Origin of the sequence: Bradyrhizobium sp. NBAIM18, assembly GCF_020193825.1 — a bacterium.
Lineage (GTDB): Bacteria > Pseudomonadota > Alphaproteobacteria > Rhizobiales > Xanthobacteraceae > Bradyrhizobium > Bradyrhizobium yuanmingense.
This window is the reverse complement of the sequence record NZ_JADYVO010000003.1, coordinates 284,731-342,401: the sequence shown is the minus strand read 5'-3', so window position 1 is coordinate 342,401 and position 57,671 is coordinate 284,731. Positions and strand designations below refer to the sequence as shown.

At 58.9% G+C, this 57,671-nt stretch carries 39 protein-coding genes and 9 pseudogenes (1 of these 48 running past the window's edge); 31 read left to right on the top strand and 17 right to left on the bottom strand.

Annotated features, from left to right (window positions below; all coding sequences use genetic code 11):
• The first annotated feature begins 270 nt into the window (after positions 1-270).
• The 5 genes from I6F17_RS09085 to cysN all read left to right on the top strand — a co-directional run bounded on the left by I6F17_RS09085 (position 271) and on the right by cysN (position 5,401).
• Complete coding sequence (locus I6F17_RS09085) at positions 271-456, top strand: hypothetical protein (protein ID WP_074448398.1); 186 nt, start codon at positions 271-273, stop codon at positions 454-456.
• 792 nt (positions 457-1,248) lie between these two features.
• The gene (locus I6F17_RS09080) at positions 1,249-2,037 is read left to right on the top strand and encodes a sulfotransferase (RefSeq protein WP_276573252.1); all 789 of its coding nucleotides are present in this window, start codon (positions 1,249-1,251) and stop codon (positions 2,035-2,037) included.
• A gap of 20 nt (positions 2,038-2,057) precedes the next feature.
• Complete coding sequence (locus I6F17_RS37715; RefSeq protein WP_276573253.1) at positions 2,058-2,351, top strand: hypothetical protein; 294 nt, start codon at positions 2,058-2,060, stop codon at positions 2,349-2,351.
• 210 nt (positions 2,352-2,561) lie between these two features.
• The gene (gene cysD, locus I6F17_RS09075; protein ID WP_085969306.1) at positions 2,562-3,518 is read left to right on the top strand and encodes a sulfate adenylyltransferase subunit CysD; all 957 of its coding nucleotides are present in this window, start codon (positions 2,562-2,564) and stop codon (positions 3,516-3,518) included.
• Positions 3,518-5,401 carry a sulfate adenylyltransferase subunit CysN gene (gene cysN, locus I6F17_RS09070; protein WP_036016018.1) on the top strand — a complete coding sequence of 628 codons (1,884 nt, stop codon included), beginning with the start codon at positions 3,518-3,520 and terminating at the stop codon, positions 5,399-5,401. Before cysD ends, cysN begins: the two co-directional genes overlap by 1 nt.
• Before the next feature lie 1,340 nt (positions 5,402-6,741).
• Here cysN and I6F17_RS09065 read toward each other — a convergent pair.
• Entirely contained in the window at positions 6,742-7,194 is a 453-nt protein-coding gene (locus I6F17_RS09065) for an Lrp/AsnC family transcriptional regulator (protein WP_036016017.1), read from the bottom strand.
• Positions 7,195-7,298: 104 nt separating this feature from the next.
• Here I6F17_RS09065 and I6F17_RS09060 point away from each other — a divergent pair, with 104 nt between their 5' ends.
• Positions 7,299-7,922: a LysE family translocator gene (locus I6F17_RS09060; RefSeq protein WP_225126462.1), complete on the top strand. Its 624-nt coding sequence runs from the start codon at positions 7,299-7,301 to the stop codon at positions 7,920-7,922.
• A gap of 31 nt (positions 7,923-7,953) precedes the next feature.
• On the opposite strand, the pseudogene I6F17_RS09055 reads toward I6F17_RS09060, so the two are convergent.
• A pseudogene (locus I6F17_RS09055) lies at positions 7,954-8,504 on the bottom strand (transposase); the annotation flags it as partial.
• Positions 8,505-9,186: 682 nt separating this feature from the next.
• Here I6F17_RS09055 and ltrA point away from each other — a divergent pair.
• Positions 9,187-10,428, top strand: a complete 1,242-nt coding sequence (gene ltrA, locus I6F17_RS09050; protein WP_225126463.1) for a group II intron reverse transcriptase/maturase — start codon at positions 9,187-9,189, stop codon at positions 10,426-10,428.
• Between the two features lie 88 nt (positions 10,429-10,516).
• Here the strand turns inward: ltrA and I6F17_RS09045 are convergent.
• The 3 genes and pseudogenes from I6F17_RS09045 to I6F17_RS09035 all read right to left on the bottom strand — a co-directional run.
• A pseudogene (locus I6F17_RS09045) lies at positions 10,517-11,504 on the bottom strand (IS66 family transposase); the annotation flags it as partial.
• Between the two features lie 96 nt (positions 11,505-11,600).
• Positions 11,601-11,924: an IS66 family insertion sequence element accessory protein TnpB gene (gene tnpB, locus I6F17_RS09040; RefSeq protein WP_225126465.1), complete on the bottom strand. Its 324-nt coding sequence runs from the start codon at positions 11,922-11,924 to the stop codon at positions 11,601-11,603.
• 70 nt (positions 11,925-11,994) lie between these two features.
• Positions 11,995-12,294 (bottom strand): transposase, encoded by a 300-nt coding sequence (locus tag I6F17_RS09035; protein ID WP_225126467.1) that lies wholly within the window; start codon positions 12,292-12,294, stop codon positions 11,995-11,997.
• Between the two features lie 941 nt (positions 12,295-13,235).
• Between I6F17_RS09035 and I6F17_RS09030 the strand changes: the two genes are divergently transcribed.
• The 6 genes from I6F17_RS09030 (at position 13,236) to I6F17_RS09005 (ending at position 21,195) form a co-directional block, all read left to right on the top strand.
• Entirely contained in the window at positions 13,236-15,647 is a 2,412-nt protein-coding gene (locus tag I6F17_RS09030) for a 2-aminoethylphosphonate--pyruvate transaminase (protein WP_249782415.1), read from the top strand.
• Between the two features lie 31 nt (positions 15,648-15,678).
• On the top strand, positions 15,679-16,737 hold the full coding sequence (gene rtxC, locus I6F17_RS09025; RefSeq protein WP_036016014.1) for a dhydrorhizobitoxine desaturase: 1,059 nt from the start codon (positions 15,679-15,681) through the stop codon (positions 16,735-16,737).
• On the top strand, positions 16,734-17,552 hold the full coding sequence (locus I6F17_RS09020; protein ID WP_225126471.1) for a gamma-glutamyl-gamma-aminobutyrate hydrolase family protein: 819 nt from the start codon (positions 16,734-16,736) through the stop codon (positions 17,550-17,552). The genes rtxC and I6F17_RS09020 overlap by 4 nt, the downstream gene beginning before the upstream one ends.
• A 162-nt stretch (positions 17,553-17,714) precedes the next feature.
• The gene (locus I6F17_RS09015; RefSeq protein WP_225126473.1) at positions 17,715-18,584 is read left to right on the top strand and encodes a DMT family transporter; all 870 of its coding nucleotides are present in this window, start codon (positions 17,715-17,717) and stop codon (positions 18,582-18,584) included.
• Entirely contained in the window at positions 18,581-19,867 is a 1,287-nt protein-coding gene (locus tag I6F17_RS09010) for a hypothetical protein (protein WP_036016009.1), read from the top strand. Before I6F17_RS09015 ends, I6F17_RS09010 begins: the two co-directional genes overlap by 4 nt.
• Complete coding sequence (locus I6F17_RS09005) at positions 19,867-21,195, top strand: glutamine synthetase (RefSeq protein WP_225126475.1); 1,329 nt, start codon at positions 19,867-19,869, stop codon at positions 21,193-21,195. Before I6F17_RS09010 ends, I6F17_RS09005 begins: the two co-directional genes overlap by 1 nt.
• A 1,936-nt stretch (positions 21,196-23,131) precedes the next feature.
• Here I6F17_RS09005 and I6F17_RS09000 read toward each other — a convergent pair.
• From I6F17_RS09000 to I6F17_RS08985, 3 genes and pseudogenes are all read right to left on the bottom strand, one after another.
• Positions 23,132-23,403: pseudogene (locus I6F17_RS09000) on the bottom strand (alcohol dehydrogenase catalytic domain-containing protein); the annotation flags it as partial.
• 1,737 nt (positions 23,404-25,140) lie between these two features.
• Positions 25,141-25,509 carry a hypothetical protein gene (locus tag I6F17_RS08990; RefSeq protein WP_036045711.1) on the bottom strand — a complete coding sequence of 123 codons (369 nt, stop codon included), beginning with the start codon at positions 25,507-25,509 and terminating at the stop codon, positions 25,141-25,143.
• 27 nt (positions 25,510-25,536) lie between these two features.
• A complete protein-coding gene (locus I6F17_RS08985) occupies positions 25,537-25,689 on the bottom strand; it encodes a hypothetical protein (RefSeq protein ID WP_162131275.1) in 153 nt (50 codons plus the stop codon).
• Positions 25,690-26,425: 736 nt separating this feature from the next.
• On the opposite strand from I6F17_RS08985, the gene I6F17_RS08980 reads away from it, so the two are divergent.
• The 3 genes from I6F17_RS08980 to I6F17_RS08970 all read left to right on the top strand — a co-directional run bounded on the left by I6F17_RS08980 (position 26,426) and on the right by I6F17_RS08970 (position 28,305).
• Positions 26,426-26,785 carry a hypothetical protein gene (locus I6F17_RS08980; protein ID WP_225126477.1) on the top strand — a complete coding sequence of 120 codons (360 nt, stop codon included), beginning with the start codon at positions 26,426-26,428 and terminating at the stop codon, positions 26,783-26,785.
• A gap of 286 nt (positions 26,786-27,071) precedes the next feature.
• Complete coding sequence (locus I6F17_RS08975; RefSeq protein WP_225126479.1) at positions 27,072-27,242, top strand: hypothetical protein; 171 nt, start codon at positions 27,072-27,074, stop codon at positions 27,240-27,242.
• Between the two features lie 415 nt (positions 27,243-27,657).
• Complete coding sequence (locus I6F17_RS08970) at positions 27,658-28,305, top strand: hypothetical protein (RefSeq protein WP_225126480.1); 648 nt, start codon at positions 27,658-27,660, stop codon at positions 28,303-28,305.
• 2,445 nt (positions 28,306-30,750) lie between these two features.
• Here the strand turns inward: I6F17_RS08970 and I6F17_RS08965 are convergent.
• From I6F17_RS08965 to I6F17_RS08955, 3 genes are all read right to left on the bottom strand, one after another.
• Entirely contained in the window at positions 30,751-30,924 is a 174-nt protein-coding gene (locus tag I6F17_RS08965; protein WP_225126491.1) for a hypothetical protein, read from the bottom strand.
• A gap of 238 nt (positions 30,925-31,162) precedes the next feature.
• Complete coding sequence (locus I6F17_RS08960) at positions 31,163-31,792, bottom strand: FMN-binding negative transcriptional regulator (protein ID WP_225126494.1); 630 nt, start codon at positions 31,790-31,792, stop codon at positions 31,163-31,165.
• A 97-nt stretch (positions 31,793-31,889) separates the two neighbouring features.
• Entirely contained in the window at positions 31,890-33,368 is a 1,479-nt protein-coding gene (locus I6F17_RS08955) for a PLP-dependent aminotransferase family protein (protein ID WP_225126495.1), read from the bottom strand.
• A gap of 529 nt (positions 33,369-33,897) precedes the next feature.
• On the opposite strand from I6F17_RS08955, the gene I6F17_RS08950 reads away from it, so the two are divergent.
• The 5 genes and pseudogenes from I6F17_RS08950 to I6F17_RS08930 form a co-directional block, all read left to right on the top strand.
• Positions 33,898-35,961 (top strand): prolyl oligopeptidase family serine peptidase, encoded by a 2,064-nt coding sequence (locus tag I6F17_RS08950; RefSeq protein WP_225126498.1) that lies wholly within the window; start codon positions 33,898-33,900, stop codon positions 35,959-35,961.
• Positions 35,962-36,808: 847 nt separating this feature from the next.
• Positions 36,809-36,946 (top strand): annotated as a pseudogene (locus tag I6F17_RS08945) (ATP-binding protein); the annotation flags it as partial.
• A 52-nt stretch (positions 36,947-36,998) separates the two neighbouring features.
• Positions 36,999-37,115: pseudogene (locus I6F17_RS08940) on the top strand (IS481 family transposase); the annotation flags it as partial.
• A gap of 675 nt (positions 37,116-37,790) precedes the next feature.
• Complete coding sequence (locus I6F17_RS08935) at positions 37,791-40,166, top strand: S9 family peptidase (RefSeq protein ID WP_225126499.1); 2,376 nt, start codon at positions 37,791-37,793, stop codon at positions 40,164-40,166.
• A 359-nt stretch (positions 40,167-40,525) separates the two neighbouring features.
• A pseudogene (locus tag I6F17_RS08930) lies at positions 40,526-40,851 on the top strand (transposase); the annotation flags it as partial.
• A 125-nt stretch (positions 40,852-40,976) separates the two neighbouring features.
• Here the strand turns inward: I6F17_RS08930 and I6F17_RS08925 are convergent.
• The 4 genes from I6F17_RS08925 to I6F17_RS08910 all read right to left on the bottom strand — a co-directional run bounded on the left by I6F17_RS08925 (position 40,977) and on the right by I6F17_RS08910 (position 42,773).
• Positions 40,977-41,258: a hypothetical protein gene (locus I6F17_RS08925; RefSeq protein WP_225126501.1), complete on the bottom strand. Its 282-nt coding sequence runs from the start codon at positions 41,256-41,258 to the stop codon at positions 40,977-40,979.
• Between the two features lie 295 nt (positions 41,259-41,553).
• Complete coding sequence (locus I6F17_RS08920) at positions 41,554-42,108, bottom strand: hypothetical protein (RefSeq protein ID WP_225126503.1); 555 nt, start codon at positions 42,106-42,108, stop codon at positions 41,554-41,556.
• On the bottom strand, positions 42,051-42,329 hold the full coding sequence (locus tag I6F17_RS08915; RefSeq protein WP_225126505.1) for a hypothetical protein: 279 nt from the start codon (positions 42,327-42,329) through the stop codon (positions 42,051-42,053). The genes I6F17_RS08920 and I6F17_RS08915 overlap by 58 nt, the downstream gene beginning before the upstream one ends.
• Positions 42,330-42,416: 87 nt before the next feature.
• Entirely contained in the window at positions 42,417-42,773 is a 357-nt protein-coding gene (locus tag I6F17_RS08910) for an ATP-binding cassette domain-containing protein (RefSeq protein ID WP_225190425.1), read from the bottom strand.
• A 993-nt stretch (positions 42,774-43,766) separates the two neighbouring features.
• Here I6F17_RS08910 and I6F17_RS08905 point away from each other — a divergent pair.
• The gene (locus tag I6F17_RS08905) at positions 43,767-45,731 is read left to right on the top strand and encodes a beta-L-arabinofuranosidase domain-containing protein (protein ID WP_225126510.1); all 1,965 of its coding nucleotides are present in this window, start codon (positions 43,767-43,769) and stop codon (positions 45,729-45,731) included.
• A gap of 847 nt (positions 45,732-46,578) precedes the next feature.
• Here I6F17_RS08905 and I6F17_RS08900 read toward each other — a convergent pair.
• Positions 46,579-46,842 (bottom strand): annotated as a pseudogene (locus I6F17_RS08900) (transposase); the annotation flags it as partial.
• A 308-nt stretch (positions 46,843-47,150) separates the two neighbouring features.
• Positions 47,151-48,485 (bottom strand): DUF3422 domain-containing protein, encoded by a 1,335-nt coding sequence (locus I6F17_RS08895; protein ID WP_225126511.1) that lies wholly within the window; start codon positions 48,483-48,485, stop codon positions 47,151-47,153.
• A 1,064-nt stretch (positions 48,486-49,549) separates the two neighbouring features.
• Here I6F17_RS08895 and I6F17_RS08890 point away from each other — a divergent pair.
• The 9 genes and pseudogenes from I6F17_RS08890 to I6F17_RS08840 all read left to right on the top strand — a co-directional run.
• Positions 49,550-49,909: pseudogene (locus I6F17_RS08890) on the top strand (transposase); the annotation flags it as partial.
• Between the two features lie 69 nt (positions 49,910-49,978).
• A pseudogene (locus I6F17_RS08885) lies at positions 49,979-50,147 on the top strand (IS256 family transposase); the annotation flags it as partial.
• Between the two features lie 850 nt (positions 50,148-50,997).
• Entirely contained in the window at positions 50,998-52,200 is a 1,203-nt protein-coding gene (locus I6F17_RS08870) for a cytochrome P450 (protein ID WP_225126521.1), read from the top strand.
• Between the two features lie 81 nt (positions 52,201-52,281).
• Entirely contained in the window at positions 52,282-53,571 is a 1,290-nt protein-coding gene (locus I6F17_RS08865; protein ID WP_225126550.1) for a cytochrome P450, read from the top strand.
• Position 53,572: 1 nt separating this feature from the next.
• Complete coding sequence (locus I6F17_RS08860) at positions 53,573-53,863, top strand: ferredoxin (protein ID WP_225126524.1); 291 nt, start codon at positions 53,573-53,575, stop codon at positions 53,861-53,863.
• 4 nt (positions 53,864-53,867) lie between these two features.
• Positions 53,868-54,713, top strand: a complete 846-nt coding sequence (locus I6F17_RS08855; RefSeq protein WP_036046362.1) for an SDR family oxidoreductase — start codon at positions 53,868-53,870, stop codon at positions 54,711-54,713.
• The gene (locus I6F17_RS08850; RefSeq protein WP_225126526.1) at positions 54,713-56,056 is read left to right on the top strand and encodes a cytochrome P450; all 1,344 of its coding nucleotides are present in this window, start codon (positions 54,713-54,715) and stop codon (positions 56,054-56,056) included. Before I6F17_RS08855 ends, I6F17_RS08850 begins: the two co-directional genes overlap by 1 nt.
• Before the next feature lie 154 nt (positions 56,057-56,210).
• Positions 56,211-57,209, top strand: a complete 999-nt coding sequence (locus I6F17_RS08845) for a polyprenyl synthetase family protein (protein WP_036008452.1) — start codon at positions 56,211-56,213, stop codon at positions 57,207-57,209.
• Positions 57,210-57,403: 194 nt separating this feature from the next.
• Positions 57,404-57,671: the beginning of a hypothetical protein gene (locus tag I6F17_RS08840; RefSeq protein WP_225126528.1), read on the top strand. 1,280 nt of this gene lie beyond the right edge of the window; 268 of the gene's 1,548 nt are visible here — the first part of the coding sequence; the start codon lies at positions 57,404-57,406; the stop codon falls past the right edge of the window.

Here is a 57,671-nt window from a genome sequence, read left to right as displayed (position 1 = left end):
CGGCTAAACTGATCTCGGGGTTGGCTTACTCATTCCAGAGAGTGTCAGTTGCTTAGCTGCGAATAGAAGGGCGTTGATTGGAACGTTCTCAGAGCGCGAGGTGTATATGAAGTTTACAGTTCCACAGCTGTACTAGCCCAGACGTCTCGCGTTTGGAAGGCATGACCAAGTTATACGCTGGCGCCACTTCTATCATATTGTCTGTTTTTTGCGGTCGTCGTGCCGTGAAAACTATGCTACAAGCCGCTCCTCTCAAAAGGAGCATTCATCGTGAAGAAAGCAACCAAGAAACGCGTTAAGCGGCGCGAATGGACGAGGGCAGATATCAAGGAGCTCAAAGTCCATTCGAAGGCCCGAACCCCGGTCATAAAAATAGCAAAGATGACCAAACGCAGCGTCGGTGCGCTCCGCCAGAAGGCCTTGCATCTTGGAATCGGGCTCGGACACCAACGGTAGTTTTGAGCAGCGCTGGTACTGGCGCGATAGGGCGGCTCGCTGGGCCGCCCTCAGTACCCATAGAAATTTTGTCGGAAATTAGCTTTACGGATCCGCGCTGAGAGAGTGTTTGGATCCTGGTTCACTGTCGCGGTGGGAGCTCCAGCATCCTCTCATTATTGACGGACTATCTTAGACGTGGTCTCAACGGTTGTGACCAATCGGCAGTGAAGACATTACCTTGGTGATGGCCCAATCAAGGATCTCCCACATGAACGGCCGATCCAGTGTGTTGGCCGACCAACGGCGGTGCTCACTGGAAGTAGCGTCTGGATCGCTACCGCGCTGAGAAGATTGCTGCGTCCTGCCATGTGTGATGTTCGCGTTATAGTCTGCTTCTTTGCAGCACTCCGCTCATATGCCTAAATTGTTTGTGTATGCCGAGCCTCAGCAACGTGCATGTCGCAGTTACCTCTTCAATGCCCCAGCGCATGATGTGCCGCGCGCGGTCCTTGGCAAACGTCCGTATAGTTCTTTTCAACCTTGCTATATTTGCAGTCAATCTTCGTGCAATTGAGCTGTTGCTTGATTTCGTTTTATCGGTCGAGCAATCGGGGAAGCGATTGCAGTTATCGTTCTGTGATCCCGCCCGATCGGACTGAACGGGTCTCAAGTCATGAGTGGCAGACAAAATTCTTGTCCTTTCGACTCCTTGTACGCAAGCGGTTGCCCCCATGTGATCCGGCGGCCGGCTTTGTTTCGCCCAATCGAGCTAGCGCCGACAGATGGCGCTTGCCAAGCACGAGTGTCTGAATGATGAGCGGACGTTTTGGTCGTTCACCTGAGGTGTGCTTTCTCCTTGGTCTTCCACGATCCGGGACCACACTCCTGGCACATTTGCTGCAGCTCCATCCAGACATTGTGGCTCCGCCTGAACCCTGGTTAATGCTGGCGCTTGAAGCAATTGGCAAGGTGGATCGGCGTCATCCGGCCGGCAGCTCTCTAATTGAGGCCGCCACCTCCGAATTCTTGGGACGGATAGATCGCACGATCGTTAGCCGCGCTTTTGCAGATGCAGCATACGATCAGTATCTGGCAAAAGCGGGTAAGCGCATCATCATAGATAAGACACCACGCTATTGGACGGCACTTGAATTTGTTGAATCCGTCTATCCGGAATCGCCACACATCCTTCTGATGCGCAATCCCTACGCCATCGCCGCTTCACTGAAATCGACGTGGGGCATCCCACTGCGGGCAGAAAGCGCGCAGCCGGTGAGCGTATCCAGTCTCGCTGACCTCATGCTTCGACTGCCCGATGGCATAATATCTTCACTGGCCGATTTGGTTTTGGGTCTTCCTAGGCTCGCCGCGCAACGTATTCGCCCGCAGACTCATTTGGTGCAATACGAACTGCTCGTGGCGCACCCGGACGAGGAAATCCAGCGTCTACTGACAGCGCTCGGCTGTGATCCAGGAGGCGTCGCATCGGCGAGCATGGGACGAGTAGATTATCTTCAGTCCAGCAGCTTTGGAGACCGAAAAATCCTGGAACGAAACACCATCGACGAAAGCTCTGTCAATCATGGCAATCTCAATTGAGCGTCGAAGAGATGCAAACCGTGACCGATCTGGTCGGTGCCGAGCTTTTGGTGGAACTCGGATATGAGCAGGAACTGCTGCATGCCCAGAAAGCCGGAGTTCTGGACAGGGGACGGGAAGTAACCGAACTCTATCGTCGGATATTCCGAACCTGGTGGGATTTGCGAAGTGCCAAGGCGGGAGGACTGTCCGGCTTATCTCACGCTGGAGAGTCGGCCCACACTACTTGGAACATTTCGGAGAACCGGGACGTAGCTATCGAGATGTTGCGAGGCGAGGTCGCGCGGCTTGAGCAGATCCTCGGGAGCTCCTAAGGACTCTGAATGCTTGTGATCAAGCCACGCCGGTTGATTTAGCCAACTTAACCGGCACGCTGATCTCCGATCAGGTGTGCCGCACGCCGGCCGTACGAGCGGCAGAATGCGATATGCTGCCGCGTCCGAAGTGTGCTGTCGAACGGGTCTTGGCCTCATTGACGAGCCGTGCGCCTTGGCCGGCCATTTCTGCCGCGGATATTCCCCGCTCTGGGCTGGAGCCATAGAGCGGCGAAGAACAGAGATCCTGCACCGAAAACAAGATATATGCTGCCAAAACATCTGCACCGTCTCGAAGCTGAATCGATAGAAATCATGCGTGATGTGGTCGCCGAGTTCAAAAGGCCCGTCATGCTTTACTCCATCGGAAAAGATTCAAGCGTTTTGCTACACCTTGCGATCAAGGCGTTCTATCCGGCAAAAATACCTTTCCCCCTGCTTCACGTCGATACGACCTGGAAGTTCCGCGAGATGATCAGCTTCCGAGACGCGACAGCCAGGCGGCTCGGCCTCGACCTGATTGTCCATGTCAACAAGGACGGCAGCGCGCGTGGGATCAATCCGATCGATTCCGGCTCCGCGCTACATACCCAGGTGATGAAAACGGACGCGCTGAAACAGGCGCTCGACCTCCACGGATTTGATGCCGCCTTTGGCGGAGCCCGGCGCGATGAGGAAAGAAGTCGCGCGAAAGAACGGATACTCTCCTTCCGTTCGGCTGGACATGTATGGGACCCCCGTAACCAACGGCCGGAGCTCTGGAGCCTGTTCAATACACGGATTCGCCAGGGCGAAACCATGCGCGTGTTTGCGATGTCAAACTGGACCGAGCTCGAGGTGTGGGAATACATCATGATCGAGAAAATTCCGGTCGTTCCGCTCTACTTCGCAAAACGAAGACCGATAGTTCATCGAAATGGTGCGATGATCATGGTTGACGACGAGCGATTGCCGCTTAACTGCGACGAGACGCCGGAAATGCGGATGATCCGCTTTCGCACCCTTGGATGTTATCCCTTGAGCGGGGCTATCGAATCCGATGCGACGACGATCGAAGGTATCGTCGCAGAAATGCAGACCGCGACCGTGTCGGAGCGCCAGGGGCGCCTAATTGACACCGATGAAGCCGCTTCAATGGAGAAGAAGAAGCGGGAAGGCTACTTTTGATGTTTACAGAGCCGACAACGGAACCGGTTCCGGCCCGGACGAAGGATCAGCTACGATTCATCACATGTGGCTCGGTGGACGACGGTAAATCGACGCTGATCGGCCGATTACTGCACGACAGCAAGATGATCTACCACGATCAGATCACGGCGCTGGAACGCGACAGCATCAAGTACGGTAGCACCGGGGATAACATCGACTTCGCGCTGCTTGTGGACGGCCTCGAGGCCGAACGGGAGCAGGGCATTACGATCGATGTTGCCTACCGCTTCTTCACTACGCCGCGGCGCTCCTTCATGGTGGCCGATACTCCCGGCCATGAGCAGTATACCCGCAATATGGCTACCGGCGCCTCGCAAGCCCAGCTCGCCATTATCCTGATCGATGCCCGCAAAGGCGTGATGGTTCAGACGCGCCGCCACTCCTTTATCTGCGCGCTGCTCGGTATTCGTCATATCGTGCTGGCAGTGAACAAGATCGATCTTGTCGCATACGACAAGGAGTGCTTCGATCGGATCGCGTGCGACTATATGGCCTTCGCCGCCGGTCTCGGCTTCACCTCGATCGTTCCGATCCCGATCTCGGCGCGATACGGCGACAACGTCGTAGACCGCTCCGCGCGTGCCAACTGGTATCGTGGTCCCTGCCTGCTTGAATATTTGGAGAGCATTGACATCCAGTCCGGCACCGCAAGCCAGGCTTTCCGCTTTCCGGTACAATGGGTGAACCGGCCAAATCCGGATTTTCGGGGCTATGCCGGGACGGTGGTTTCGGGGAGGATCTCGGCGGGGGATGAGATCATTGTCGCCACGTCGGGACGGACCACGCGCATCAAGCGGATCGTGACCCACGGTGGCGACCTTGTCGGCGCCGAAGCCGGGGATGCGGTGACCATTACACTGGAAGACGAAATTGATATCGGCCGCGGCGACATTCTGTCCCGACCGGACGATCAACCGAAGGTCGCCGACCAATTCGCTGCTTATGTGATTTGGATGGACGAGGAGCCGCTCGCTCCCGGACGCAATTACATCCTGCGGATCGGATCGCAGACGATTTCCGGCAGCATTACCGAAATTCGGCATCGGATCGACGTCAACACTTGTGCGCATCTGGCCGCCGGGATGGTTTCGTTGAACGAGATCGCCTTCTGTAATGTTGCGACCACAATGCCCGCAGTATTCGATGCTTACGACGTCAATCGGAAGACCGGATCATTCATCGTCATCGATCGTTACACCAATCGTACGGCGGGGGCCGGCATGATTGCCGTTCCGCTGCGGCAGACCGCCAATATTGCTAGGCAAGCCCTATCCGTGGATAGGAGGGAACGTGCCGCGCTCAAGAATCAGAAGCCTTGCGTCATTTGGTTCACCGGCCTGTCTGGCGCGGGAAAGTCGGCGATTGCGAACCTCGTTGATCAAAAGCTGTTTGCGATGTCGCGGCATACCATGCTGCTGGATGGCGACAACCTCCGACACGGATTAAGCGCCGATCTGGGCTTCTCGGAGGCGGACCGCGTGGAGAACATTCGGCGTGTCGGTGAAGTTGCCAAGTTGATGGCGGACAGCGGCTTGATTGTGATCTGCTCGTTCATCTCGCCCACGAGAGCCGAACGGGACAGGGTGCGCATCCTTGTTGGCGACGAAGAGTTCATAGAAGTCTTTGTCGATACGCCGATCGAGGAATGCGCGCGGCGAGACCCGAAAGGGCTGTACTCAATGGCGAAATCAGGCAACATCAAGAACTTCACCGGAATCGACGCCTGCTACGAGGCACCAGAAACACCGGATATTCATCTCAGGACCATGGAGCAGAACCTAGAGCATTCAGCGAAAGCGGTAGTGGATGTCTTGATAGCGCGCTCAATTCTTGATGGTTAGATGTGCTCGCGCCAGGTCATCAATTCGCACAATATCCTTCCGGCGCGGCTCAGGCGGGACCTGCGGTCAAACTTTTCGCTCGAAAGGAACAGAATGGTCGCACCCTCTCGTGTACTCCCAGCTTCCGGTTATGTGCTCGAAGTGGATGGTCAATTCAAAACCGAGTACGCGAGCAAGGATGGAGCGGTGGAGCTCGAGAGACGCCGTCCCATGCTGCAGATCAGAATCTACGATGCGGTGAGAAAGGCCAGAGAGGAAGTCCGACTTCCACTAGGTTGAGGGGGGGCCTCGCGCTTCTTGGTGCGCGTGCGGCCAAGGACACGCCGATCTGCCTTTAAAGCCGCGCCGGGCCGCGAACTCGGGCGGCTTTACTCTCCCGCACAGTACGAAGCGCGGGCCGCGGTTTTCCGGGGCTGGCTATCCGGCGAGCCTGGGCTTACTCCAGGTATATTGATCAATCTGAAGCGAGCAATCGGTCGCGATCCATCCTGTCGTGACCTATGGTAACGTCCGGCAAGCTTGCTTCCTTTTGGCCGCCGCTCGTAGGCGAACACGGTCGGCGTACGCCCAGCACCTTCATCGCGAGGCAACGCTGCCGCGACCATTAGGCATCCTGCGCTACGGAGCTCCGTTGCGTGTTCGCGTCATGCTCCAGTCCTCCTTCCATCGTGTTGCCATGAAGGCGGCCATTGACGCGACCGAAAAGTTAAGGGAGCTCATCGCTGGCCAAGCGACAAAGAATGATCTCTCGATGAGCCGCTCTGGTCAGCCATCGACGCGCTCGACCGCACTTTAGACCGCGTAGAACGCGAGTGCACATCAACGAGCGGGCCTGCGGAGGAATCAAAAGCGAGCAGAACGGCTCGGAAGTGACTATCCTCGAACCAGAGTGCCTCATGGGCGAGGTACTTGCGCTCACCGAGTGCTGGTGATGGGTGGCTCGCCGGCTGAGGCGTTTGAGCGCCGTAAATCACCGTACCTTCGCCGCCATGATCGCCCGGTGAGATGTCTCGCGGCGAGCGGCGTGTAGTAGCGAACAATGGAGTCTGCCGACGATCGATTTGAAAGATGGACCTGTACCACTCATCTGGACTCGGCTCGACGCACTCCCAGCAAATCAGGACAACATGCTCTGTCGCACGGCCGCTCGCCGAAAGGTACCTACTGATCCTTGCTAAGCGGCCAGCAAGGATCGCTCAATCATCATCAAGTCGAACTCGACCGCAGGCGGCAAAGTCCTCTCGAGTCAACCGCAAGGACCTGATAACAGCAAAGCGATGCAGGAGTGATCTCGCCGGCAACGCGGAGAAGCGTAAGCGGTGTTTTCCTCCCACCTGAGATCAGATCGGGAATGGTCGGCTCGGGATTACACTTTTCATCACCAACGTCGAATTGAGGCGCATGACGTGTGGCAGGGCGAGAAGGCTGTCGTCGTACAGTCTTTGGAATGTAGCTAGGTCCTTGCTGACGACGTGAAGCATGTAATCAGGCTCACCGAAGAGTCGCTGGGCTTGGACTATCTCGGGCACCCCGAGCAGCGCCTTCTCGAACGCCAACACGTTTTCTCTGCTCCCCTCGCGAAGAGTCGCATAAACAATAGCCGCAAACCCAAGGCCCAGCTTCGATGGCTCTACGGAGGCTCTGTAATCCGTTATCACTCCGGCTTCTTCCAGCGCTCTCAATCGACGATGGCAAGGCGAAAGGCTTAAACCGACGCGCTCCGCTAAGTCGGTAGCAGAAATGCGTCCTTCGCGTTGAAGAATAGCAAGTATCTTGCGGTCAATTGCGTCCATGCGAGAGAATATGCCTCAGATCGCTCGTTCATTGCAATAATTTGGGAGCACATTTCGCCAGCGACGCCGTAAAAATCCGCATCTCGCAATCAGAGGTGCATGAGATGGAAATCGGTTTGGTCGCCGCCTTTTGGGCTTTGTCGCTGTCACTTGTCCTGACACCAGGAGCCGATTGGGCTTACGCGATATCGGCAGGCATGAAGGATCGTGCGATAGTGCCTGCCGTGGCTGGAATGTTGCTGGGGTACGTAGCAGTCACGACAGTAGTAGCCGCTGGTGTGGGAGCCATCGTCGCCAGCGTGCCGTCTGTCCTAACTGGGCTTACACTGATCGGCGCGGCCTACTTGCTCTATCTTGGGCTTGCGGTTTCACGGAGCCCGCCCCTTCCGGAAGCAGGTCAACAGCAGACAGGAAGTTGGTATCAGTGGCTGACGCGCGGCTTTGGTATCAGCGGCATCAACCCTAAAGCGCTGCTGCTCTTCCTGGCCATCCTACCGCAGTTCACCAGTCGTCTGTCTACGTGGCCGATATCGGCACAAATCGCCTTGCTGGGCGTAGTTCACATAATCAATTGTGCCGTGATTTACACAGCAGTGTCGGCCACCTCACGTGCTGTCCTTCGAACCAGACCACGCATTGCTCGGCTGGTCGCACAAGCTTCCGGTGTCGCGATGATCACTATCGCAATCGTGCTTATTGTCGAACAGCTATCACAGTTCAGCAGGTGACTGCTCGTTCGATCAGGGCATCCTGCAAACTTTAGCCATTTGTCCGCCGCGAATAGTTCCACGGCATCAGCACGTCGATATGCATCTGCCTGTGCCCGTTTACGATGGCGGTGAGTGTGGAGGACAGGTAGGCGAACGGATCGACGGCATTGAGTTTGCACGTTTCGATGAGTGAGGCGATGGTCGCCCAGTTCTCCGCTCCTGCACCGTGTCCGGCAAAGAGGGCATTCTTCCGGTTCAACGCAATCGGCCTGATGGTGCGCTCAACCGTATTGTTGTCGATCTCGATCCGGCCGTCAGTCAGGAAGACGCAAAGGACATCCCAGTGTTTGGCGATATAGGCCAACGCCTCACCGAGCGGCGACTTGCCCGCGACACGGGCGCGATGATGCGTCAGCGAAACCCTCATGTCCGCGATTAGCGGCGCTGATCGTTCCTGCCGCCCGGCGAGCGAGCTTGTGCGGAACCGCGCAGTTCTGCCTCGATCCGATAGAGTTCACCGATCCGCTTCAAGCCTTCGTCGGCAATCGGCGCTGATCCGGTGCGAGTGATCTCGACCAGTTTACGACAAGCATGCGCCCAACTTGCGTCAGGACAAGTCCTGGAAAGGAGGAAGAATGTGATCTGAAACCTTTCAACGTGACCCAGAGGGTTCGACGCCCTCCCGGCAAAGGCGGAGCCCGCCAGCCGGAAGCGAGTCTTGCATGGGTGACGGCAACGTCGCTCGTGAAGCGTAGACAGCGGGTACTTAAGCCCTGTGGCAGCCTCGAAATCATGTGATTGCTGAAGCCTTCGCCGTGTTGGGTCCGGGGGCAGCATCGGGAAAGCCGCTATGGTCAGGTTCACCGGTTCGGCCGGGGTCTCAGAGCAGGGCAAAGGTACGGGACGGGTCACCAGGAAACCTGAGAGATCCCGTTCGTGCCCACGTGGAAAGCCGGTACGGAGCACCGGCCTCAACAAAGCTCCAGGCCCGATGACCGACTTGGCGAGCATCGGGAGCGCGTACGCGAACACGAAAACACCAAGGCATGTGGAATCCCGAAGCGAAGACATAAGTCGACGGATATGCACGGCGGGAAGTCGTAGCGGCTTGGTAGTACCGAGGAAGGCGGGGAACTGGGCTCACCGGGACCCGCTCGAGGGAAGGGAGCCGCCACGCGTGAAGACCCATTGACGAGAAACACGGGAGGGAACGCTGAGTCCCGCAAACCTGTCCACGAAACGACAATGGATAGCTGATCTGGCGAGTCAACATCCCGAGCGGGTGCTGACCTCGTTGCATCACCTGATCGGCCGTGAATGGATGCTCGAGGCTTATCGTCTGACGCGCAAGGATGGCGCGCCCGGCGTCGACGGCATGATGGCAACGGACTATGAGGCGAACTTGGAGCTCAACCTTGATGATCTCCTGGCGCGCATCAAATCCGGCCGTTACATCGCGCCGCCGGTGCGACGGCACTACATCCCCAAGGCGGATGGCACCGAACGGCCACTGGGCATTCCGACACTGGAGGATAAGGTGGCGCAGCGAGCGATTCTCCTGCTGCTGGAGCCGATTTACGAGACGGACTTCTTGCCGTGCTCGTACGGCTTCCGACCGGGACGAGCGGCCCACGATGCCCTGCGCGCCTTGCGTACAGGGTTCATGGAGCAAGGGCTGCGGTGGGTGGTGGATGTCGATATCTCAAAATACTTCGACACCATCGACCACGCGCACCTCCGCCGATTCCTCGATCAACGGGTCACGGACGGCATCGTCCGGAGGATGATTGACAAATGGCTGAAGGCGGGGGTGCTCGAAAAGGGCATCCTACGCCGCTCGACTGGTGGAACGCCCCAAGGCGGCGTGATCTCGCCACTGCTTGCGAACATCTACCTGCACCATGTGCTGGATGAATGGTTCGAGGGGGTGGCGCGACCGCGGCTCAAGGGGCGGTGCCAACTGGTGCGATACGCTGATGACGCGGTGATCGCCTTCGAGGACCACCTGTCCGGCAAGCGATTGCTGGATGTGTTGGGTAAGCGGCTCGGTCGGTATGGGCTTCAACTTGATCCGACCAAGACCCGCTTCGTAGACTTCCGGTTCAAACGCCCAGGTGGGCGCCATCCCGCGACGGCGGGGACCACATTTAACTTCCTTAGCTTCACCCACGTGTGGGGTCAATCGAGGAGGGGTAAGAATGTCGTCCGGCAGATAACGGCAAAAGACCGTTACGCTCGCGCGCTCGCATCCGTGATGGAATGGTGTCGGCTCAACCTGCATCGTCCATTCCGGGAACAGCACGCCCACTTGTCGCGGGTGATCCGGGGGCACTGCGCCTACTACGGCATCTCCGGCAACGGCCGACGGATCAGATGGTATCACCACCAGCTCATGCGGATATGGAAGAAATGGCTCGCACGGCGTGGCCGCCACAGCAATCTGCCGTGGTCGCGCTTCCGGGCCATGCTCGCGCGACACCCGCTGCCGACAGTCAAGATCGTCCACCAATATGCCGTACCGTGAGCGAAGCTTGCGCGTGAAGAACCGGATGCGGGTAATCCGCTCGTCCGGGTCTGTGAGGGGCGGGGTTGGCAACATCCCCGCCTACTCGGCAATAGGCAAGTTGGATGTTCGGCCCAACACGATCCGGCGCGATCAGCCGATTATATCCGGCATAACCATCCACCTGAAGGATGCCCCCCGTAAATCCTCGCAATATCCGCTCGGCATGTAGCCCGCCGCGACCGGGTGCATAGGTGAAGGCTATCCCCGGCGGCGCACCTCCGTCCCACGGTCGATCATCACGGGCCAGCGCCCAGAAGTATCCTGTCTTGGTTTTACGAGAACCTGGATCAAGCACCGGCGCACGGGTCTCGTCCATGAAGAGCTTCGTTGACCGCTTCAGGTCCGCAAGCAAGGCATCGAAAACCGGACGCAGTTCGAAAGCTGCCCGACCAACCCAGTCGGCGAGTGTTGAGCGGTCGAGATCAATCCCCTGGCGGTTCATGATCTAGGCCTGGCGGTAGAGCGGCAGATGATCGGCATACTTGGACACCAGCACATGCGCGATGGTCGCCTGGCAATCCTGCATGGATCAATCGTGCAGGTGCTGGAGCCTGCGCTACGCCGTCGGTACAGGCACGGCAGGCGTATTTTGGACGATGAGTAACGATGACACGGAACTGCGCAGGGATGACATCCAGCCGCTCGGATACGTCCTCCCCTATGCAATGCAGGCCACCGCCACAGTTGCAGATCAAGCTCTCCGGCTGGATGATCTCTTCGACACGAGGAAGGTGGGCGGGAAGAGAGCCACGATTGGCGGCGCGAGATTTGGGGCTCGGTTTGCCCGAGGGGCTATCGGCTTCATCTTCGGCATGGATGGCCGCTATGGCGGTTTCCAGGTCTTCCAATGCGAGATCGAATTGCTCGGGATCAGACTTCTCGGACTTGCGCCCAAAGGCAGCCTGCTTGAAGGCGGCGACCAGCTTGTCTAGCCGTTCGATCCGATCATCCTTGCGGACTTCACGCGCTTGAGCTGCGAGCAGCATCGCCTTCAAGGCAGCAATATCGTCCGGCAAATCGGCGGCGTCCAACATGCCGGAAGTTTGTCAAACTCTACCTCTGTTCGCCGTCCGGATTTCTCGCTCGAGTCATCGTGCCGCACCTATTCGATTGCGGTCGGTGCTCTTGCCTCAACGGTACGAACCCGACGCCAGTCGAGCCCGCAAACAGCGCCTCGAACTGGGCAGCCCAAGGGTCATCAGACCGTCCCTGATATCTCGCCAAGTGAACGTGTGCTCCTCCAGCCGCTTGTAGGCCATCACCAGACCGCTGCCATCCCAGTAGATCAGCTTCAGGCGGTCCGCTTTGCGGGATCGGAATACGAAGACCGTTCCTGTGAACGGTTCCTTGTGCAGCTCGTTCTTTACCAGCGCCGCTAATCCGTCGTGACCCTTGCGGAAATCGACGGGCTTGGTCGCCACCATGATCCGAACGCGGTTTGACGGAAAGATCATGAGGAACCTGCGCATGCAAGCGCGACAGAGGCGATCCGGGCGGCAGATGCGTCTTCTTCCAGACGGATCGTCACAGAGCCGAAGAGAATCTCGGGGCGGTTGGCTTTCTTGAGCGGCGGCTCCGAAATGGGGGCTCGACGATGACCGCTGCGAACTCCGCCGCGTCCTCGGGTTGTGGCAGAACCAGCTTGCCCTGTCGCGCCATCGTCCGCCAGGTGGAAAGGTGGTTCGGCTTCAGGCCGTAGCGCTCTGCGACTTCATTCACCAACGCTCCGGGCCGAAGGCTCTCCGAAACGATCTGCGCCTTGATCTCGTCCGGCCAATGCCGATGCGGCTCACGTCCAGACTTTCTGGTCGTGAGAAACTCCAATGTACTCTCCATGGAGAAATTCCCGTTGCTCGTCCATGGATAGGCGATCACAGATCACGGCGGCGAGGACAACGTGGGAGCGGAACATCGGTTACCGTAAACGGGCCGATTAGCCCTCACTGCGGTCCAGCTCGCGCTTGCAGGCGGAATGCTTACGATCGGTCCAAATTGAACTCTCAAACGATTCAACCGCGCTGTGAATCCTCTGTCCTCTGCTGCTTACGTCAGCTTGTCGCCGCCAAATGAGAGTACGTCAGGAAAATTTACGTGAGAAAATCCCCGGAGAGGGTTGAACCGCCCGTAACGTCAAGTTGTACGATCTCCGAAATAGACATCAGCGTCCCAGATCCTCCAACCAGCGACGGAGTGCAAATGTATCAAGTCCAAAGCAACGCATTAGACTCCCGCTGCGAACCACGATCATCGAGTGTGCCAGGCATTGATAATCCGGGCACGTCGTCTCCTGGCTGCATCGCCTTGCTAGCGTAAAGCGTGCCTGACCGGACAGGCTCACACGTAAATTGTCCGCAGACTGGCGCTTCATAGCTGCAAGAGGGCGATCGCGCGCAAGCTTGCACAGACGTGACAGTGGATGAGAGCGAACGTCGGCGCCGGTTGCGCCCGAGTGCTTAGTGCCAAAGGCTATTTGGGAGGTCTGAAGGGCATCAATGAGGAGCTTTGTGAAACATCGCTCTCCATCCGCGATGAGATATGGAGGTTGTCATCCGACAGCCTTTTCGGGCGCCGACGCGAAACGCGTCCACGATACATGTCGCTTCATTCGAAGCTGTTGATGAGAAACGGGGCGCGCGCCACGGCGCTCCCTGCTGTGCGTACTCCAGGTCATCGACCAATACAATGTTAGGAGGAATGGTTTGACAAGACAGCGGTCTTTGCTGACGCCTGGTCCATTATCGTTATCGCTGGCGGTCAGGAGCCAGATGCAGCTTGATCTCGCGTCTCGCGATGACGAGTTCAAGGAGGTGACCGCCTGCATGAGGCGGCTGATGCTCAACTTGCTGGGAAACGCTGAGGAATATTCGGTGGTGCCTATTCAAGGAGGTGGCTCCTTTGCAATGGAGGCGGCCCTCTCTTCATTTGTGTCCCGAGCCCACAGGCCGCTCGTTTGCGTAAACGGCATCTATGGCGAGCGCATTCTACAAATTTTGCGGCTGTGGGGTGTCGAAGCACTGAAGCTTGTCAAGCGCGCGACCGATCCGTTGGATCCGGAAGAGATCGGCGAGTATCTGAGCCGAAATCCCGGCGTTACGCACCTGTGTTTCGTGCATTGTGAGACGACGACCGGAATCGTCAATCCGCTGCACGAGATCGTGGAGGTGGCGAGGCGAGGTGGCGTAAAGACCATCATCGATGGGATGAGTTCCTTCGGCGCCCTCAATATCGATCTGAGCCAGCGTGGACCTGACGTACTGGTCACATCGAGCAACAAGTGCATAGAAGGGCCGCCGGGAGTTGCGTTTGTCATCGCCTCGCGCGAGCTGCTGGAGAATGCGACTCAAGAACCGAGATCGTTTGTGCTCGATGTGAGAGATCAATGGCGCTCGCTCGAGCGCACGGGTGAGTGGCGGTCGACCCCTCCAACCCACGTCGTTCAGGCAACGACAATGGCTTTGAAGATTCTGCACGAGGAAGGCATCGATGCCAGGCGCTTCAGGTACGAGAAGGTCAGAGACGACCTCATCAAGGAACTCGAAGGGATAGTGGCTCCGCTGTTGTCCCCCGAGTTGCAGTCGCCGGTCTGTGTTGCGTTCAGTGCGCCGTCCGGAATAGTGGACCAGCCAGGATTCGATGGGCTGTATCGCCACTTGGCGGCCCATAATCTTTACGTCTACTCGAAGCTGCATCTTGCGACGCGGAGCTTTCGGGTCGGTTGCATTGGGCAAATCCAATCCAGCTGGATTGAGCAGTTGGGATGCGCCTTTCGTACATATTTCCGGTCCGGTCAGGCCCGGTCAGCAAGGCCGGCGTCGGGCCAAGAGGCATATGGGGCGCGCGTAAAGATGCCGGCTCAATCAGCTGGGGACCGGCAGCTGCGGCTTTCCGCCGAGACTGCTGTTCTGCATGCGGGCTATCGACGCGACCCGGTGACAAAAGCCGTCGCAGTGCCGATTTACCAGAATACAGCTTATGAACTCGATGGCGATCTAAATCACATCGCTGACGTCTACAACGTCAAGGCGGATGGGTTCACCTACACGAGGATTATCAATCCGACGACCCGCGCGCTGGAGAAGCGCTACGCCGCTGTCGACATGGGCAGCGATTCGCTCGCCGTTGCGTCAGGTCAAGCGGCGACGTTCCTTGCTATCATCAACCTTTCAAGTGGCGAAGTAGGGGACAATATTGTTGCCTCTCCGTATCTATATGGCAATACCTGGAACCTGCTCCACAACACCTTAAAGCGTTTGGGAATCAGCGTGAGGACAGCAGATCCCCGAAGGCCCGAGACGTTCGAACGTGCCATTGATGATCGCACGATTTGCCTGTTCGGAGAGGTAATTTCGAATCCCTGTCTGATTCCGCTCCCGGTCAAACAGCTGGCGGAAATCGGCCGAAGGTACGGCGTGCCTCTGGTCGTAGACAATACGACCACGCCGCTGGTATGTCGGCCGTCAGACCTGGGCGCCGCAGTTACGACGTACTCTGCAACAAAGTATATATCCGGTCATGGCACGACCCTCGGCGGACTAATCGTTGACAGCGGTAAATTTAGCTATCGGGGAGCCTCCCGCTTTCCCTTGTTCAACGGTCCCGACGAAGCGCATGGCGGAATTGTCTGGCACAACGCTGTGCGCGATGTCGATGATCTAGGAAAGAGCGAGTTTCTCCTCAAGGCTCGCATGACCTGGTTGCGCGATACGGGTGCAGCCATCGCCCCGTTTGCGAGCTTTCAACTGATCCAAGGGCTTGAAACGCTGCCGCTTCGCATGAAGCAGCACTGCGCGAATGCCAGGATCGTCGCCGGCGTTCTAAAGGAGCATCCTAAAGTGCGTCGCGTCTTCTACCCGGGGCTCTTTGAGGGCGCCGATCGGGAAATCGTCGATCAGACACTCAACACCGAATACGGACATGGGGCGATGGTCATGTTCGAAGTGGAAGACGAGCTGGCCGGGCGCAAGTTCATCCAGAACGTTGACTTGATGTATCACGTTTCTAATGTGGGAGATGCCCGCACGCTCGTGACTCATCCTGTCTCGACGACCCACACCACTGTCCCGCGGGAAAAGCGCGAAGCGGCCGGCATATTTGGCGGTTCAATCCGGCTTTGTGTCGGCATCGAAGATGTTAACGACATCTTGCGCGATCTGGACAAGGCGCTTTCCGCAATCTGACAACCTGCAAGGCGATCAGGAAGAGGTTCTCATGAATCAGGCAGACGCTTGGAAACTGAGGTCATCACGCTATGAGGCCGTTCAATTCAGTCGGGAGATCAATAAGCAGCTTTCGGAGCTAAGGCCGGACAACATCACGGGGGCCGCCTACATTGCGAAAGATTACGCTGTCATCACAGCGTGCACGCTTGCGACCGTGTCTGTCTCGTGGTGGTTCTACCCGCTGGCCGTTCTCCTGATCGGTGCCTATCAACGCGGATTGACAACCATCGCTCACGATGCGGCTCACCGCACGCTCGCGAAGAATACGACCTGGAACTATGTGCTGGGCATTCTGTTCGCTTCCTATCCCTTGTTCCAACGCCACTGGGCCTACCGGATCTCACATGTCTACTTGCATCATCCCTATCTCGGCGACCCGGACAAGGATCCCGACCTGAAGTTTTTCCTGGCCAGCGGCGTCTACGATGTGCAGCCTCCAGAGAGATACGCTTTCAACATCATCTGGAAGCCGATCTTCGGCGGCGCGACAGTAGCGTATCTGAAGTATCTTTGGACTAATCGGTTTTCGATCGAAGAGACCGAAGAGCAGAGCCGCTCAGGCATACTTGTCGACAGGTATGGCTTCTATCTGTTCTGGTTCAGCATCCTGGCCGGATCATATGCTCTTGGTCTGCTCCATATCGTCGTCCTGTTTTGGATCGTGCCCTATCTCACCACGTTTCAGGTTCTCGGCTGGTTTATCGAACTCGCTGAGCACTCACCCATGTGCGAGACAGAGACGCAGAACGTCTATCTCACCAGGAATAGGAAAGGAAGCTTCCTCGAGCGAGCCATCCTGGGACAGAATCTGGATGAGTACCACCTTGAGCATCACCTTTCACCCGGCATCCCGTTTTGGCTGTTGCGCAAGGCTCAGAAAATCCGAATGCAGGATCCGAACTACGCGAAGGTCGCCGCCACCTGGGGCGGGCTCTTTGTCAAGGGACCTCAAGGTCAACCTAGCGTCATAACTCAGTTGAAAGAGCGAAATCGACGGCTGTATGAGCAGTCCGTTGCCGGGGTTCGCACGCGAGGCAAGGTGGCGTGAGGTTGCAACAGCCCGAGCGCACCCAAGCCGTTGTCGCCGTCACTTCGAACCGTCTTCTGGTCGATGGTGTGCATCGCGACTGGTTACGGCGCAAGTACGTGCAGGCACTCCATCGTCATGCGGGAGTGGCTTGTGTCATATTGCCGACCGTCGACGCGGAAGATGCTATGGAGGAGGTCGCCCCGGCCATCATGCGCCGGCTCGACGGTCTGGTCTTGACAGGCGATGAATCAAACGTGGACCCCGCAGTCCTGTCAGCGCCCGCATCCTTTGCGGATCCTGATCGGCGGGATGTTGAGCCTGGGATCCTTGACCGTCCCCGGGACAGGCTCTCTGCCGTAGCCATAGAGAGCGCCATCGCCCTCGGAATGCCTATTCTGGGCATCTGCCGTGGGCTTCAGGAACTCAACGTCTATTTCGGCGGAACACTCCGCCCATCGCTTGCGGAGTGGAGCCGAGAAAGCGGCGCCATGCATGCCGAGAAGCCAGATCGTCCCAGGGACCGTCAGTACGATGCCGCGCACTGCGTCAGGATATCATCCTATGGCGCACTGTTTCCAATCGCGCGGACGATCGAAGCGCAAGTCAACTCGCTGCACAATCAAGGCATCGAGGCACTTGCCCCAGCGCTAAGAGAGGAGGCGTGGGCGCCTGACGGTCTGGTCGAGGCAGCTTCAGTGATTGGCGCTCCGACGCTGCAAATCGGTGTGCAATGGCACCCCGAATGGCACGTCTCAACCGACCTCCTCAGCAAGCAACTGTTCAAAGCATTTGGAGAGGCGTGTGTTGGGTACTGCCGGACTAAGAAGGGCTAGAGGCAGATCGTGATTTTGCAAACGAAACGTGGCCCGCGCGAGCCGAAAGGGCAGTCCTCCGAAAACGACGCGCGCGCCTGGGCTTCCGAGAGCTCCGCCCGGCCTCGCGGGCACAAAAAGGGTGGACGATCTACGAGTGGCTTCGCTCTAGGAGTGTTTTTTATGGCGCTTTATGTCGTTCTGAGCGCGGCAGGGGAGGTTTATGCGGCATCGTATTTTCAGAAAGCGGATGTGTTCGTGGCGCTCCTGCTGTCTTTCGCGGTGGTTTGTATAACGTTCAACTTCTTGGCTCGTCACGAGGGAGGCGAAGCAAGAGCCGGAAAATGGTCGCTCCTGGTCTTCGTCGCACTCAACGTCGTGACGGCGATCAGCTGGATCGGCCTATTTATAGGACTGAAATACGCTGAACCTGCGATCGTGGTCGCTTTCATGGTGGCGTTGGGGCCCGCCGCAACAGTGTGGTTAAACGCCCTGATCAGGCGCAGGGGCGCCCCACCAGCATCCGATATTGTCGTGAGCGCCGCGATTGCGACGATCGGGACTTACATGATTTGGATCTCGGCCAGCGGCAATGCGGGCGTGGAGTGGGCGGCTCGATCGTCCATTGGCATCGTCTTCGCCATCGTGGCCGGCCTATCGCTCGCCCTCACAAATATACTTGTCAAGGTGCTGTTCGACCGTGGGTTTTCCGGCCGACAGGTGCTGGCGCATCGCTTTTATGGAACCATTCTCTTGCTGCTGGGGCTGGTCGACCATTCATCTATCGTGCCGGAGATCTCGCAGCATTGGTTTGCGATCGCAGCAATTGGGCTGTCGACGATCGTTTTACCTTTGCTCTTGATTCAGGAGGGCATTCGCCGCGTAGAGCCCTTCACCGTCAACATGGTCCTGTCCACCGCCCCCATCGTCACCTTCCTGTTCCAGTACTTCGATTCTCGCATCGTGCCTTCGTCACACACGTTCGTTGGAAATGTCCTCATTACGGCTATCGCTGTCAGCAACATCTACTTGCAGTATCGGAGATCCGCATGAAAGAACGGAAATGTGTAGTCGTGGACGCATACTCTACGGGCCGCTACCTACCCGAAGAATTCAAGCGCTATGGAATTGGGACCGTGCATGTGATGTCGGCCGCACAGATTCCACCGATATTCCAAGCGCATTTCAATGCAGATCTGTACGATGAACTCATTCGCCCCGGCGAGCGCATGGGGTATGATGACATCGTTGAATATCATCTTCAGGCTCTCCAGGGCAGAGAATTTGAGTTCGTTATCGCGGGTTGCGAGTCTGGAGTCGAACTCGCCGATTCGTTGTCCGAGCGGCTGGGCTTACCTTCAAACGGGACCGCTCTATCGGCTGCTCGGCGTGACAAAGCACGATTGTCTTGTGCGCTGACCTATGCCGGTGTGCGATCGATCAGACAAGTCGTGTCTGACAATGCTGTAGAGATCGCAAGCTGGAGGCGCGAAGCGAACTTCGACGAGATCGTGATCAAACCTCTGAACAGTACGGGCACCGAGGATGTATTCTTTTGCTCGACAGATGCCGATATTCAGCGTGCTCTAAGCGCGATTGTCGGGAAGACGAACCGTGTCGGAGCATTGAATCGTTTTGCCCTCGGGCAGGAAAAAATAAACGGTCAACAATACACCGTAAACGCCGTCTCGATCCACGGAGATGCCTTCATTACGGAGGCCTGGACCTATGACACCGTTCCTATCGAGGGGGCATCATCGGTCTGCTCACTCGAGAGATTGTTGGACGGCAGCGAACCAATCGTTCAGGAGCTCTCCGACTACCTGAAACGTGCGTTGCAGGCACTTCAGATCCTCGAGGGACCGGCTCATGCCGAGATCATTGTCGATCATCGGGGGCCCGTTCTGGTGGACTTCGGGGCGAGGCTTCAAGGGACTATGTCGGCAAAAGCACGAATGATGGCGTTGGGGCATAACCATATCACGCTGACCGCTTGGCGCTACGCAGATCCCGAGGGCTTTGGGGAGTACATGAGGATGCGCGGGCCGTACAACCGGAAGGCGCACGCACTATGTGTCTCCCTGATCTCCAACAGGGGCGGTGTCGTTGCCGGCTACCCGGGACTCCAAGCAATTCGCAAGCTCCCGAGCTTTGCGGATGCCATTGCATTCGTTCCAATTGGTGAAGAGCTGGTTCCGACCATCGATTTGGCGTCGACACCAGGCATCGTCTATCTCGTGAATAGCGACGTGAATCAGCTTAATGATGACTATCACAAGTTGCGAGCAATGCGGATGGACCAGGTGTTCGAATTGGTGGCGCGGGATAGCCAGTGATGACAACTGAAGCAACCTTGACCGGAGCGAGTCCAGCCCGCGCGGCGATGATCGGCGTAAGCGACTTCGACGGTGTGCTGCGAGGCAAGCACGTCTTAGGTGAAGATCTCTCGGGTCAAGATAAAGTCATCAAGTTCTCTGAAGCTGTGCTGGCGTGGGATTGTTCGGATCGGGTCATTCCGATCAGTTTCACGCAGCAGCCGTTATCAGCATTTGGGGATGCTGACCTGCGTATTCTGTCTGCCACCGGCCGTTCGGTGTCTGATGTCGGCAATCAATATCTCTACCTTGCCGAGTTCACGGGCGCACATGAGAACATCTGCCCGCGGGGTGTTCTGCGTAAGGTCCTGAGAAGGGCTGCTGACCTCGGATACAGATGCGCTGTCGGGTTCGAGTTTGAATTCATGTTGTTCAAGGAGAACGCCGATACAATTGAGGATAAGCCGTTCAGCGAATGGGCTCCTTTAACACGGGGCCCGTTCGGCTACTCGATTATGCGCTCCGTTGCTCAACATGAGCTGTTCGATGAGATCTTGGCGCTTTGTGAGAAAGCTAGAATACCTCTCAGCGGACTGCACTTCGAAACGGGACCGGGCGTGGTCGAAGCGTCACTTCGTCATTGTGATGCGTTGGAAGCTGCCGATCGAGCAACCATATTCAAGTCGATGATAAAAGCATGGGCGCAAAGGCGAGGCTTGATGGCTACATTCATGGCCAAGGTTTCCGAGGATTGGCCGGGCCAGTCCGGCCATATTCACATTTCGATGTCCTCGGATGGTCAGAATGCGTTTTACGACAGCAATGCGGTTGGCAACTTCTCAAAGGTTATGAGGCAATTCATCGCCGGACAATTGAACTACATGAACGAGTTTTGTGTGCTCGCTGCGCCGAACTTCAATAGCTACAAGAGGTTGGTGCCTGGCTGCTGGGCACCAATCTGTCCAAGCTGGGGTGTTGACAACCGCTCCTGCGCGGTTCGCGCTATCTCGGGAGAGCCGTCCGTCCATCGTCTGGAATATCGGCTGGCTGGCGCAGACGTGAACCCATATCTTGCGCTCGCATGTGCCATTGGTTCCGGAATATTGGGACTCGAGACAGGTGTGGCACTACCCGCATCGATCGCCGGTGATGCAAGCGTGGAGATGACTGCGAGACTACCTCAAAGCCTATCAGAGGCAACTTCTCGTTTTGCACAGTCAGCAGCAGCGAACGAGGTTTTCGGAGAAAGGTTTGTTGAAGCATTCTCTTGCTCGCGCCGTTGGGAATGGGACGCCGTTCAAAATCGAGTGACCGACTTTGAACGTCGGAGATACTTCGAGATCATCTAGTTTGTCTTGACAGTTCTGTGCCTCGTTCCTCTCGCAGCCATGTGAAGGGGGCGTGGAGCTGATGAGGTCTGCTGCCAACTGCTCTGTGGCCGCAATTGCGATTGCTTCGATGTGATGCAGGTAAGATGTGCTAACTTTTTCAAGAAGGAAGGCGAAAGGGGAATAGTTGTCCAGTGGGGCGAAGCCGAAGAGCAGTGACGCGCAACGCTGTAGCCGAACCGCGGAGCCCCGCGCCCGAGACGAGGTCGGGTAGATCAGTGCTGGCCAGGACGCGCTCCGAGCGGCGCTCTGAATTCCCTGCCGGCGAAGAGGGGCCAATCACTTTTGGTCCTGGATTCATGAGCGCGAGGAATGCTGCGCAGTCTATTTCGCGAAGATGCGTAAAGGATTGTCCCTCAAGCGCCGCACGAGGATATCGCGCAGAACCGCCCCAGCAGATCTTGGGATGGGCGCGTACAAAGGCTGCAACAATGATCTTGCCTTTATCGGCTTCGAACGGGTGAGCGCATCACGCGAAAGGCCAGAGAACTTTAGGGAAGGCCGTAAGAAAGTACTCCTCCGGTGAGGGCCCCCGGTGAGGCCGTCTTCGCTGGATAGCCGATTTGCGATCAAGCAGCGTGAGTGACGCACGCGCGCCAGGACCGGACCGTCGTGGGATGCGATCTCTCGGTGAGTTGAATGGTCGTCTCGCCCCTGTCCTTCTGATCGGTCGCCTTGAGCGACGTCTCCGCGGCTGTCCTGATGGGTGCCGTCAAGCTTGGAGAAAATCGTGCCAAGCTAGCCAAGCCTTAAAGACATGGCAGAGCTCGCTCTTGGCGGTGCAGTTGAGTCCAAATGAGCGGGTCGCCACTAAAAGTAGCCGAGTTGGGATCGACAGCGCGCTACATTGCTGCGCCCCAGAAAGATGTGACGGGCCCACCGTCAGGCAGTGCCACAAGACTAGCGGTTCGACCACACCGTCAAAGTCGATCAGTGCCGCCTTCGGTTTTGACGGGCTCTACAGGAGAATACGCTTTGATAGACAAATGAGAAAAGATCGGCCGCTGAAATACACCCGCGATGGGACGTAGATGAGTGCGGCTGAAACATCGTCTCATCCTGCCAAATCTCGCCGTCGACCCAGCAGACTCCACTCATCAGACGCTGCATCCGGGTAATGCAGCGTAGGAGTGTGGTCTTGCCGCACCCTGGAGGACGGACAAATTCCCGTGAGTCCCTTGGCGTGAACGCTGAATCGCAACCAGCGAACAGTTGCGGGAGATCAGCTGAACGGCGACTGCGATATAACCCAGCTCTGCTCCCTCACGTGCCCGCACCTGGACCGTTTACTTCTACAAAAATAACGACAAGAACAGTCAGAAAGGCGACAATCAGCACCCCATGGGGGATAGCTGTATTTGAGCGCGGCGTCTCTGCAGCTAGGAGATTAAAAGGCGGGGCGGCAGGATTGCACATCCCGTACGTCACAAGGGGGAGGTTGAGCCTATCAGCGCCATCGAGGATATTGACTGTCGGGCGTTGGGGCGTGCGGATCATACATCTAAGGCTGGGTTCCAGCCCCGCGGAATTGCCAGGCAGCTTGACGGGCTGGAGGTTGTCCGCCGGTTGACCGGGTGCGGCTAGCGTCGTTTGGCTGTCGTAACCGCCGCCATTCCTGAAGCTTGGTAGCACCTCTCTCGGGGACCATTCTGCTTGAATGTCGCCATAGCTTTGACGCTCGAAGGACTTGCGCCAGCGGCAGCACTCGTTGCGTCTGAAAGTTCAGGTGCAAGCAGCATCAAAGCCAGGTGGAACAAGATAAATCGGATCAGCCTCATTAGAATTCCGAGATAGTCGCTGCGGCCTGCGTTCTTTGCGCCAGCTCCTGCTCGTTATCCAGCAATTTACGTGCCTTCAGAATGCGGGTCCGGGCGGCCTAGGCCAGACCGTGCATTGCGATTACATGGCCTTCTCCCGTCACACGCTGGCCGCATGCAAGGCCTTGAACGGCCGAGCCGAGATCACTCTTTCGCCCGCGAACTCGTGGCCCACCACCATGGGCACAGGCACCGTTTTACGAGCCCACTCGTCCCAGCGGAAAATATGAATATCCGTACCGCAAACCCCGGTCTTGACCCTGATCAAGAGATCAGTCGGGCCGATCATGGGCACGGGTTCGTCGCGTAGACAGAGTCCGGGCTCAGACTTAGCCTTGACGAGCGCCTTCATGTTAGAAACCTTACGCTTTAATTGATGCAGAGCACTGCGATCTCGCGCGTTGCGTAGGCATCAGTGGCGATGGCGCAATCGCGTGCGGCGGCGCGAGCGGAGACAGCAAATTCCATACCACCGTCCGGTGGAATCGCTAAGCGCCCTCTGCAATCGCCCGCGAGGTGGCTTCACGTCTTCGGGAATTGCTTGCCGTGAGATTTTGACACGATATGGGCCGAGCGTTCCTGTGGCCCGAGAAGGCTGTCGGAGAGATTCGTAGGGATCGCCGGCTTCGGCGGCTGTTCTGCCCGGCCAGCGATCCGCCCAGCTCAACATCCCGCGGCGCGGCTCCCGCACCTCACCGGCAGTTCGCGGGGCTCCGCGGCGGCAGGAGAGCGAAGCATCGTTGAAAGCCTCGCGGGGTAAATGCCGAGCGTCTGAAGAGTGAACCATCTCACTCAACGTTGTGCGGATATTTACCTTCGGGTGGCTGTTGCGCATCAGCCAGCCCGGGCTAGCGCTTTCGCAACCGCTAGCTCCCCGACGGCAACCGCGTCCCCGTCCTGTCGCGAAGACGACATTCCACTCCAAGAAGCAAGGCGAGCCGCACAATTCTTTGGCCTGGCTTTTGCTACCACAGTTTTTTGGCCACGCGGTCGGTGGATTCAAAGCGCTAGATCGGTAGAGCCACAGTTCGGCACTGGCAGCGTAAGGAGGCACTATGCAATCCGCCGATGGGGATGCACTATCGATCTTCAGGACCACTCGAGAGTCCTTGCGATCCTAAGAACCGCATTTACGATGTGTCCTTTGTTGAGGTGGCTGTACCCTGAACCGCGGGAGTACCTGCAGCATTTTAACGGACTTATTAAGCATCACTGCGGCAGTCCATATTCGAGCGGCGCATATCTTAACGACGGCGACAAGGGAGCCATCTTATGGGACGCAGCTGGCGAAAAGCGCGACAACACCAGCATGATGGAATTCCTTCTAAAGAGCGTTCCTGCGCACCGGCGTTCCGAAACCGCAAGACTTTTTGAAACGTTCGGTAAGTACCATCCGCATCAGCCGCATTGGTATGTCAGTATGGTAGCCATTGATCCCATACATCAGCGATCAGGGCTCGCAGGACATCTTCTTCGGCACGCAACCGAGATCTCAGATGCCGCGCAGAGACCTGTGCACTTGGAGGCGACCAGTCCGCACGCGATGCGACTTTATGCTCAACAAGGTTGGAGTGTTTTGACGGAAGTCCAGGTCGGCGGTTCTCCACCGTTCTTCCCCATGTTACGCCAACCAAAAACGTGATCGCTTGAAATGTTCGCAGGGGCCTCTTGATGCTTGATCAACAACACCAAAGACGCTGATGATCAATTTGAGACTATGAAGGCAGCGAACGAATTACTCCTTGGTTATCCCTTCGCTAAAGGATTCAGCTACGAATCGTTGTGGCGTTTCATGACTGCGTTAAGATTGGCGAATTACGCCCCTTGATATGATGCAGCCGTGAGCAGACGATGCGAAAAAGTGGACGCGCATGATTTCAACCCGCTCAATCCTGGTGGGCGTGAGGCTTACAAAAACGGGGGGCAAAGGCGGCAACCGGACAGGCGGCCAATAGAACTTCAACCAGCCTTCCGGACGAGGCGCCTGGCGGGATCATCGCTTCAGTCGCCCGTTTAAGTCCACGGCAGATGGCTAGAGCGTGAGGACGAGCCAGGCCGGCTCAGCCCAATCGAGGCGACCTCATTCGGTTCACCTGATGGTACCGAGACCGTCTTTCACCGTGAGTGTGCCGTGGCAAGCAATATGGTACTTGCGCCCAACAACAGGCATCTCGTCTGCCTGGGAGAATGACGGCACGTTGATCGAGAGCTCTTTTACGAGAACTTCCTCATATCCGCCATCTCTCTCCATGATCACGCGCCATCTCCATTCGCCGCCCGGGCTTTCATCGGCCATTGTGTTGTAGCGGAGGCGAATCAAAGTACTCATTGAAGTGCCCATCGAGATCATCTCCGACCCGAGAGGTCGAAGGAAGCCATTGCCTTCCCAAACGAAGGCGAACAAGTCGTCAAACCCAGGAAGCCTCTCCGCTGCCAGCGCCCTCTTTCGGCGTTTCAATTTAGCTGCTCGAAGCGCCTGTCCAATTCATACAAACGTTTGTGCGGACCGATTTCGGTAAATGGCTCCAAAAGAAGCGCGCACGCCTGCAATCTCGCAGTTCTCATCGTTGCCTGCACGCGGGGTTGCCAGCGTAGCGAACTTTGCGGCCGCGTCAAAACCACGAATGCGATGCGTCATGATCGCGTCCTGGGACTCGCCGCGCCTGATATGGCCCTCACATTCCGGACACGCATGGGAGCTGCCACAAGTCCGGGCGCCAGCCTTGGGAACACCTTTCATTCTCGCCGACAAACCTGGCTCGTCCGGGTCAATTTGCGTCAAGTCCGGCAGACGCTCTCGATGTTCCCAGTGGCGCTATCATCGTTGCCGTTCCGTGTGCCGATGCGTGCTCCATCGAAACCGAACAGGGCCCGCCTGTGGCCATTGCTCCGAGCCCGAATTTGGCACCCGATTTCACTCATTTCGAAAACAATGGGGCTATAATCGGCAGCCTTAAAAGGCCGGGCAACGGAGTTGGGCTGGTCGATCCGGACGCTCAGTCATAACCTGACGCTCCTATCGCCGAGAGGCTACACGAACGCGTACTGGCACCAACCCGAAGCGAACTACGGCAACAATCAGACCAGGCTCAATCTGCTCCTGGGGCCCTTTCCCTACGCCATCCCTGCAGGTTGCTTCCGCGGCCGAGTGAATCGCGACAAGAAGGGAAATAAGAATCGTTGGGGACGTTTTCGCGTCGAGAAAAGTGGCTCCGCCCGGAGGGAGTCACACCGAGCGCCACCGATGAGGATGGAGCACTGAAGAGGGGTGACGTGATCTTTCTTCGTCGATCGGCTGCTCGCAGAGGCGCGTCGTAAGCGAAAGCCTGCGAACGGGATCGTTCTGCCGGAATACGCGCTCGACTGGAGCACGCATGATGCTCTGGTCAGGCGTCCGCGATCACCATCCTTCGATTGAGTTCGTGATCTCGGGTGCGTCGAGGGACTGTAACGGCCTTCTCGGCAACTTCGTTGTGGTCTCGCCTCTTTATACCAACAGCTTCGGCGAGAGAGTTGCGGCAACTCATTCCAGGTGCAAGCATCATCGTTGGCAGCTCGACGGCCAGCAGATCGAGTCCTGCGGCTTACAAGACGAGCTGTCCACGAGATGGGTGTGCTGGGAATATCTGGAAATCGGCCATCGCATCATCCACATGGACGTTTTCCGCAACCGGTCCGCTTTGACAGCCGTGATCTGTGGAAGACTTGGCTCGCGTCCACCTGCGCTGTCGTGATCCCTCGGGCCCAATCTCGTGTTTGCGCTCCTCATGGACGGCCCCCAACTCGCTTTCCGCTGGCCAGGATCTTACGCTGCGAGCCTCACGGATGATCCCGGCTCGTCGGTGTTGACTGTAACCTGCGCAGCGCTCATCGACCGCTCGAACGCCTCCGGGAAAGCTGCGGGTTTGAAGCGGGGGCCGCGGAGCATCGCGCTGTGGCGTCATCACCTCCGCATGGGAAGCGCTGCGCCTCCAATCAAGGAACGCACCAGTTCACGTTGCGGCCGAACTAACAGGCCTGATGCTGCAGCTCGACAGTAAGCCCGCTCCCGAAATGACGATCGACGGCCGAGCCAATTCGGACACCACGGCTTGGTATTATCTGAACGAGGAAGCTATCGCGATTCCTCGGCAAAGAAATAAAACGGGAAGGCTGGAACTGGATCGTCGACGGCGTGAAGTAAGCGGTTAAGCTGCACCGCGTAAACCGGCCGACCAGAACCAGGACCTGGATCCATGAGCCTGAGTATTGCCGGAGTCTCGCGCGGGCGACAGGTTGGTCTCGAGAACTTACCACCGCCGACCTGGAGATGATGAACCTGACCGGCGACGGCAACGCATTCTCGGAGGCCCTCGACCCGAAGCGAAGCGCATCTTAGCGGAGGCTGCTGGCGAAGAGCAGTCGCGCAGACCGATCGATGGTCCCGCCTCGTTTGTTGGAGGGAATAACCGACGGCAAAGTCCTGCTGATTTCTGCATTCTTGTTCTTACTGGTCTGCGAGAGTTCTGGAATGGTCTTCTGGCTTCCTCAGACCATTGCCTCGTATTGCGGGACCTGACTGCGCTGGAGTCGGCCTCCCTTCGTGATGCCTTATGCGCTAGGTGGAATGGTCATGGTCGTCTGGGGGCGCATTCCGGCGGAAAGCGGGAACGGACCAGGGACGGCCGGCTTCGGACGGCTGAGCAGCACACCGCGGCGGAGCCGCCGAGAGCACTGTCCCCTGAAAGCAGACGTTTTGTTGAGTGTGAACCGCACGCTAACAACGGTAACTTTTCTAAAAGACGAACAAAGCCTGGTGTCAATGCGTCCTATCTACCATGGATTAGGGCTTGCCGCTTTTTCCTGGTTCGTTGTAGAATCTTCTTCGTGTGAGGATTTCGAGGGAATAGCTTCCGTTCAGCTCCGGATTAAGCAAATTCATTTGAAGGATTCTGTGGGGGACATTGCGATGGCTAAGCCTTCCGTTTCCCGTGACGCCTTTCGTAGCTTGTTCGCCTTTTATGCGGCCAAGGCCCACCATGATCATAACGGTGTCGCCGAAGCCCGGCTCCTGAAGCTATTTGGATCGAGCGACCACATCCCGGACGGGCTGCTGGAGTTGTGGTCGTCACGGACCGAGCTGATTGGCCCTGAGGCCGTTGGCAACATAATGTCACCACTGGCTCATCAGATCCTGGACGACGGCGCACAATACAACCACGCCAGCGACTTCCTGCATCGATTGTTGCGAGAGTTGGACCGAGACGTCCATTAACCGCAATTACGAGATTGGTTGGATCGCTTTTCTGGGTAATCGGGCGTCATCGTTCGGCCGCGCAATGAGTACACGCCCAAACTCGGCGGCGTGGCGGACCCTCTAATCAGGACAAGCGGTCGCTTCGATCTTCATTCGACGTTGCACTTGGGAAGACGGCAACGAACCGATCCCCTTCCCAAAGCTCAACGTCGTGCTCGCCATACATTTGCTCGGCCCGACATCTCGCAGCCTCCTCGTCGACGCAGTCGAGCTTCGCGGCGCATATCACTCGCCTGCTGCTGTCCACCACGAGCACTCTGTACCGCATGATGACAGTCCGATCCCAAAGGAGCCTGTCATCCTAGTCGAATGTTCGTGTAAAGCAGCGCCCAAAGTAAGCGCAGACGCGCGGAACCTTTGTACGTGTGGCCACTCGGCTATACCGTCGCCTGGACTCTTCCGTCACACCGGCGCGTCAGGTATCCTGCCCAGTGTAGCGCGCTTCAGCACAAGCGGCGAGCCGGACGGCAACTTGGTTTGGCGCACTGCTGATGATGCTGGGGATGCTCTCCATCTTAAGCTCGAGCCGCTCGCTTCGGCACGCGGTGAGATTGCGATGCCACCGGTGCCGAATATTTCGCGACGTAATATCTGACCTCGCTGCAAGATATGCGAGTTGTAGGCCTGTGGTGACGCGAAGCGAAGGCTTCGGACCCCAGCGGCATCAGCAGCAACGCAACAATGGCCGCCGCGCGTACAATCATTCCCTCGCCCCATTCTGTCTGCTTCGTACAGAGAGCGGGTCTGAGTCGCCCACGCGGCGCAAATTAAGAATCGCGCACTGGTCAAAGTGCCGGGAAACTGTTGCTCCAATGCCGGTGTTCCGGCCAATGGCTGCAGACGGCAGCTGCTCGTGAAGCGACCTGACCCGGCTTCGTATCAATGTCGAAGCGGGGACCGGCGATCGTTGCATTGAACGGTAGCTATCACCGCCGAACAACTCTTCTTCTCCGCGCGGCCTTTTGGATACGCCGACCAATCCTTCTCGCGTTAGCAGCTCGCAGGCGTCGCCGGAGCGCCTGCAGTTCCCCAAATAGTGCGATAAGTCCCTCGACCCGTTGACGCAGAATAGCCGAATAGTTGTAAACTTGACCTCGGTTACTCATTACTGCCTCGAACAATCACTATTGAAACAATATGCAGGCGAGAACGGGAAGAGTATGCAATCGGAGGTAGGATCGTACAAGCTAAAAAAGAGGGCAGTGGGGTCGTCGTTGCGGGTCACTTCGTTCGAAAGTCGATCGACTTGGGCCAGGTTGCGGGTCTGATGCCGCAGCACAAGGATGGACACCTTTTGTCGGTTCAGGTGGGGTGCTTACTTCCTTACTGATTGGCCGGGTGCCCGCTCAAGAGGCGGCCGAGGCTTGCCCAGCCCCGTGGTCAGGGAGGGAGCCTCGCCCCCAGCTGTGGTGCTCCCAACCCGCTCAAACGTCGTGACGAATACCGCGAAGGCGGCGACGATCACGGCAATCGCGAACAACAGGATCACAGGGTCGGGATTTCGCTCAGTACTCATGAGCAACTCCACTCAGGCGGCCTGGCAGCTGAGCAGCCCCGAACTAAGTTCCGCATCGCGGCGTATCAGCTTTCACTTGAGAGCTTCGGGCCGAGCGCTCTCCAAACATCGACGTGAGCTTGCAAAACGCGGGTTCAAAATATTTGTTGGTCAATCCAGGGCGTTGGTTCAGATCTGTCTCTGGTCTTGGGTTAGGCTCAACGCGCGGGCGCTCCCCGCGAAACATCATCCCGATGCTGGGCGGCTCTTCAACTGAATGTCCTTAGCGCCGTCGGCGACGAGGAGCATGTGGCAGGTTTGCTGTCGTAACCCCGCCGGCTAACTGCTGCTTCGACGTTGTTGAAGTCAACTGCGGTTGCGAGATCGGAGGCGGTGCCATCCACCGGCTGCGAGCACCACCACGTGCGCGATTGAGGAAGGCCGCCGATCCGAGCGGAAAGCTAAATCGAAGAAGGCGTGCCGCCGATTTAGAGAGGGAGCACCCGCCAGCGATGGATGCGAGTAGACTGGCCCTAGCCACGAATCAGCCCCTGCGGCTGGGGCCTTTATGCCGCTGGTGCAGCCCCGTCGGCTACTTGGCTCAACACGACGTCGCAGCACGCGGCTCGAGCTTAAGACAACTCCCAGGATCATTAGAAGCAGGCCCCCAGGTTGCGGTCCAGGCATTGCGAGGAGGTCAGCGCTCAATTGAAGACCATGAACGCGAGAAAAGAAGAAAACCGGCAAGAATTGATCGAAGAGCTTGACGCGGCGATCGGAAGGCTCCGCGGTATCGCAAAGTCGCTGGAGAACCTTTCCCTGTAGTTCGGCCGGTCCGTTCGTCAACGCGCACCAAAGTTGGCGGCGATCTTGAACGGATATCCATCAGTGTAGCGTCGCGTTGGCATCTACCAGATACGGCGATCCCAACGATTGAGAGGAATCTCACCCGTCACGGTCGCGCCGATGGCGAGCTTGGTGAAGCCTGGTACGCTGCCATAGGATGACGTGCCACCGATGGCACCTTGGGTGGTGTAGGTGTAATTGCTGGCAAAGATCAGGCCGCTTTGACGCGTCCGCACTCGCCATGACGAGGGAGGTGAGGCAGGCGGCGCCAGCCGCTACGTGAACAAGCCCACCGAAACCCTAGACCGAAGCTCGACGCCAAACCTTCACCCCTGCAGCCAGCAAGCGTTCGCGCGACGATATAGAAGATGCCAGGTCCCGGCGTGACGGCCACGAGCATCGCCGCTGCCGGGAAAATGAAGAACTGGTACCGAACACAGGTCGGCCTGGCGTTGCGGTCTGAAGTGTCGTGGCTCAGGCCAGCGTTGGGACCATGATGCTGACTTCCTGATCGCGCGGTTCTTGGCTCGCAGCAAGTCCGGTGACGACACCGATACGGTCGGCAAGAGGACCGTTCTGGCTCATCTTGCGCTTGCCCTCGAACTTGGTGACAGGAATGCGGATGCCGACAATCCCACGCAGCTGGGCGCCGATGAAGTCTGCCGGAGCGTCGCTGACAGACCAAGGTGTCACCCGTGAGCCCTCATGAATGTTCGTCAATCGGGTAACTACATCAAGCAGACGTTCGTTATCTTCGAAGAACTCAACCGGACCGTAAGCATGGACGGCGATGTAGTTCCATGTCGGCACTACCTTTTCGGTTTCCTGCTTTGTGGCGTACCATGAGGGGGTCACGTAAGCTTCCGGACCCATGAAAATGGCCAGGGCTTCGCCGATCGGAGCCGCGCGCCATTGCGGATTGGCCTTGGCGAGGTGGCCGTACAGGACTCCCCGTTCGCCTTCCATCGGGTCCAGGAATAGCGGAAGTGGTGTTGCGAGCGGCCCTTCTGCCGTGGCTGTGATTAGGTTCGCCAAGCGTGCGGAGCTGATGGTCGATCGGATGTTCTCGATGTTATCATCCCGGAAGGCGGGGGGCACGTACATAGCGGTTCTCCGTTCTCCGCTCCGGAATAGCCCAAGCCTGCTACGTTTAGAAAGGCCAGTTCGTCACGATTTCGCTGGTCCAGTTGTTTCGCAGTTATCACCGTGAACGAAACTGGTCCCTCGCTTGCGCCAGGAGCTGGCACCCACGCTCAATCTGATGAGCCTCCAGCGCAGCATAACCCAAGATGAGCCCGACGAGGTTTCGTCCGCGCCGGCGGTCCGGCTGACGTTGATCGTACAGGGGCGAGATGGGGTAGATGCCAACCCCCTTTGCGCGGGCTGCTTCGATCAATGCTGCTTCGGACTTCTTGGGCAGATCGTCGAACCAAACGACCAGATGCAAGCCGGCAGCGTCACCTTCGATTCGGACTCGCTCGCCAAATCTCCGCCGCAATGCCTCGATCAGGGCTCGCCGGCGCTCGTCGTTGCGCCGCCGCATGCGCCTGACATGGCTGTCGTAGGCGCCCGCATCGAGCATCGTCGCTAGTGCCTCTTGCTCGATGAGAGATGTGTGCCGGTCCATGATCTGCTTGCCGGCGCTGAACGCGAACTGCAGTTCAGGAGGCACCACGACATAGCCGATCCTCAAGGTAGGCGAGAGTGTCTTGGAGACGGTCCCAAGATAGATGACGTGCTCGCTCTCTTCGAGAGCGTGCAGCGGGAGCACAGGTTTCGTGTCGTAGCGGTACTCGCTATCATAGTCGTCTTCGATCACGTAGGCCTCAACCTTCTTGGTCCAGGCGAGCAACTGATGCCGCCGCCCGATCGGCATGACACCGCCAAGTGGAAATTGGTGCGAGGGCGTTACGTAAGCGAGACGAGCTTCGGCCCTTGCAAGCCTCGCCGTGTCCAGCCCGTTTGCGTCGACTGGAATTGGCATCGCAATAGCTCCGGTCGCCGAGAGGATGTGCCGCGCCATAGGGTAGCCGGGATCTTCCATGACGAACCGATCTCCAGCGTCAAGCAGCAGCCGAGCACACAAATCGAGCCCTTGCTGTGACCCGTTGACGACGATGATCTGATCGATCTCGCATCGTACGGTCCGCGAACGCCAGAGATAGCCCTGTAGTGCCGTCCGCAGGCGCAGCGAGCCACGTGGATCATCGTAAGTCAAGGTTCGGGGTCGCTGCGTAATCGCAGCGGTTACGGCTCTCTTCCATGCTAGTACGGGAAAGTCCAAAGGTGAGAGATCACCATAGCGAAAGTCGGCAACGAGATTACGAGGTTGCTCGGTTGAGCGTGCGACGACCTGTCGCAAACGTTCACCATACCGCGAGACTCGTGCCTTGCGTGTAGACGACCGTGCTTTCGTGCCTGTGCGCCCAGTCTCGACGACAGCCTTTGCGACCCGTGGGCGGGCGCCATGGCGGGTCTCGATGAATCCCTCAGCCGCCAATTGTTCGTATGCGACCGTCACCGTCCCGCGCGATACTCCCAGCTCTTCGGCGAGAGCGCGGGACGAGGGCAGCGAGCCATTCGAGCCGTATACGCGCCCTAGGATCTGATCCCTGAGCACTTCATAGATCCGACGCGCTCCCATCTGCCCGACACGGTGTGGCACCTTAATCTGGACCATATGAACCTAACCAAGAACGCTATTGGTTAGACCAGTCTGCGCCCGTTCGGCTTCAAAACCAAGCTGGTTCAATCGAGGTGGCCGCGCAAAACAAGCTCCGTGAACTGCTGACCGTCTGTATTCCGGCGTGACCCAATATCGGTCTCGATGAAGTCTATCGCCGACTGAATTGCAAAGAGCCTTCCGGGTTATGTGCTCAACAAGGCCGGGACTGCCGTTGTTGAGACGATACCGACAAAGTTGGTGGGATTGTCGTGCTTGAAACCAAGTTCAGGTGCTTCTCTGCCTCGGGCGACTGGAGATTCCATCTGCTTTGATTGGCCCGCCTCTTGCTGAGTTCAGGCAAGTCGCAGACGCGATCTCCCATGTGACTCTTTGAGACCGAATCCAACCCTTCGTAGCTTCCGTCCAGTTCGCAAGAGCTTGGCCGGCCAACCCAGTCCAGGACATGCCCCTAAATAAGTCGCTCCTCCTCGCCGCATCACTCTCCATGACTTGCTTGTTCTCCCCGGCGTTTTCCCATGCCTTAGTGGCCAGCGTGCCGGCAGGTGATCCTTTTCTTTGGCTTGAGAAGAGGAAGGCGCCGCGCGCATTGAGGTGGGCTCGCAACGAGACCCGTAAGACACTACAGATCCTACAATCGGATTGGCGCTATGAGCGCTTCCGCCAGGACGCGCTCGCCATCACGAACGCCCAAGACGACATCCCGAAGGTTTCCTTGGGATGGCGCGGCCTAGACAATTTCACCCGAGACAAGAAGCACGTGCGCGGCGTCTGGCGTCGTACCACGCTTGATAGCTATCGCACCAAAGAGCCGCAATGGGAAACTATTCTGGACGTGGACGCGTTAGCTGCGAAGGAGAAGAAGAATTGGGTTTTTAACGGAGACACCAGATGCCTGCAGCCCGAAGAGCGGCTGTGCTTGGTCAAACTTTTCGATGGCGGAAGGGAAGCTGCATTTGTACGCGAGTTTGACCAAGATATGAAGGCCTTCGTCAAAACCGGCTTCAATCTCCCTGAGGGAAAGCAGGACTTCGACTGGGTAGACCGCGACACTATTCTGGTGGCGCGAGATTGGGGCAAAGGCACCATGACACGTGCCGGTCATCCCTTCGTCTTGAAGGAGGTCAAGCGCTCTCAGCCGCTCGCGCAAGCACGCGAGGTCTTTCGCGGCGAACGGACCGATTATAGGGTTGAGCCATTCGTGCTGCGAGACAATGAGGGCGCGGTCCACGCGACCGGCGCCGTACGATACACGAGCCGCGATGAGCGGGAGTATATACTCCTGGGACCCAAGGGGCCAATCAAGCTCCGTCTGCCCAAGCGCGCGGAGATCGGCGGCATCACCGCTGGCCGCCTGCTCGTTAAACTTGATAATGACCTCGATGAAGATTGGGCGCCGTTCGGTGGCGCCGGCTTCAGGGCCGGCTCGATAATCTCGTATGATTTGGCGGAATGGAAGCGGGATCCGCTGCATGCCAGGCCTTCGCTTGTCTTTCAGCCCGGGCCTCGACAGGAACTCCGCGGCTTCCACATCAGCAAGAGCTTGTTGATACTCACAGTCCTTGACAATCTTCAGGGCAAGGCATTCACCTACAGGTACGACCGCGGCGCTTGGCGGGTCACGTCGATCGCACTTCCAGAGAATGCGGATGTCAGCCTGTCAACCGCTTCCAATGCTTCCGATCGAGTAGTGTTCACCGTCTCCAATTACCTCAAGCCGACATCACTCTGGTACTTTGACGTCGAGACCGAACACCTTGAGTCCTTGAAGGTCGCGCGTGAAAGCTTCAACGCGTCTCAACATGTCGTTGAGCAATTCGAGGCGACCTCGCGCGACGGAACGCGTATTCCTTACTTTTTGGTGCGGCCCCGTAACGCCCGTCTCGACGGTTCACTTCCTACTCTTCTCTATGGCTATGGTGGCTTTGGGCTTCCCGAGCTGCCGTCCTATGATGGGGTCATGGGACGACTCTGGCTCGAACAGGGCAACGCATATGTCGTCGCGCACCTGCGCGGCGGCGGCGGGCTAGGGCGGCACTGGCACGAGGCTGCCCAAGGAGCGTCGAAGCAGCGCACATGGGAGGACGCCATCGCAGTTGCGGAGGACCTGATCAGGCGGAAGGTCACTAGTCCGGGCCGGCTGGGAGTGTTCGGCGCCAGCCAAGGAGGCCTGCTGGTGGGAACCGCGCTGACCCAGCGCCCCGATCTCTTCAATGCAGCGATCGCGCAAGTACCGTTGTTCGACATGCTTCGGTTCACCAAGCTGACATTGGGCGCGCTCTGGAGGGGTGAATATGGCGATCCCGCCATTCCCGACCAACGCGAATGGATCCAGCGTTACTCGCCTTATCAGAAGCTGGTGCCAGGCAGAACCTATCCGGCTCCGTTCATTCTCAGCGCGACTAACGACGACATCGTACATCCAGCACACGGCCGCAAGGCAGCCGCGAGGCTGCGTGCGCTTGGCCAGCCGTATTTCTACTATGAGGATTTCAAGGGCGGACATGGGCCCGCCACTCCTATCGAAAGTGCTCGCCAGGATGCGCTCATCTACATCTATGCACATCGGCGGCTTGTCGATGGTGGGTGAAGTGGAGCACGATCAGCTCGTCAGTTGTTACTTTCACCAACGCTGACTAACATCAGCTCGTGCAGCCCTCGGCAGCTTTGAGAACTTCTCAGTGGAGGCAAAGTGGCAGTGGGCTGAAGACCTTTCGATACTCAGGCAGCGCGCTGCAAGGGAAGTCGGCACAGACCTCGCATGCCGACCAGCGCCTTGAAAAGCGGCGCCGGTAATGAGCCATCGCTCGGCCGGCGCCTCCTAGGTCTGTACCTAATTAGCGAACTCTGATTCCTTCGCACCGAGTTGATTCGGCGGGGACTTCGATGCGCAAAGGGCTGTTCTGGCTCAACCACAAGCGGTGGGCTCAGATAAAGCCGCATCTGCCCACGAACCAGACTGGCCCGGCGCGCGATAACGACAATTTGCTCACATAGATTGGGCTGAGACTTGATACGTCAGCTCAACTTGTTGCAGCTTGCTATGAGACGTCTCGCTGCTGTGTCTTTTCCATATTCTGAAGCTGAAGCTACTACTCTGACGGTTGATTCGCACGGAAACGGTAGAGCCAACGAGCGCCAGCTCCTTCCGGCATTCAGCCGTCATGGCCGCCCGCTGAAAGCGGCGACGACACACTCTCAAGGATCGCCGTCTGGCTTGCATTGAATCGCTTACCTCCGTCAATAGTCCCAGCACCCATGAACGGCCAAGAACTTCCGATTCAATTAGGGTCCAGGTTTTGCACTCCGGAGGAGACGTAGGCTGGACCGCGCCCGAACGCTCCTTCGATACTTCAGCCGGTGCTCAAACAGAAAATGATGCGGGTCCGTGATCGTGACGTGAGACACGACCCGCTTACGAATAGGGGGACTTTTGTTTCGGCGACCCCACCATGACGCTCGCCGCCATCGATCGCCTCGTTCACCAACCCACCATCGTTGAGGTGGACATCGAGAGCTATCGCAGGCGCACCGCGCCATTCGGTCGAGTGGAAGTACTCGCACGCGCGCCGTAAGGCCAACCGCCTCATTCATGTTCGATCGCTCTAGTCGAGCGCGGTTATCTGGCGGATGAAGACCCTGAAGGGCCTCACGCCCTACGAATACATCTGCAAATGCTGGACATCCCAGCCAGAACGATTCAAGCTCAATCCGCTCCAGCAGATGCCGGGACTAAACACCTAATGCCGGGTGAGTTTAGCTTCCGCGTGCTCCATGCGGATCCGTTGCTTCGAAAAAGTGCGCGTCTTGCAGACCGTTTGCCGGTTACGAGTCAATTTGTTCGGACGCGCCTCGACAAACACTGCGAGCTGTGGAGGGAAGGGGCGCTGCGCCAACTCTTTAATCCGGCGAATGACAACTACGACTTCCGGTCTGCCGAGCCCCTTGCGATAGCAAAAGAGTTCTCCGAACAGAGTTTGGCGCTGAATCCTCCGGACGCTGTCCTTAGAGAAGGGTAGGAATGAGCATGTTGATGAAAGATTCCCCCCCCAGGTGAGGCAAACATCATGCCGTTCTTGTTTCGGCTATCGATGCAGGTGCGTGCTCGACAAATGCATCTTCCTCATTGCTTTAGACCAATCTCTAGAGTGGCGGGATCATAGCGATTGAAGATGCGTTATCCGTGACTGATCGATCGTATACTGGCAGTGAAGTCTCGCTGGTTCACCGTGTCCGAGTTCAGACACACGGGGCGCATTGGCGTTCACTCAACGTCATTTAGACGACATCTACATCTAAAGACCAGACGGATACACATTGCGCCTCGCCGGCATGATTTCTGCTTCTGTTAGGTTCGACATGCGGGCGGTGTCCCGCACAATGAGGACAGCCGACCAAGTCATGCATAAGCGCGGCATCATGTATAAGATCGGTGCTTTGATGGTCGCTGTCTTAGCTCAGCTGGAGGCGGCTGCCGTGAACGGGTCCAAAGGCAACGCAGAAAACGAGGTCCTGCGTCCTTCCGATTACAATCGAGCGCTCACGATAAACGATCAGCATGCCAGACTGATGATCAATGCTCCGGAGGTACCGTTCTGGCTCGCAGATGGTGCGTCGTTCGCCTATCGATTGACGAGCAACGGCAAGCGCCAATTCGTACTCGTGAATGTTGCTAACGGCAGAAAACAGGCAGCTTTCGATCATAAGAAGCTAGCTTCTGCGCTGAATCGCTTGGGCCACAAAGATGCTAATGCCGATAATCTGCCATTCGACCGTTTTGAGCTCGCTGACGATGGTGGCAGAATAAGTTTTGAGATTGAGGATACAGCTTGGAGCTGCGAACTTATAAACTACGCGTGCTCGAGCGAGACAAAGCTTTCCACAATCGACCAGCAGAGCCCATACGATGATACGCCACCTGTGGAGAATGATCCTAAGAGGGCGAGCGTGTCGCCTGACGGGAAATGGCTCGCCTATACCAAGGATTACAACCTGTTCCTGCTCAGCAAGGAGGGCTCGAAGGAGATTCGTTTGACTTGGGACGGATCTGAAGGCAACTACTACGCGTTTTCGACGCTGAGTTGGTCTCCAGACTCGCGTCGCCTCGCAGCTTACCGCGTCCGTCCGGGCCACAAGAGGGAGGTTCATTACATCGAATCATCCCCACGCGACCAGCGCCAACCGAGACACTGGACGATGACTTACCCGAAGCCCGGCGATGCTCTGGCACTGCCACAGCCGGTGCTTTTCGACGTCGGTGATCGTCGCGAGATCGCAATCGACAATGCGTTGTTCCCAAATCCCTATGACCTCTCTCCCATCCGATGGTGGAAGGACAGCCGCGGATTCACTTTCGAGTACAATGAGCGAGGCCATCAGCTTTACCGGCTCGCCGAGGTCGAGGCGGCCACAGGCACCGTTCGAACTCTGATCGACGAGCGCAGCAAGACGTTCATCGATTACCAGCCCCTAAGAATGAACCAGTCGAATACTGGCAAGACCTTCCGGTACGACGTTGAGGACGGGCGGGAGATCATCTGGGCCTCAGAACGCGATGGATACGAGCATCTGTACCTGTTCGATGGGTACACTGGCGAGCTTAAAAACCAGATCACACGTGGAGCTTGGGTAGTCCGTTCCGTCCATTACGTAGATCCTATCAAGCGCCAGATTTGGTTCAGTGCAAGCGGAATGAATAAAGGGGAAGATCCGTATTTCGTCCACGCCTACCGCATCAACTTCGATGGCACGGGACTGACGTCGCTCACGCCCGAAAGGGCGAATCATCACGTCAAGTTCTCGCCAGACGGCCGCTACTATCTAGACTTATGCTCACGCAGCGATCTCCCGCCGCGCCTAATGTTGTACCGAACCATTGACAATTCGGAGCTCGTGCAGGTCGAGAGCACCGATATTTCCGCGCTCGTAGCCGCTGGCTGGCAGCCGCCACTGACGTTCCATACAAAGGGCCGGGACGGCGAGACCGAAATATGGGGGATTATTCATCTCCCGATCAACTTCGACCGAAGCCGCCGATATCCGGTCATTGAAAAGATTTACGCCGGCCCGACCGGTTCTTTCGTTCCGAAGTCTTTCTCGCCTGTCGTGGAGCCGCTCACACAGCTTGGATTTGTCGTCGTTCAAATCGATGGAATGGGCACGAACAATCGGTCGCGTGCGTTTCACGACGTTGCCTGGAAAAACCTGAGAGATGCTGGCTTTCCCGACCGAATCCTTTGGCACAAGGCGGCGAGCGCGGAGTTTTCGTGGTACGACATCTCGAATGTCGGCATTTTTGGTGGCTCGGCCGGCGGTCAAAACGCGGTGAGCGCACTGCTCTTTCATTCCGATTTTTATAAGGTGGCCGTCGCCAATAGCGGTTGTTACGATAATCGTATGGACAAGATCTGGTGGAACGAACAGTGGATGGGATGGCCGGTCGGTATTGAATATTCGCAGTCTTCCTCGGTCGACAACGCTCATAGATTGCAAGGCAAGTTGCTGCTCATCGTGGGCGAACTGGACCGCAATGTCGATCCATCCTCTACATTTCAACTAGCTGACCGGCTTATTCGAGCAGGAAAATACTTCGACATGCTTGTGGTGCCAGGTGCGGATCACGGAACGCCCGGGTCTTACAGTCTGCTCAAGCTCCTCGATTTTTTCGTTTTGAATATCCTCAGACAGACGCCGCCTAATTGGAATGACCCATCTATTGGCCAGCCAAAGAGCCAGGAGGCTCTATCATCGTGCGAAGAGTCAACAGCTGAAGGCTGCCGAGACCGGCCAAACTGACTGGAGATAGAGGCGCCTGGGCCATCAGCATCGCATGTAGGCGGCGGTTGCCAATGGGAAATAGTATCGTTTGTCGAAGTAGCTGCTCTTCCAGCGACTTGACAGCCGTTCGGAAGGGGCCGTCAGTGACAAACTGATGCTGCCTGTCTCTCCTCGTCACGTTTCCAGGTCAGGTTGACGATGGCATCTAACGCCCCGTACGAACGAGTCGATCTCGCGCGCATGGCCACCAGAGAGCAGGGCGTAAAGCTTCCCGCTCGTTGACTGCCATGCCGATGCTAAAAGTTCGCCTCTCCTCTGGGCGCAGCGACTGAGTTATGCGGGCGCGAGTGCCAGGCCTACAAGATGGCAAAGAGGCAGGCGCGCTGTCTGGGCTCACGCCAAAGATATACCAATCGGGAGAAAAGGACATCATGGGCAGGATTACGCTGGGCAGCGACGAGATAGTGCGTACAGAATTGTTTGAAGCCGCCAACGTTCTACTATCGCACATCACGCGATTCTGAAAGCGTAGCGCTGGGGGAAGGACGTCGCCGACCGGCGAGGCTCTAAGCGCGCAAAAGTCGCCTTGGCACGTAAGCTCGCAGTATCTGATCTGCCACTGAGTATTCCTCCAGCAAACTCGTTTGTTGGCGAAGGATATGTGCTCGCCGATGTAGATGAATTCTCCGCTTACGCGCCGTGAAGGATGCGGTCGACAATGAATTGGTCCTTGTAGCCGGGATTGAGGCGTTGGTCGCCGGGCAGAGCATGGAGGAAGCCATCGCGCGCTCACGCTTAGGCAGACGCGGGAGTTGACGCGATTCTCATTCATTCGCGCAGGAGCGCCGCGGACGAGATCCTCGCGTTTGTCAAAGCCTGGGAGAACAGGTTGCCCGTTGTGATCCTTCCTACGAAGTAAAATCGAACACCCGTCGCTGTATGTCGCAAGACAAGTATCGCCACGCTGCAGGTGTTCCGGGTCGCCAGTCGCGTGCCTGCAGTCCAGCGGAAGAGATAAACGACCTCCGCGTCGATACCGGCCACCTTGGCGACAAGCGACGATGCCGCAGAAAATTGGATGTCAAGCGCGGCCTTCAGTTCTTCGAGCACGAGCGGGTGCAGCGGCTCTTTCAGGTTTACACCTCCGATTTCCGCGCCGATGTGGCCGGTGAGCGGATGAACGGCAATACTGCGCGGGGCCGCTGCCGGAGTATTTCAGGAGGGCGAGGTGGGCTTTTGAAGAGTTGACGTAACCATAGTGGCTCCTTTGATAGGTAGGTTCGTTCGATAGCCTTCGAGAGACTGAAGTCAGACAGCGGATTTTCCCGGTGCGGTCCGTGTTGGTGCGCGGCACGGATCATTGACCGACCCTCTCAGTGGCTTTCGGCTGCTCGAGGGCGTGGTGTCACGCCGTCGGCGTTGTTCTGCCAGGCGATAATCGCGTTGAACCGGCCATCGACATATGGCGCAATGTCGATTCTCTGTTTGAGCGCGCCGGTGGCGAACAAGCCGTCCGAGATCTGCTGGAAGACCTGGATGGACTTCGCATCGATCGGGTAGCGCCATGTCCGGCAGCATCGTCCAACCACTTGCCTTGTTCGAAGGTGAGGCCTTCCTGCTTAACGTAGCTGGCGCGTATCCACGCGTCCGGGTTTGCGCCTTGCCAGTTGTAGAACGCAACCGCGCGGCGCACGAAGTCAGCAATTGCGGCGGTTTTCGCGGGGTCATCAAGCAAGGCCTTCCGGGTGAGTATGACGTTGACGCCCCAGTTATGTCCGTGGCCATCGGCGATAATCGGTGGCTTGCCGATCCGAAAATATTGACCTCCGACGACGATCGCCGCATCCACCGATCGGGACACGAAACTCGGCGCGAGTTCAGTTCCGGCGAGTGGCACGCCCTTTACTGATGACGCACCGAGGTCAAGACCGTTGGCATGAAGAATGCCGGCCAGCACCATGTGACGACCAGAACCCGGAGGACCGTCCTCCCTTTAAGTTCGGCCACCGCTTTGATGCCTCTGTCCGGCTGTGCCACCAGGTAGTAGTTCTCAGGGCTTCCCGGATTGGCATATATTCCAATCGCAACGAGGTCTTTGACGCCTGCGCCGACTGCGATCGGCAGTGGCGCTTCGCCGATACAGCCGATATCGACCGCCCCGGAGATCAGAGCTTCGAGCACGGCCGGACCACCATTAAAGTGATGGCATACGGCAGTGACTTGTCTACACCGGACAACGCCCAGACCGCGGATGCCTGGCTCTGCTGCTCAGCCACGATAAGTCGCGTCCGAGGCGGAACGGCCGCGGCGAGTTGAGCTGCGAGGTCCGTCGCCTTCCTGTCTTGAGACGCCACTGGTGTGGTCGCCGTGAAGCCGGCGAGGCAGGCTACCACCAAGAAGTTGCAAGTAGGCCCAATCCCCTTTTCCTCGTGCCTCAAAAAACAGGACAGGCAGCCACGGCATCAGCCGTGGATCATGAAACACCACGGCGCGGCGCCGTTGGACCCGGATGTATCCTTCGACTTCTTTGTCGAGCGCGCCGAGCACGCGCAAGAAGGTGCTCTTTCCAGAACCGCTGCGGCCCAGGAGCGCCACGAACTCGCCGGCCCGCAATTCGAGAGACAGATCCGCCAGGACGGCCGGGCGTCGAAGCGCTTATTCAATGTTGAGACGATAACGGCCGAATCGGCCAGGGCTGCAAGATCGGAGTCGGCTTCAATCGCCAGCGAATGCCCTCCGCCAGACTTACCTTCTTGGCATTCGAGAGGAACGGTCCATACCAATGGGGAATTGCTGACAATTGGGAGATCCAAGTCAGCTCTTGGTTACCCAGGCTGCTATCTGCCTTGCAGCGCCAAATCAACCTGCAGCTCGATGCGCAAGAGATATCCTCTAACTCATACTCGGTCCTACCCGAAGCCGACGAGCAAGCCGGTCTCGACAGCTTCGGGCCGCTCCGTCGCGGCTTATTCGGTGGAGGCGCATACGCGCGACAACTTACTTTTCCCGATCGAACATCCGCGCCCTTCGGGCAAGTTGAGCTTGCGCTTTGCCCCGTGACGATGCTTAGGAGTAGCAGATTAGTTTCTCCTTTGATCGCGCGTAGCAACGGCTCGTTGAATCCGGTTGCCATAGGCGCCGTTCTACCTTCTAAGTGTCATGAAAAGAATTGTTATAAACCGGACATTCCCGCGCAAGGTGGAGGTCCTAGAATCAGTTCGCCACTCCGAGTACCATTGGCCATCATCTGACCCAGCGAAAGCCAACCGCTCGTATAGCAGGATCGATCAGCCTCGCAGCAGCGCGGGAGTTTACCACGACTGGCAAATCCGGTGCCGGCGATCGTATCAGCCTCCTAGCTCGGAGCCGCAGATCTAGTTGACAAAAGAACCGTACTTCATTCGCGGCACGGGAATTGCTGTCCCGCTCCTCGAACGCGACTGCCGTCAACATTTCCGTGAGTGCAATGCCGTACGGCAACCTCTCCATTTCTGTCGTTGGAGTCGCTTGCAACGAGAATACGATTGTGCGGCCGCATGGCCTAAACCAACAAAGCATCCGTGGTGAGGTGGCTTGCCAGGCTAGCGCGTCCGTTCGCCAGACTTCAAGGAGGCACGAATGAATGATCGGAACGTAGCGGAAGTCGATCTTCACGACTTAGAGATTTCGGATCCGCTGATTGGGAAATGCCAGCAACTGGTCAGGGACGTGGCAATTCCCTACCAATGGGAGGTGCTGAACGATCGTGATCCCGAGGCGATACCAAGCCACGCGGTAGAGAACTTCCGCCTTGCCGCCGGACGTGCGAGCGGCGAGTTCCGTGGCGCGGTTTTCCAGGACAGTGACGTCGCAAAATGGCTTGAGGCGGCTGCATGGTCGCTATGCCAGGCACCAAATCCAGAGCTGGAGAAAGCCGCCGATGAGCTGATTGAATTGATTGCGGCCGCCCAATGCGACGACGGTTATCTCAACACCTATTTCATACTAATCGCGCCTCAGGAGCGCTGGACCAACCTAGCGGAGTGCCACGAGCTCTATTGCGCCGGCCACTTGATTGAAGCGGGTGTCGCGTTCGTCCAGGCGACGGGCAAACGGCGATTGTTGGAAGTCGTTTGCAGGCTTGCTGACCATATCGACACAGTTTTTGGTCCGGAGCGTGATCAATTACACGGCTATGATGGCCATCCGGAAATCGAACTTGCGTTGGCACGCCTCTACGAAGCGACAAAGGAGGGGCGATATCTCACACTAGCCAATTATTTCGTGGAGCAACGCGGCACGGAGCCGCACTTCTACGACACTGAGTACGAGAAGCGCCAGCAATCCCGCGTCCCGAAATCCGACGGCACGCCTTGGATGATAAAAAACAAAGCGTATAGCCAAGCGCACCTGCCGCTTTCGGAGCAGCGGACTGCAACAGGTCATGCGGTTCGTTTTGTGTACCTCATGACGGCGGTAGCTCATCTCGCGCGTCTGCGCCAGAACGAGCAGCAGCGCCAAACTTGCCTCCGGCTATGGCAAAACATGGTCCAGCGCCAGATCTATATTACCGGAGCCCTCGGCTCGCAAGGTGCCGGCGAAGCGTTCAGCAGCGATTACGATTTGCCGAATGATACGGCGTACGCGGAAAGTTGCGCCTCCATTGGCTTGATTATGTTCGCGCGCCGTATGCTGGAGATGGAACTGGACAGTCGCTATGCCGACGTGATGGAGCGCGCGCTCTACAACACCGTTCTCGGCAGTATCGCGTTCGACGGGCGTCACTATTTCTATGTTAACCCGCTCGAAGTGCATCCCAAAACGCTGAGGTCTAATGGTATCTACAATCACGTCTCGCCGGTGCGACGACGCTGGTTTGGTTGCGCCTGCTGTCCACCGAACATCGCGCGCCTTTTCACATCCATTGGTCATTACATCTACACGCCCAGCACCGATGCGCTCTATGTAAATCTCTACGTTGGTAATAGGGTAGCAATATCTGTCGACGGGCATGCGCTGCGGTTGGTCATAAGCGGCAGCTATCCCTGGAGAGAAGAGGTGGAAATCGCCGTCGAATCTGCGCCGCCAACTGCCCACACGCTCGCCCTGCGCCTGCCAGAATGGTGCAACGCGCCGCACGCGAGCCTGAACGGCGAGCCTGTGAATTGCGAGCCGCGCAAGGGCTATTTGCACATTCGCCGAACGTGGCAGCAGGGAGATCGCGTCAAATTATCGCTGCCGATGCAAGTGCGTCGGGTATACGGCCATCCACAACTTCGCAATTTGGCCGGCAAGGTGGCCATCCAGCGTGGCCCCTTAATTTATTGTCTGGAGGAGGCCGACAACGGGACCGAGTTACACAACGTTTGGCTTCACTCAGACAGCCGGTTTTCCCTCATGGAAGGAACTGGCCTCTTTAAAGGCAAAATTGTGCTGCAGGCCGACGGGGCGCGGTTGCAACACACGCATTCTGAAGAAGCGGCGCTTTATCACTACGACAAAGTGCCTGGACAGCTAGAACCGCAGCGGCTGACATTCATTCCGTGGTTCAGCTGGGCTAACCGCGGCGAAGGCGAAATGCGGGTTTGGATAAATGAGCATTGACGCCGAACGCGCGGATCACGCTTCCACGAGTCGAACTTAGATATAGGTCCCGACGCTAGGCGATATGGTTGGTCGCCTACGATGAGAAACATCTTGCAATCTATGTTCGTTGTGAATGACCGAAGAGGCGGGAACGGCCAGGCGTGAGGAGTCATCGTGATCTTCGCCTCAACCCTGCGCGCGAACCTGATTTATAGCGCGACGATCGGGATGAGAGCGGCCCGGCGCAACCAGCCCGCCAACGTGACAAGAGGCGCAAAACTCTAGTTCTGGGTGGTCCAAAGTTCGGTCTCGCTGCAGAGGCGCAAAACTCTAGTTCTGGGTGGTCCAAAGTTCGGTCTCGCTGCAGCCCACCCAGATGGTATGCGAAGTGGTGCTGGAAACTCTTGAACCCCTTGAGGACGAGCACTTTAAACTATTAAAGCGCTTTGCACGGCACAGTTCAATTGCTCAATTACTTGAGAAGGCTCATCAAATAGGAGCTATACCTCCGGATCACAATGATGCTTTGATGTACGAGAGAATTGAGCAGTTTCAAAGGGCGCTGCAGCTATATCGGGCTCCGTCGCTGCCAATTGAGGTACATCAGTTTTACGCGACGGATTCTTCCGTAAGTTGTCGCGCACGACTAGACAAGAGCTCAATAGCTCCAGAGATGAGCTCGCCGATGCGAGGCTGGGACAGGGTTTTGAGTGCAGCGGCCATTGATACCACACCGATTCCGGGCAATCACGCGACGATGATGAACACTCCAGAAAACCGCAAAGTCCTGGCACGCTCGTTATCAAGAGCCTTAAATAGCTCACCGACGTGATCTGAGGCCGCCGGCGAACTGGTCCATTTTTGGTTAGAGTTTTTCGCGATTTCCCCGGCCGGGAGGAGCGAAGAACGATGAAGGCTCGAAGTTTCCGGGCGCCCAGAAGGCGTTCATTTTGAAGCTCCACTGAAAGTCCTTGAAGCGGCGTGCGGGTTGATCGGTCCTCTCGGCCGTAGCCTGGGCCGCCGTCAGTTCGTCCGCGATCATGGCGAGTAGCCGCGTGTTGCGGGCGAACCCGAACAGATAATCCACGTGGTTGTCCTCGCACCACGCCATCAGCGGCTCGCGCGCAAAGGTATATCGCTTCGCGCTTATGTCGGCGTTAACCAGTTGGCGGACCAGCTTGAGATACCGCTTCCTCACAAAGCAGCTATTCATGTATTCGCCACTTTCGACATGGACCGGCCTGGGCCAGCGAGGTAAACAGCGTCTCGTGGCTGATCTGGTCCCGCCCCGGCCGTCGCAACGGCGACTGACCGGATCCAAAAATGCCTCGCCCGGTTAGTCCGGGCGGGGCATTACCTTGCGCAGGAGCCGGCTGCGATCTTGCGGCGGCGTCTCACCGACCATGCGAGCTTCGCAGGATGGACGCACCGATTCCCTTAAGGAGCTTCAGTCGCAAGCAACCGAGGGCGCGTTGTCGTGCTTGAGTGTCGCTTTCGGACATTGTAACTCACGAGCCAGATCACGCCGACCGCGATCGGCACGAAGGCTGCGGTCAGGAACGAGGGCTCTACTCGCAGTCCGACGTCATGCGCGCCCTTGGCAAGATAGCTAAACAAGCTGACCACATAATATCCTATCGCCCCGACCGACAATCCTTCGACCGTGCACTGCAGCCGAAGTTGCTGTCTCGCGCGCTCGTTGATAGCCTGCAACAGGTCACGATGTTGTCGTTCGATTTCGACGTCGACACGGGTTCGCAACAGATCGGCGGCACGCGCGAGCTTGACCGACAGAGCTGCCTGACGATCCTCTACGGTCGCGCAGGTTCGCATTGCGGGCGCCATGCGGCGCGCCAGAAACGACGACCAGGTTGGATAGCCCGAGACATCGTTGCCTTCAATGATGGACAGTCGCGATTGGACCAGCTCGTTGTAGGCCCTGCTGGCGCCGAAGCGAAACAGGCTGCCGGTCGCGCCTTTTTCGAAGGAGGCGGCCAGCGCCGTCAGCTCAGCAAGAAGATGGTTGTTGAACTGCAGCCCCTCACCGCTTTGCATTTTTTCGAGCGCCTCAACAAGCCGGCGATCGATGCGATCAACGGAAGGTGCAAGCTCAAGGGTCGCCGACAGGCCAAGCAGCGCCAGTGGACGGTAGGTCTCGATCTCCAGGAGCCGTTGCACCAGCGCTCCGAGATCGTGCGACGTCAATCCGAGGTCGCAGACGAGGATTTTCGTAAAGCCTTTTTCGTCTACGCGGAAGTCTGAGGCGGCAACGCCTGCGCCGCTCTTTGTGGCAACCATGGCCAGGCTGTTCTTGTCAAAAACCTGTTCGGCGCGCCTGGTCGGCGAGGCGTCCTGCTCCACTTCTAGCCTGATCGCGACCAGCAACTGTCCGGTCTGACGCAACGCGCGGATCAGCGATCGGACGGTACCATCAACTTTGTCAAATCGGTCTGCGGTGGAAGCATTTGTGTTACTCCAGATCCAGGTGAATGTTGTGAATTCCGAATGCTGCTCCCAGCGTAGCATAGCGGGCCCGATGACAATCTGATGAAGTTTCGCCGATTGCTCAGGTGGCGGAAGATTGCGCTCGAGGCAAAAATCGATAAAGCGGCAGCGATCGCTTGTGGCCGCCTCACCCTGCGCAAGAAAAGCCAAGTGGATCACGCTGAATGGCGAAACAAGGCGCGTAAAAGGGCGCGCGTGCACTTCGCCGAGCACGGCGTCGCGTTGCGGATGTGGCGTGAAGGTTCGCAGATCCAATTCATCGACCATATATTGACGCCTCTCTTCAGGGTGAGCAAGCAGCCGTCAGCCGCGCGAGGCCGTGGCAAGCAGGAGCGTCCTCCGTTCCGCCAGCGGGGTGCAGACAGGCGACCTCCGGTGCGGCAACCACATTGTCGATTGACAGATCGAGGCCCAAACACGACTCCCATCTTGCTGCCGCCGCGCCCTGACGCGGAGAGACGGTGCAGGATTTGGGCCAGCACTGTAGAAGGGGCATGCTCGTGTCCTTTGGCGCAATGTGGCTTTCGAAGACAGTTGGAGGCAGGTTTTAGACATGAAGCGCGCTTGTATTCTGACAGGATGCGTACGGGGCGCAGGCCACAGGAAATTGCCTGCTTCGCACCGTGATCTCTCGCCAAGCGGCTACATTATGTGAGACGCCATGCTGTGGACGGATTTGCCCATGCAGAGGCGGCGACTGACCGCGCCCGGACCAGGCGGGCAAGGCTTGGCCGATGGGCTGATAACGTTCCGTCGCGTGAGGTTGACGTGATCACGTAGCCGGAGCGCACGCCGTCATCGTTTTTTGAGGTGACATTCAGGGCAGTGCAGCGCCGCGGCTCGACCGCAGTGAGGCAGATACGTGGTGAATGTCGTGAGCGATCGACCGAATAGCGGCGGATCACAAGTACGGCCGACTCGACTTGGCGGGCGTATTGCTCGAGTGCGGTCGCGGAGGTTTTGATTCGTCGTAGCCATCCGGCCGAGATCCGGTTTCTCGCCAGTCTTTGCGGGACGCGAGGATCGCCACGTTCTCGTTGATGTCAACTCTGTTTCGGATCGAGCGCACGAAGTGACCTCTTCGATCGGTGGATCTGGCCGAAGGCGCAACAGAGGCGTCACAACGTTCATCCCCTGCCGCCTGCGCCGTCATTCCTCGAGAAACAAGAAAGTTACTCCTTTGCTGTCGAGGCCCTGCGGGGTGCGCCGTCGATCGCCTCCGGCCTGTCGATCACCATCGAGGCCGCAAAGTGCGGGCTCGGAAAACAGAGGCCAAGGAGGACTACCATGGCGACCATCGGCACCTTCAAGACGACCGGCAACAACGAGTCCGGGCGCTCTATCTGCCAAATGAATGGACGGACGACCCCGCTCGCCTGAAAGCGGCGCATGTCCCGAGCGATGTGGGCTTTGCGACGGAGCCGCAGATCGCGCGTCGAATGGTCGCTCGCGCCGTCGCCGCAAAGGTGCCGTTCTCGTTCGCGGCCGCGGACAGCGTGTATGGCACGGGTGAGATCGAAACCCTGCTGCGCAAGGCGGGAAAAGGCTATGATCTGGAGTTCTTACAATCACGTGTTCGTTCCTGGGGCAAGCAGCAGCCTGTCGCCGGCACCGCCTCCGCGATCGCGCAGAGCCTTCCCAAGAAGGCCTGGCACCGCTCGACGTCCGGCGAAGGGACCAAAGGTCCGCGCTGGCCGGTGGTCCGGCGATTCGCCGGTAGGGTCGGGTTGTTGACACCAACCTGATTCGAGGAACTACCGATGCCCGACGAGATGATGAACCTCGGACGCTCGTGGAGAAGACCCCTGATGCGGATCTGCGGCGGGAGATGATCGGCTTGCCGCCCAGCTACTGATGGAGCTGGAAGTGCAAGGCCAGACCGGAGCGGCCTACGGCCAGGAGGATCCCGAGCGGCTGGCGCAGCGCAACCGCTAGGAGAGGTGGACTTCGTTTTCCGTAATAGCTAGCGCCGACATCGGAGTGGCTTCCGGCGAACCACACCTGCTGCAGCCAATCCGCATGCTTGAAATTCGCGCAAGGGCTGCCCCGCATACTCAGCGCGAGAGCAGGCCTTTGTCGGGCACTTGCTGGGCCGGTTGTCGACATTAAGACTCAATGCCAGAAACCTGACACTACGCGCCGCTACGAAGTGTCTGCTGAGCCTGCGAATTCACTTCGGCACGCGATTTGCTCTGTTCACGGCATCGTCGCCAATCGCACTGCGATGGTCTTCGGGGACCGACCGCCGCGTTCGCGTCTGGTCCCCTCCGACGGTTTGCTGTGGCAGTGACTTGGCGCTCGGTTGTTGACTGAGAAATGCAGGCAAGTGTTGGATGCGATCTAGAGTGCTTCTTTTGGAAGCCGCAACAATTGCGCCCGTCGCAAGCGGTGCAACCAAAACGGCGAACCTTGAGCCCGGAGTGAAACTACCACCGGCGGTGTGGGACTGGTCCGGGGGCTATATTGGCGGACAGGTACGGTCGAACCTCCTTCACCAATCCCTGCGGTCAGTCGATCTATGGCGATGCCGACAGGTTCGATGTCAGCCGGCACAACCCGCACCTGTCGATTGGCCACGGGCCGCATTTCTGCTTGGGCGCTGCGCTGGCCCGCCTGCAATTGCGATGCGCCGTCCCCGCGCTGTTCGTGCGACTGGAGGATCTAGCGCTGATCATCGCCGCGGAGGACGTCGTCTACATGCCGTTTTACGTCATTCGCTGCCCGCAGCGCCTGCCGGTCACCTTCCGCCCTTCCATCGCTCAGAGAGTGAAGTGCCACCATGTCCGTGCAACCCTTGCCGACGCTGCCGATGTGGCGCGTCGATCACATCGAGCCCTCGCCCGAGATGTTGGCGCTATGCGCCAACGGTCCGATCCACCGCGTGCGCTTCCCGTCCGGGCACGAAGGCTGGTGGGTGACAGGCTACGACGAGGTGAAGGCGGTGCTGTGTGACGCGGCGTTCCGGCCCGCGGGAATGCCGCCGGCGGCATTCACCCCAGATTCGGTGATTCTCGGTTCGCCGGGCTGGCTGGTCTCGCACGAGGGGGGCGAGCATGCCCGGTTACGCACGATCGTGGCACCGGCCTTCAGCAACCACAGGGTGAAGCTGCTCGCCCAGCATGTCGAGGCGATCGCCGCGCAGTTGTTCGAGACGTTGGCGGCCCAGCCCCAGCCCGCCGACCTGCGGCGCCACCTCTCATTTCCCCTTCCGGCCATGGTCATCAGCGCGCTGATGGGCGTGCTCTACGAGGATCACGCCTTGTTCGCCGGGCTGTCCGACGAGGTGATGACGCACCAGCATGAAAGCGGCCCGCGCAGCGCGTCGCGCCTGGCTTGGGAAGAACTGCGCGCCTACATTCGCGGCAAGATGCGGGACAAGCGCCAGGATCCGGGCGACAACCTGCTAACGGATCTGCTCGCGGCGGTTGACCAGGGCAAGGCGACCGAGGAAGAGGCGATCGGCCTGGCGGCGGGCATGCTGGTGGCAGGCCACGAGAGCACCGTCGCGCAGATCGAATTCGGCCTGCTGGCCATGTTCCGCCATCCGCAACAGCGCGAACGCCTGGTCGGCGATCCATCGCTGGTGGACAAGGCGGTGGAGGAAATCCTGCGTATGTACCCGCCGCGCGCGGGCTGGGACGGCATCATGCGCTATCCGAGGACCGATGTGACCATCGCGGGCGTGCATATTCCCCCGGAAAGCAAGGTGCTGGTCGGCCTGCCGGCGACGTCGTTCGATACGCGCCATTTCGTCGACCCGGAAATCTTCGACATCGGACGCGACGGAGAGCCGCACCTGGCGTTCTCTTCCGGGTCTCACTCCTGCATCGGCGCGGCGCTGGCCAGGCTGGAACTCAAGGTGGTGTTCGGTTCGATCTTCCAGCGCTTTCCCGCGCTGCGCTTAGCCGTGTCGCCCGAAGAATTGAAGTTGCGCAAGGAAATCATCACTGGTGGGTTCGAGGAATTCCCGGTGCTCTGGTGATGCGCCGCGGATCGCGATCTTCTCCGCAACTGTCGGCGCGCCTGGCGCGCGCCCGTCAGATCAGCCAACCAACAGGTAACCATCAGCGTGCAAGAAACCACGGCAGCATGCCGGGACGCCTTCGCCGAACTGGCGTCGCCAACCCGCATCCACGACCCGTATCAGTTCATGCGGTGGTTGCGCGAGCACGATCCGGTGCATCGCGCGGCGTCGGGCCTCTTTCTGTTGAGCCGCCACGCCGATATCTCCTGGGCGTTCAAGGCCACGGGCGATGCGTTTCGGGGACCGGCGCCTGGCGAACTGGCGCGCTATTTCCCGCGTGCGGCGAGAAGCCTGTCGCTCAATCTGCTGGCGTCCACGCTTGCGATGAAGGACCCACCGACGCATACGCGTCTGCGCCGGCTGATCTCGCGCGATTTCACCATGCGCCAGATCGACAACCTGCGGCCGAGCATAGCGCGCATCGTCGCTGCGCGACTGGACGGCATGGCGCCCGCGCTGGAGCGCGGGGAGGCGGTGGACCTGCATCGGGAATTCGCGCTGACCTTGCCCATGTTGGTCTTCGCCGAACTGTTTGGCATGCCCCAGGACGACATTTTCGGGCTCGCCGCCGGCATCGGCGGCATTCTGGAAGGCCTGAGCCCGCACGCCAGCGATCCCCAACTCACCGCGGCGGACGCGGCCAGTGCCAGAGTGCAGGCCTACTTCAGCTGCCTCATACAGCGCAAGCGCACCGATCCCCGCCACGACATCGTGTCGATGCTGGTCGGCGCACATGATGATGATGCCGACACGCTGTCGGATGCCGAGTTGGTCAGCATGTTATGGGGCATGCTGCTGGGCGGCTTCGCCACCACTGCTGCGACCATCGACCATGCGGTCCTGGCGATGCTGGCGTATCCCGAACAGCGGCACTGGCTGCAGGCAGACGCCGCGGGGGTGAAGGCATTCGTCGAAGAAGTCCTGCGCTGCGACGCGCCCGCGATGTTCAGCTCCATTCCGCGTATCGCCCAGCGTGACATCGAACTGGGCGGCGTGGTGATCCCGAAGAACGCGGACGTGCGCGTGCTGATCGCGTCCGGCAATCGCGACCCGGACGCCTTCGCCGATCCCGATCGCTTCGATCCCGCGCGGTTCTACGGCACCAGTCCAGGCATGTCGACCGACGGGAAGATCATGCTGAGCTTCGGCCACGGCATTCACTTCTGCCTCGGTGCGCAACTGGCCCGGGTGCAGTTGGCCGAGAGCCTGCCGCGGATCCAGGCCCGCTTCCCCACGCTGGCATTGGCCGAGCAGCCGACCCGGGAGCCCTCGGCATTCCTTCGGACGTTCCGCGCGCTGCCGGTGCGGCTGCATGCGCACGGGAGCTGAGATGCGCGTCACGGTCGACCAGGATCTGTGCGGAACCAGCGGGCAGTGCGTGCTGACGCTGCCGGGCACCTTTCGCCAGCGCGAACCGGACGGCGTGGCCGAAGTGTGCGTGGCGACCGTCCCGCAGGCGCTGCACGCCGCCGTGCGGCTCGCGGCCAGCCAGTGCCCGGTCGCCGCCATTCGCGTCATCGAAAGCGACTTTGGCGATGGCGAGCGCGCCGGCGCCGACCCTGCGCCTTCTCCAGCGGAGGCCGAGCGGCATGCCGCGAAAGACCAGCACAATCTAGGATGACACGATGGGACGGTTTGAAGGCAAAGTGGCCGTGGTGACCGGCGCCGGCGCCGGCATCGGCAAGGCATGCGCCCTCGCCATCGCGCGCGAGGGCGGCAGAGTGGTGGTGGCCGACATTGAGGGCTCGGCGGCTATCGCCTGCACCGCGCAGATCGCGGCCGAAGCGGGCCACGCGCTCGCCCTGGCGATCGACATCGCCGATGCGCAGGCGGTGGCAGCGCTGTTCGAGACGGCGGAGCGGCACTTTGGTGGGGTCGACCTGCTGGTGAACAACGCGAGCGCGATGCATCTGACCCCGCGCGACCGCGCGATCCTTGAGCTGGACCTAGCGGTCTGGGATCAGACCATGGCGACCAATCTGCGTGGCACGCTGCTCTGCTGCCGGCAGGCCATCCCCCGGATGATCGCCCGCGGCGGTGGCGCGGTCGTCAACATGTCGTCGTGCCAGGGGCTCAGCGGTGACACCGCGCTGACATCCTACGCCGCGTCGAAGGCGGCGATGAACATGCTGTCGGCCTCACTCGCCACCCAGTACGGTCATGCGCAGATCCGCTGCAATGCGGTTGCGCCGGGTCTCATCATGACTGAGCGACTCCTCGCCAAGCTGGACGCGTGCATGCAACTGCATCTGCGGCGCCACCAGCTCCTGCCGCGCGTCGGCCGCCCCGAGGACGTGGCCGCGCTGGTGGCGTTCCTGCTCTCCGACGATGCTGCGTTCATCACCGGCCAGGTCGTGTGCATCGATGGCGGCATGCTGGCGCATGTGCCGACATACGCCGACGGTGGCAACAGCCGCGCCGCGCGGCCTGCCGGCGAGACCGCCGAAGCGGACGCGGCGCCGCGCTGCTGATGGACATGCTGCTCAACCCGCTGAACCGTCGGCATCGGCTGCGGCACGACATCCCGGTCGTGCCCGGCGCTTTCCCGCTGGTCGGGCATCTTCCCGCCATCGCCAGAGACCTGCCGCGCCTGCTGCGGCGCGCGGAACGGAGGCTGGGTAGCCAGTTCTGGCTGGATTTTGGCCCTGTCGGCCACCTGATGACCTGCATGGATCCGGATGCTCTCGCACTGCTCCGGCACAAGGACGTGTCCTCGGCGCTGATCGAAGACATCGCGCCCGAATTGTTTGGCGGAACGTTGGTCGCCCAGGACGGCATCGCGCACCGGCAGGCGCGCGATGCGATCCAGGCGGCGCTTCTGCCCAAGGGGCTGACACAGGCCGGCATCGGCGAGCTGTTCGCGCCTGTCATCCGGGCGCGCGTGCAGAGGTGGCGCGACCAGGGCGACGTCACCATCCTGCGCGAAACCGGCGATCTGATGCTCAAGCTCATCTTCAGTCTCATGGGAATCCCCGCGCAGGACCTGCCGGGATGGCATCGCAAGTACCGGCAACTGCTGCAGTTGATCATCGCGCCCCCGGTCGACCTGCCCGGACTGCCCTTGCGGCGCGGCCGTGCCGCCCGCGACTGGATCGATGCGCGGTTGCGCGAGTTCGTCCGCGCCGCGCGCGAACATGCCTCGCGCACCGGGTTGATCAACGACATGGTGAGCGCCTTCGATCGCAGCGACGATGCGCTTTCCGATGACGTTCTGGTCGCCAATATCCGCTTGCTGCTGCTTGGTGGTCACGACACCACCGCCTCGACGATGGCCTGGATGGTGATCGAGCTAGCGCGGCAGCCTGGGTTGTGGGACGCCCTGGTCGAGGAGGCGCAACGCGTAGGCGGGGTGCCGACCCGGCACGCGGACCTGGTGCAGTGTCCGGTCGCCGAGGCGCTGTTCCGCGAGACGCTGCGCGTGCATCCGCCGACGCCGCTCCTAGTGCGTCGCGCACTGCGTGAATTGCGACTCGGCCAACGGCGCATTCCTGCGGGCACCGATCTATGCATCCCGCTGCTGCATTTCTCGACCTCGGCGCTGCTGCACGAGGCGCCCGATCAGTTTCGGCTGGCGCGGTGGCTGCAACGCACCGAACCAATCCGGCCGGTGGACATGCTGCAGTTCGGTACCGGCCCACACGTCTGCATGGGCTACCACCTGGCATGGCTGGAACTGGTGCAGTTCTGTATCGCCTTGGCGCTGACCATGCACGAGGCCGGGGTGCGACCGCGGTTGCTGAGCGGCGTCGAAAAAGGCCGGCGCTATTACCCGACCGCACATCCGTCCATGACTATCCGCATCGGATTCTCATGAGCTGGCATCGCATGCCCCGTGGGGTGAGGCAGCGGCGCCGGCGACGCGCGGCATTGCTGCACTCGGCCCGCGCGCTCGGTGCGAGGCCCGCAACACCGCGGCGGCTCGCCGCTCGCCGTGGCCGTCTCCTGGCAGGTACAAGGACATGAACAACATGCAGACCGGTTCCACGCCAAACGACGACCGAGCTGGCGTTTCCGCGAACGGCGGATTGGGCGCGCAGGCGCGCGGCGCATCCGGCAGGCTGCTGCCCGAGATCTGGATGCAGGACGGCGCAAAGCGGGTCGAACAGGCGCTGGCGCGTCTTCTCGGCGCCGAAGACGACGGTGAGACCGAGCTGATGGCGGCGATGCGCTACGCCACCTTGCATGGCGGCAAGCGCACGCGCGCCTTGCTCTGTTTGGCTGCCGGCGCACTGGCCGACACGCCGGCGCACATCCTCGACGACGTCGGTGCCGCCATCGAGATGATGCACGCCTGTACGTTGGTCCACGACGATCTGCCCGCGATGGACGACGACGTGCTTCGCCGCGGCCTTCCGACCGTGCACGTCAAGTTCGGCGAAGCCACCGCGATCCTGGTCGGCGATGCGCTGCAGGCGCACGCCTTCCTGACCCTGGCGAGCCTGGATGCGCCGGGCGACAACCGTATCGCGCTCGTGCGCGAACTGGCGCAGGCGGTGTCCGCCGAGGGTGCCGCGGGCGGGCAGGCCATGGATCTGTCGCTGGTTGGAAAGCACGTCGAGCTGGACAGGATCCTGGTGATGCACCGGATGAAGTGCGGATCGCTAGTGCGCGCATCCGTTCGCATGGGCGCGCTATGCGCCATCGCGGAGGATGCCGCGCACGCTGCGCTGTACTGTGCGCTCGATCGCTACAGCGCCTGTTTCGGCCTGGCGTTGCAGGTGATCGACGACATTCTCGACGCGACAGCGGATACCGCGACGCTGGGCAAGACCCCCGGCAAGGACGCGGCGGCGCGGAAGCCGACCTGCGCGTCGATCATGGGGCTGCAGGCAGCGCGCCAGTTCGTGCTGGATCTGTTGCGCGACGCGGGGGAGGCCGTCGCCCCGTTGGGGCCGCGTGCGGAACGGTTGGCGCAGATCCTGCAGCGGGCCAACGCGTATCTGTTCAAGCACGCGCCATGCGCATGAGCGCACCCGTCCGCATGGCGTCGGCCCTGTGCCGCTGCGATCGGCCGGCGGCAGCGGTGCATGCTGCACTGTGTCCGAGTCCGCGGCGCCGATCGCAGCGGTTGCCCAGCACGGCCGCGACGGGCCTGCGGCGACGTGCGCGGCGTCTGCCCGATCTGGTTCCCCGTCAACCGTCTGCAGAAGGAACATCCCGCGTGAACGCGCTGGCTGAACAGATCCTTTCCGAATTGCGCCACCTGCTGAGCGAGATGCGCGATGGCGGCAGCGTCGGTCCATCCGTCTACGACACGGCGCGAGCTCTGCAGTTCCACGGCAACGTCACCGGTCGGCAGGACGCATACGCGTGGCTCATCGCGCAGCAACAGGCCGATGGCGGATGGGGAAGCGCGGACTTCCCGCTGTTCCGTCATGCGCCGACGTGGGCGGCGTTGCTGGCTTTGCAGCGTGTCGACTCTCTTCCCG

Bases quoted from the DNA above. Each gene is read 5' to 3' on its own strand.
- I6F17_RS09005 (WP_225126475.1), top strand. From the start codon at position 19,867: ATGACAACTGAAGCAACCTTGACCGGAGCGAGTCCAGCCCGCGCGGCG.
- I6F17_RS08895 (WP_225126511.1), bottom strand. From the start codon at position 48,485: ATGGTCGATGAATTGGATCTGCGAACCTTCACGCCACATCCGCAACGC.
- I6F17_RS09065 (WP_036016017.1), bottom strand. From the start codon at position 7,194: ATGGACGCAATTGACCGCAAGATACTTGCTATTCTTCAACGCGAAGGA.
- tnpB (WP_225126465.1), bottom strand. From the start codon at position 11,924: ATGATCTTTCCGTCAAACCGCGTTCGGATCATGGTGGCGACCAAGCCC.
- I6F17_RS08935 (WP_225126499.1), top strand. From the start codon at position 37,791: ATGTATAAGATCGGTGCTTTGATGGTCGCTGTCTTAGCTCAGCTGGAG.
- I6F17_RS09010 (WP_036016009.1), top strand. From the start codon at position 18,581: ATGAAAGAACGGAAATGTGTAGTCGTGGACGCATACTCTACGGGCCGC.
- I6F17_RS08960 (WP_225126494.1), bottom strand. From the start codon at position 31,792: ATGTACGTGCCCCCCGCCTTCCGGGATGATAACATCGAGAACATCCGA.
- I6F17_RS08860 (WP_225126524.1), top strand. From the start codon at position 53,573: ATGCGCGTCACGGTCGACCAGGATCTGTGCGGAACCAGCGGGCAGTGC.
- I6F17_RS09060 (WP_225126462.1), top strand. From the start codon at position 7,299: ATGGAAATCGGTTTGGTCGCCGCCTTTTGGGCTTTGTCGCTGTCACTT.
- I6F17_RS08855 (WP_036046362.1), top strand. From the start codon at position 53,868: ATGGGACGGTTTGAAGGCAAAGTGGCCGTGGTGACCGGCGCCGGCGCC.
- I6F17_RS08870 (WP_225126521.1), top strand. From the start codon at position 50,998: ATGTCCGTGCAACCCTTGCCGACGCTGCCGATGTGGCGCGTCGATCAC.
- I6F17_RS08970 (WP_225126480.1), top strand. From the start codon at position 27,658: ATGGTCATGGTCGTCTGGGGGCGCATTCCGGCGGAAAGCGGGAACGGA.
- I6F17_RS09015 (WP_225126473.1), top strand. From the start codon at position 17,715: ATGGCGCTTTATGTCGTTCTGAGCGCGGCAGGGGAGGTTTATGCGGCA.
- I6F17_RS09080 (WP_276573252.1), top strand. From the start codon at position 1,249: ATGATGAGCGGACGTTTTGGTCGTTCACCTGAGGTGTGCTTTCTCCTT.
- I6F17_RS08985 (WP_162131275.1), bottom strand. From the start codon at position 25,689: ATGACGCATCGCATTCGTGGTTTTGACGCGGCCGCAAAGTTCGCTACG.
- I6F17_RS08905 (WP_225126510.1), top strand. From the start codon at position 43,767: ATGAATGATCGGAACGTAGCGGAAGTCGATCTTCACGACTTAGAGATT.
- I6F17_RS09030 (WP_249782415.1), top strand. From the start codon at position 13,236: ATGCAGCTTGATCTCGCGTCTCGCGATGACGAGTTCAAGGAGGTGACC.
- rtxC (WP_036016014.1), top strand. From the start codon at position 15,679: ATGAATCAGGCAGACGCTTGGAAACTGAGGTCATCACGCTATGAGGCC.
- I6F17_RS08920 (WP_225126503.1), bottom strand. From the start codon at position 42,108: ATGGTGCTGGCCGGCATTCTTCATGCCAACGGTCTTGACCTCGGTGCG.
- I6F17_RS08955 (WP_225126495.1), bottom strand. From the start codon at position 33,368: ATGGTCCAGATTAAGGTGCCACACCGTGTCGGGCAGATGGGAGCGCGT.
- cysN (WP_036016018.1), top strand. From the start codon at position 3,518: ATGTTTACAGAGCCGACAACGGAACCGGTTCCGGCCCGGACGAAGGAT.
- I6F17_RS08980 (WP_225126477.1), top strand. From the start codon at position 26,426: ATGATGCTCTGGTCAGGCGTCCGCGATCACCATCCTTCGATTGAGTTC.
- I6F17_RS08975 (WP_225126479.1), top strand. From the start codon at position 27,072: ATGCTGCAGCTCGACAGTAAGCCCGCTCCCGAAATGACGATCGACGGC.
- I6F17_RS08845 (WP_036008452.1), top strand. From the start codon at position 56,211: ATGCAGACCGGTTCCACGCCAAACGACGACCGAGCTGGCGTTTCCGCG.
- I6F17_RS08850 (WP_225126526.1), top strand. From the start codon at position 54,713: ATGGACATGCTGCTCAACCCGCTGAACCGTCGGCATCGGCTGCGGCAC.